The following is a 57,671-nucleotide window of genomic DNA, read 5'->3' as shown; positions in this document are numbered from 1 at the left end:
CGACGCCTAATATTCCCATTTGTTGGAATCGTTGTCGTAATGCTGTGTCTGCCTGATAAAACAGATCAGCGGAAAAAACATTGCCGACGCGCACCTCAACCGAAGTACTCTCTGCGTGATTGACAACTCGGCGCAATAATTCGAAGTCTGCAATGGCGGCAAAATCAAAGTTATTGAAGCGTTGCCGGTTAACACCAGAATCAGTGCAAGCACCTTGCGCCACGATAATGTCATGCAACTGAATCTCTGGCATGATCGCGCCGCAACTACCAACGCGAACTAGCTTTGACACGCCATAATGGCGAATTAACTCAGTGGTATAAATTGAGCAAGATGGAATACCCATGCCGGTACCCATAACGGATACAGGTTGGCCTTTGTAGGTACCAGTAAAGCCCAGCATGTTGCGAACATCAGTGACACACCGCGCGTTTTCGAGAAACTGTTCAGCTATGAATTTGGCTCGTAGCGGATCTCCAGGTAATAAACACAATTCGGCAAAGGCACCTTCCGACGCATTAATATGAGGTGTTGTCATAGTTTTAGCTACTTCGTTATGAATGATTGACCATAATTCATTGATGGTAACCCTAACCACGTCGCAATCGATTGACCAATATCAGCAAAGCTTTCTCGAAGCCCCATTGAACCAGGTTCGATAGCGTTACCAAAGGCAAGAACTGGCACATATTCGCGAGTATGATCGGTTCCTGGCCAAGTTGGGTCACAGCCATGATCGGCAGTTAAAATTAATATGTCTTCCGGTTGTAACGATGACATCAATGCCGGTAAAAGCTGATCAAACTCTTCGAGCGCTGCCGCATAACCACTAACATCGCGTCGATGCCCATAATCGCTATCAAAATCGACTAAATTCGTGAAGATAATCGAATCTGCCGGTGCGAATTGAATTTGCTCAATTGTCGCATCTACTAAAGCTGGAATACCTGTCGCTTTGTATTTTTGGGTTATGCCTTGGTGCGCAAAGATATCGGCTATTTTCCCAATGCTAATAACCTCTCCGCCGGCGTCAGCCAGCCGGTCAAGAACCGTTGGCTCAGGTGGTGGTACCGCGTAATCTCGGCGATTTCCAGTGCGTTTAAAGTTGGCGCTATTCTCACCAACAAACGGGCGCGCAATAACTCGGCCAACATTGTATGGCTCTAGCAATTGGCGTACACACTCACAGAGTTGATATAGCTTCTCTAATCCAAAACTTTCTTCATGGCAGGCTATTTGGAATACTGAGTCTGCCGAAGTATAGAAAATCGGTTTACCAGTACGCATATGTTCTTCGCCAAGCTCCGCAATAATTGTCGTTCCTGAAGCATGACAGTTACCTAAATATCCCGGCAAATTGGCTTTTTCGACAATTTTGTCGAGCAAATCTTGTGGAAACGAATTCTTGGGTTCTAAAAAATATCCCCAGTCGAATAAAACAGGTACACCTGCCATTTCCCAATGCCCCGACGGCGTATCTTTACCCGAAGATAATTCCTGCGCCCAGCCAAAACGTCCGACAATTTCATCCGCTGGCTCAATACCAGCCGGCTGCTCGCCAGTTGCACCGTAATACGCCTCGGCTAAACCTAACTTGACTAGGTTTGGTATTTTCAGTGCGCCGGAGCGGCCATTATCAGCTCGCCCCGCTGCCGCTTCCGCTGCAATATGTCCGAATGTGTCCGCACCTTCATCACCAAACTTATCTGCATCGGCGGCAGCACCAATACCAAATGAATCAAGTACTACAATGATGGCACGGGACATATGATTAACCTCTTATGACGAATTTACTGCTTGCGAATCGACTAATTGCGAATGTACTGATGAATCACAACATTGTGACTGTTTGCTTCATTAGCGACAGTAAAAGCGCGACGTAAACGTTCAGCGGCACTGTCCCATGATGCATCATCTCGTGCGTACAACATGGCGACTGGTTTTTGCTGATCAACATAGTCACCAAGCCCAACAATGTTATCCAAGCCAACACCAAAATCGAGTACATCAGAACTACGTTGTCTACCTCCACCTAAGGCAACCACTGCCATGCCAACTGCACGGGTATCGATGTGTTCAACATATCCTGATTCAGTCAAAAATACCGGTTTGACAATCGGTGCAAGTGGCAAGTGATTTGAGTAATTGGTCAACAAATCCGATGGACCACCGAGTTCTTTTACCATTTTAGCGAATCTTTCAGCTGCCGCACCGCTATTAAGGGCATTGAGTACCTTTTTACGAGCTTGCTCTTCGGTATCGGCAAGACCACCGAGCACCAGCATTTCAACGCAAAGGGCCACTGTTACTTCATGCAAGCGCGGCGCTTGATAATCACCGGTGAGATATCGTATGGCCTCACGCACCTCAATCGCATTGCCGGCTGATTTAGCTAGGACCTCATTCATATCAGTCAAAATTGCTGATGTCGGCAAACCCGCACCATTAGCCACAGTTACAAGACTATTTGCTAATTCCGTTGCTTGCTCAATATCCTGCATCACGGCGCCGTTACCAACTTTTACGTCGAGTACCAAACCTTCCAAGCCTGCGGCTAATTTCTTTGATAAAATCGAAGCTGTGATAAGTGGAACAGATTCAACCGTCGCTGTAATATCGCGCGTTGCGTAAAAACGTTTGTCCGCCGGAGCCAAGTCACCCGTTTGTCCGATAATTGCGACACCTGTACTTTTAACCACGCGACGAAATTCATCCAGCGTCGGTATCGTTTGATAGCCTGGTATCGAGTCCATTTTATCTAGTGTACCGCCAGTATGACCGAGGCCACGACCGGAGATCATTGGCACATAACCACCGCAGGCAGCTACAATTGGGCCAAGCATTAAGCTCACCACGTCGCCAACCCCACCCGTTGAGTGCTTATCTAACACTGGCCCATCAAGTGCCATCGACTGCCAATCAAGAACAGTACCAGAGTCGCGCATTGCCAGCGTTAAGGCGACGCGCTCATCTGCGGTCATTCCCTGAAAATATATAGCCATTGCCAGCGCTGATATTTGACTCTCTGAAATAGCGCCGGTTGTAAGCCCATTGACGAAAAACCGAATTTGTTCATCGCATAACACACCACCATCGCGTTTAATGCGAATAATTTCTTGCGGTAAATACATTAGTAGCCGTCCTTTTCCACTGCCTCGGCATTATTTAAAGTACTGAGCAAATTGCCAAGTAAACTACTCGCACCGAAGCGGAAGTTATCTGCACTAATCCAGTCTATTCCCATAATCGAGGCCGCAAGCTCTAAATACTGCGCTGCATCGTCTGCGGTGCGAACGCCACCGGCAGCCTTAAAACCACACTTTGCGCCACTCGCTTGAATTGCCTTGAGCATAATTTCGGTTGCTTCTAGCGTTGCGTTAACTGGTACTTTTCCAGTCGACGTTTTAATAAAGTCTGCTCCAGCAGAAATAGCTATTTCACTTGCTTGGCGAATCAACGCAGCGGTCTTCAGTTCGCCACTCTCTATAATCACCTTTAATTTAGCTTTATCCGCGCACGCCTCTTTACAAGCCTTGACCAATTCAAAGCCAACTTGCGCATTACCGGCAATAAGTGCTTTATATGGAAATACCACATCCACTTCATCGGCGCCGGCAGCAACAGCTCGCTCGGTTTCGGCTTGAGCTCTATCGACATTCTCAGAGCCTTTTGGAAAGTTGGTTACCGTAGCAACTTTAACCGAGTGCAGACCGAGCCGAGCAAGCTCTAGCTTGCTCCATACAATCATCTCTGGATAAACGCAAATGGCGGCTGGCGAGCCAAAATCAGTTTTTGCCGCCGCACATAGGTTCGAAATGACTTCTACTGAATCGTTATTATTCAACGATGTTAAATCCATCAATTGAATTGCACGCTGGGCAGCTTCTTTAATTGTCATCATTAGCTATTTCTGTATTCGTTGATATCAAAATGAAAGGCTTGCGGTAGCAAACTTGCGACCGTCCACTGTTCAAAGTCATTGTCGCAAGTTGAGATAACCGGTGTTTCGGGATTCAAAAACTCGGCTAAAACTTGGCGGCATGCACCACACGGTGAATATACTTTTTCACTCGGCGTATAGATAACCACTTGCTTAATTGACTTAGGGTTGAGGCCTTGCGCAATGGCGGCGAATATAGCCGTGCGTTCAGCACAGTTGGATAGCCCGTAAGAAACGTTCTCGACATTACAGCCACCAATTACTTCGCCAGTGTCAGTGACTAGAACGGCGCCAACTTTAAATTGGCTATACGGAGCATAAGCATGCTCGGCTGCAGCTTTTGCTAATGTCTTAATAGGACTAATTTTATCTTGTTCAATGGTCATAAGACGTTACATTAATGTATGGCAGTAAAGCTTACCCCGATATTCGCGCGAATCCAAGTACACCAAAAGGGGGAGGTTAATTAAGGAGTTACTAAATTAATGACTCTGATCACTTCCCGAATGGAAAAATTAGAGCTATATTAATTTAGTAGTTTCTAAATTAAGGAGATTCTCATGAGTGTTGAAAAAGCTTTAACTGCCTTTGCCGGCTTTATGGTGTTATTATCTGTCGCCTTGACTGTTTGGGTCCATCCAAATTGGGTATGGTTAACTGTGTTTGTTGGTGCTAATTTATTCCAGCAATCATTCACTGGCTTTTGTCCCGCCAGTATCTTTTTAAAGAAAGTATTTAAATTAAAAACCGAGCGCGAGTTAGCGCTACAGAAATAATAGAGAGAAACGCTATGAGCATGCTGATGGATGCTGAAATGCAAACAGGTGAAGCACAAAATGCTGCGGCATTTTTGCGATCGATTGCCAATGAACACCGTTTACAAATTTTGTGTCATCTTGCGGGTGGCGAAAAGAGTGTCGGTGAATTGAACAAGCATTTCCCGCTCAGTCCATCAGCATTCTCTCAACATTTAGCTGTATTGCGCGAACAAGGTCTAGTGAAGTTTCGTAAGCAGGCGCAAACAATTTATTATTCAATTAACGATCCGGATACAATGCAATTCATGCAGTTGCTTCGTAGCAAATTCTGCCCGACATTCACTGATTAGATCATCAGTTTTGCATAACGATAGCGTCTTCGCGTTCACCAGATGCGGTTGGATAATATCCCTTACGACGCCCAAGAGTTTTAAAGCCGAGCTTGGTGTATAGGGCGATAGCTGGTTGGTTCGATTCGCGCACTTCAAGAAACACACTGGCATGCTTATTTTGCGCCAACTCGCAAACGTGTCGAACGAGCGCCTCGCCTAATCCCTGCCTTTGAAAAGCTGATGAAACAACAACATTCATAATGGTCCATTCATCTGGCATTGGTTGATGGACGATAATAAATCCCAGCAACTGCTGATCATTATCTCGGTACAATCCAAAATTTTGATAACCATTCGAAAAACACGACTTTAGCGTCTCTACCGGCCATGGAAGCTGGTTTGTTCCGGTTTCAATAGCCGCGACATCGGGAGTCCAGGTTTTTAACTCAACAATAGCTATAGCGCTGTTCATGAGAGTTGATTTTGAATCTGATGCCATATCTTGGCTTTCATCGAAGCTGGAATAGTATCTTGAATACCGACGTTAAAGATTACTATAAACGCGCTATCCCATTGCTCTTTGCTTGCGCTTGGAACTTCAGCGATAGCAGAGGATGAAGCTTGGCCTAACGCTAGTGCAATATCCACGAGCCACTGTGGATGTTTTACCGGAAGGCGTTCAGTAAATAACAATAGCCACGGACCTAAACGATAGCAGTGAGATACGCCTGCTTCGGAATTTTGTGCAACGGGATTTTCTGTAGCTAAGTTCTCTTGAGCTTCAGCCACACTTGCACGCAGCTTCCACAACGGCAAACCAAGTGCAGCAAGCGCTTTTTGTTGAGATTTATTGAAGATATTTTCTGTCATGCGCTTAGCCTAGCCCAAACGCCTTCTTTTAGGAAGATCTTGAAAGGAAATGGCAGGGGTGGAGGGATTCGAACCCCCAACCGTCGGTTTTGGAGACCGCTGTTCTACCAATTGGAACTACACCCCTGCAATCAAGGTCTGAATTATACTGTCCAATCTGGCACTGGCAAGCGATTTATGCGCTCCAAATTGCCAACTGCGGGATTTTTCACCACTTATCGCAAAGTGCGGTGTTATACTAAATTGTATTAGACACTTACTGAAAGGTATTTCTGATTTATGAGTGTGCGTTATGTGCAAGGATTGCTTGCTATCTTCCTCATGCTATTAAGCCTGCCAGCACTCTCGCAGACTTCATGGCAACCACCTAATGCTAAATTGGCAATTGAAATTGATGGCATTGAAGGGGCACTTTTAACAAACGCGCGTATTTTTCTCAGTCTCACCGCCCTCGAAGGTGAGAAAGTACCTTCCATTTTTCGAGTTCGCTATCTGAGTCGAACCGGTGAACAAGAAATCCGTTCCGCACTTGAACCCTTTGGCTTTTATAATGCTAGTGTAACTAGCGAGATTAATGAAGGCGAAGACATTTGGACCGTTCGTTATGTCGTCGATGTTGGCCCCGTTACAACCTACAATAATGTGAATGTTAGGCTGATCGGAAACGCACAAAACGATACTGCTTTTCAAAAACTTATTGAGTCGCAACAGCCATATTCAGGGCAAGTATTTAACCATCAAGCATATGAGCGTTTCAAAGCTAGCTTGAGAAATCTCGCAGCTGAGCGCGGTTATTATGATGCGACCTTCACCGAGCACTCAGTCAAAGTAGAAACGTCGCAACAGCTTGCTGATGTCTCGCTTGTTTTTGATTCTGGTGAGCGTTATTTGTTTGGCGAAACGACCTTTTGCTGCGCCTTCCTTGGTGATTCTTTACTCAATCGATTCATTCAATACGAAACTGGTGAGCCGTTCAACACACGTTCACTCTTGGATTTACAGGTTGATTTAGCCGGTAGCGACTATTTTAACCGTGTGGAAGTATCGCCTCAGTGGCAAAATACGAGTGATCATCATGTTCCAATCGATGTTGCACTAACCCCCAACGAACGCGACCGTTATCAAGTCGGCTTAGGCTATGGAACCGACACTGGCGCACGCATCACGTTAGGTTTTGATAGACGTTGGGTCAATGATCGAGGTCATCGTTTAAGTAGTGTTATACGGTTATCAGAAGTTCAAAACACCGGTTTTGTTAGCTATATCATTCCCGGAAATAATCCAGCACGAGACTCTTATAGCTTTAACGGCGAGATCACTGATCGGTCCTTTGAAGAACAACGCTCGACGTTATATCGCACCTCTTTCAAAGATCTTCGCCATTATGATCGTTGGCACCGTACCTATCAACTCGCCTATCAACGCGAAGACTTTGCCTTTGGTGACGAACCAACTGAATCATCGAATTTCTTAATTCCATCCGTCGAATGGAGCCTAATTGAAAGTTCAAACCTGCCGGCAAATCGTAACATCATTGATGACGGTTATCGGTTATCAATTATGTTGCAGGGTGGCTATGACGGTGCTCTTTCCGATACCACGTTTGCTTCAGTCAAAGTTGGAGCAAAGTGGATTCATCGACTAAACGAAAGCTGGCGTGTTCTGGTTCGTAGCGAAATTGGAGCCTTGCGAGCTGACAACTTTGAAGCGCTTGGTCCTACGCTTCGATTTTTTGCGGGTGGTGATCATAATGTCCGAGGCTATGCCTATCAACAATTGGGGCCCGAGAACGCCGATGGTGTAGTTGTTGGTGGTAAATACATGACCGCGAGTTCAGTAGAAGTTGATTATTCGTTCAAACCAAACTGGCGCGTGGCACTGTTTACCGATATTGGGAATAGTATGATGCAATGGGATGAGGGTCTTAAACAATCGGTCGGATTTGGCTTTCGATGGGTTTCTCCGATTGGTCCAGTCAGACTTGATTTAGCCATGGCATTAGATGAGCCAAGTAAACCGTGGCGTCTTCACTTAACGCTGGGGCCTGATTTATGAAGTTTGTTAAATATCTCGCCTGGACAATTGTTGCGTTATTCGTGCTAATACCGAGTACGTTGGCGGTATTGGTCACGACCTCCACTGGCTCACAGTTTATCATTGAGCGGTCGGCTCAATTAGCGGATATCGATTTAGAGTTTGATTCATTAAGTGGCAATTTAGTCGGCCAATTGACCCTTAAGAACCTCAAAGTGATCAAATCACCATGGCAAGCTAGTGTTGAATCACTAACGCTTGAATGGCAACCATCGCAACTGTTAGATCAGGCGCTCGTTTTTAAAAAAATTGAAACCCGCTCGTTACTGTTTGAAATTGCCACAGCAGATAACAACTCAACTTCATCTGAGGCGATTACCTTACCGCAATTAAAGTTACCTATTACTTTGATGGTTAACGATTTCAGCGCCATTAATAGTAACTTGGTTCTCGATAATAATCGCCATCAACTGCCAGACATTGATGGTCGCTTAGATTGGCGCGGTACGAAACTCAACATGAAACAACTGCACCTCGATTATCAGCAAATTAGCACCTTCATCGCAGGTTCAATAACAACTCGAAATGATTATCCAATTAATCTTGAATTAAGATGGCAACTTAGCGATCCAATCGCCAAATCAGCTATTGAAGGTATCACCGGTAACACCCATGTTCGTGGAAGTATTGCCAACATTGACGCGGTCACGACATTTACAGTACCGCCACAAACTGAGCAACACACCATTCATTTGCAAGTAAAAGATACACTCTCTAATAGCCGCTCGTGGCTTGCTGAGGTAGCAATTAATCAGTTATCTACCTCGCCATTAATACCGATAATATTGGCAAGCGATTCACCATGGTATAGCTGGCTGAATAGCTCATCTCTGACTCTTGATGCAACGATTGATAATCAGCATGTAGCAATAGAAGAGTTCTTACTTTCAAATATTGGCGCCAATAAAGGTTATGTGGCATTCGACGGTGTTCTTAATAACTATTTAGCGTTTAACGAAAGTTTATCTAAGGTCAGTTTAAGAGGAGCGCTGAATAGCTCCAAGTTATCATTGCCCCATGAGGCGATTGGTCTGCAACTTGATATTAATGAGCTTACGGGTAACGTTGAGGGCAGCCTTGAATCTTTTTCACACAATCTAGATATCAACGCAACTTATGATAAAAAATTCCCTGCAGAGGTTAAATTCTCGGGGAATGGGAGTGCGTCACACTTTACAGTTGAACACGCACAAATCAACTCTGATGCAATTACTGCCGATATAACTTCGACTGTTGATTGGTCTTCTGAACTTGCAGTTTCAGCGTCGATACATTCGTTTTCAGCTCAGTTGGAACAGCTAAAAGAATTAGCCGATTACGAACTGCGCGCGCAAGGCAATGTTATCTATAAGGAGCAACGGCTAGCGGCGGAAAACCTGCTAATTCGCTGGGGTGAGAACAGCATTAATTTGAATGGTGCGATGACTGAAAGCTCAGAGTTAAATCTATCCTTAGACGTACCGGATTTATCGACATTATCGAATAACGAATACTTTTCTGGCGATGTTAAAGCTAACTTAGCCATCACTGGAACAATTGATGAACGTATCGATATCCAAGTAAAGGATTTGGTTCTTAATCATCCTGACTTTGGTAATTGGACTAATACCGATCAGGGATTAATTTCGGTTCCGGTCGCAACACCACTTGCAACCTCAGTAGACTCCTTATGCCTAACGGCGAATACCCAACGGGCACCTGCTAATCTTTGCTTTGATACAACGGCAAATAACTCGATACAGACCACGCAAATTACCGGCCAGAATCTACCTTTAGCTTTACTCAACCGATTCCGAGAATCCGACGTCGCTGAACGAATTTGGGGACTTGCAAATTTAAACAGCAGCATTAGCTACGATACCAGTACATGGTCGTTAGTGAAAACTGAGGGTGCACTTCGCAGCGAGCGGACTATATTGTTTGCGCTTGATGAAGAAATATCCACACGCTTTAACTATTGGCAATTAGATTGGCAGGGTAATTTAGACAAACTTGAAACGTCTATTACAGCGGAATTGGAAGACGATAAAGGGTTAGTTATTGGCGATCTGGTCGCCAGTAATATCGCCGATGGCGCTGACCTAAGTGGTGATATTATTATCGAATTGCGTGATCTCACTGTCCTACAGTGGGCGCTACCCGACCTTCGTTACGAGAATGCACATGCACTAGCACAAATAAATATCAGCGGAAGTACCCAGGCTCCTAGCGTTACTGGTTCAATTGAGTTGGCAGCTCAAGAGGTCGGTTTCGCACAAAGTGGTTTGTTGCTTACAAACGTTCGAATTGCAGCATTCGATACCGCCGAAGTCGATAATGGTATTACGCTCGACGGTCAAGCTCAGTCTGGACAAGGTTGGATCAGTATTGCTGGGTTACTCGAACCATTAAAACCGGAGCTGACACTGACTATTCAAGGTGAAGAGTTCCGGGCAATCCAGATACCAACTGCCACAGTTGATATTAGTCCTAATCTCAAAATCACCTTACTTAACGAACGCATCGATGTAACAGGCGAAGTCGACATTCCGTATGTACGTATTGATCAGCCAGAAATCGCTGATATGGGCGTTACAACATCAACCGATGTCGAAGTCTATCAAAACGGCGAGCCGCTTAGAGCTCAGGAAGCTGGCCTCTACCCAATATATGCCGATGTCCGAGTTACACTTGGAGATGATGTAAAAGTTAAAGGCTTTGGCTTTGAAGGCGATTTAGCCGGAAGTTTACGACTTACAGAAACACCAAAACGTGCATTAACTGCTAGCGGTAATATATCCGTTAATAAAGGTTTTTATGAGCTTTATGGCCAACGCTTAGAGATAGAGCGAGGTTCCTTTATTTATAACGGCGGACCAATTGATAACCCCGGGTTAGATCTGCGTGTAGAACGCTCATCAGAGAACATGTTGGCAACTGAAGATGTCCGCGTCGGCGCCCAGGTCAGTGGTACTTTGCAAGAGCCAGACTTTCGTTTGTACTCAACGCCAGCAATGCCTGACAGTGAAGTATTATCTTATTTAATTCTTGGCCGCGGCTCTGGAACCGCTACAGCCGGTAATGAGAACCTCCAGCTCCAAGCGCTTATTTTACTTGGCTCTAAAGGCACTGATTTTATCGGCGAATCATTGCAAGATACCTTCGGATTTGATGAGTTTGGAATTGACTCAACAATGAATCCCAACGATACCTCCTTTTATATTGGTAAGTACCTTTCACCTAAACTTTATGTGAAGTATGGCGTCGGGTTATTTGAAGATACCAATACCTTTTTAGTGCGTTATTTGTTATCTGAGAAACTCATTATAGAGACGACAGCAAGTAGTGAAGCGCAAGGTGGTGACATCTTCTACACAATCGAGAAGTAGAGCGAAGGCGATATTAGCTGTTGGATATTAGATATTAGAAGAGCGAAGGGCGTTATTCGTTATTCGTTATTCGTTATTCGTTATTCGTTATTCGTTATTCGTTGTTCGTGCGTTCACTTCGTTCACTGTTCGTCCGTGCTGTGCACTGTTCGTTATCGAACAGAGAGGCGAAGCCGAACGCACGAACAGCGTAGCGCACGAACCACGAGTCACGCTTTTGGCTTTCCCAAACGAAAAAACCCCGAGCGTTAGCTCGGGGTCTCGTCGTATTTGAAGCCTGGCGGTGTCCTACTCTCACATGGGGAAGCCCCACACTACCATCGGCGCTGAAGCGTTTCACTACTGAGTTCGGAATGGATCAGGTGGTTCCACTTCGCTATGGCCGCCAGGCAAAAACTGTTAAACAATATAAACGCGCTGATTGTTCGTATGAATGCGCACCCTACAGGAACGTATTTTAATAGAAGCTCGAACTTGCGTCCCCGGCGTCAAACGCCGGGCTACATTAGCCCTAAACACCTTCGGTGTTGTATGGTTAAGCCTCACGGGCAATTAGTACGGGTTAGCTCAACGCATTACTACGCTTCCACACCCCGCCTATCAACGTTGTAGTCTCCAACAACCCTTCAGGACAATTACATGTCAGTGAGAGCTTATCTTGAGGCTCGCTTCCCGCTTAGATGCTTTCAGCGGTTATCGATTCCGAACATAGCTACCGGGCAGTGCCACTGGCGTGACAACCCGAACACCAGAGGTTCGTTCACTCCGGTCCTCTCGTACTAGGAGCAACCCCTCTCAACTCTCAAACGCCCACGGCAGATAGGGACCGAACTGTCTCACGACGTTCTAAACCCAGCTCGCGTACCACTTTAAATGGCGAACAGCCATACCCTTGGGACCGACTACAGCCCCAGGATGTGATGAGCCGACATCGAGGTGCCAAACACCGCCGTCGATATGAACTCTTGGGCGGTATCAGCCTGTTATCCCCGGAGTACCTTTTATCCGTTGAGCGATGGCCCTTCCATTCAGAACCACCGGATCACTATGACCTGCTTTCGCACCTGCTCGACGTGTCTGTCTCGCAGTTAAGCTGGCTTGTGCCATTACACTAACCGTACGATGTCCGACCGTACTTAGCCAACCTTCGTGCTCCTCCGTTACTCTTTGGGAGGAGACCGCCCCAGTCAAACTACCCACCAGGCACTGTCCTCGATCCCGATAAGGGACCTAAGTTAGAACATCAAACATACAAGGGTGGTATTTCAAGGATGGCTCCACGTCAACTAGCGCCAACGCTTCATAGCCTCCCACCTATCCTACACATGGAGGTTCAATGTTCAGTGCCAAGCTATAGTAAAGGTTCACGGGGTCTTTCCGTCTAGCCGCGGGTACACCGCATCTTCACGGCGATTTCAATTTCACTGAGTCTCGGGTGGAGACAGCGTGGCCATGGTTACACCATTCGTGCAGGTCGGAACTTACCCGACAAGGAATTTCGCTACCTTAGGACCGTTATAGTTACGGCCGCCGTTTACCGGGGCTTCGATCAAGAGCTTCGCTTACGCTAACCCCATCAATTAACCTTCCGGCACCGGGCAGGTGTCACACCCTATACGTCATCTTTCGATTTTGCAGAGTGCTGTGTTTTTAATAAACAGTCCCAGCCACCTGGTCACTGCGGCCAGCTCCAGCTCCCCCCGCAAGGGGTTCACTAGCTCTGGCGTACCTTCTCCCGAAGTTACGGTACTATTTTGCCTAGTTCCTTCACCCGAGTTCTCTCAAGCGCCTTAGTATTCTCTACCTGACCACCTGTGTCGGTTTCGGGTACGGTCAACATGTACCTGAAGCTTAGAGGCTTTTCCTGGAAGCAGGGCATCAACAACTTCGCATCCGTGGATGCTCGTCTCGTATCTCAGTCTTAGTCGCCCGGATTTTCCTAAGCAACCAACCTACATACTTTCACCGGGATAACCAACACCCGGCTTGCCTAGCCTTCTCCGTCCCCCCATCGCAGTACATGTCGGTTCAGGAATATTAACCTGATTCCCATCGACTACGCCTCTCGGCCTCGCCTTAGGGGCCGACTTACCCTACCCTGATTAGCATGGGATAGGAAACCTTGGTCTTCCGGCGTGCGGGTTTTTCACCCGCATTATCGTTACTCATGTCAGCATTCGCACTTCTGATACCTCCAGCATGCTTCTCAACACACCTTCAACGGCTTACAGAACGCTCCCCTACCCAGCACACAAGTGTGCTGCCGCAGCTTCGGTGCATGGCTTAGCCCCGTTACATCTTCCGCGCAGGCCGACTCGACTAGTGAGCTATTACGCTTTCTTTAAAGGATGGCTGCTTCTAAGCCAACCTCCTAGCTGTCTGAGCCTTCCCACATCGTTTCCCACTTAGCCATGACTTCGGGACCTTAGCTGGCGGTCTGGGTTGTTTCCCTCTTCACGACGGACGTTAGCACCCGCCGTGTGTCTCCCGGATAGTACTCACTGGTATTCGGAGTTTGCATGGGGTTGGTAAGTCGGGATGACCCCCTAGCCCAAACAGTGCTCTACCCCCAGTGGTATTCGTCCGAGGCTCTACCTAAATAGATTTCGGGGAGAACCAGCTATCTCCGGGCTTGATTAGCCTTTCACTCCGATCCACAAGTCATCCCCATCTTTTTCAACAGATGTGGGTTCGGTCCTCCAATTGATGTTACTCAATCTTCAACCTGCTCATGGATAGATCGCCCGGTTTCGGGTCTATACCTTGCAACTAAAACGCCCAGTTAAGACTCGGTTTCCCTACGGCTCCCCTATACGGTTAACCTTGCTACAAAATATAAGTCGCTGACCCATTATACAAAAGGTACGCAGTCACCCCGAAGGGCTCCTACTGCTTGTACGTAGACGGTTTCAGGTTCTATTTCACTCCCCTCGCCGGGGTTCTTTTCGCCTTTCCCTCACGGTACTGGTTCACTATCGGTCAGTTGGGAGTATTTAGCCTTGGAGGATGGTCCCCCCATATTCAGTCAAGATAACACGTGTCCCGACCTACTCGTTTTCACAATCATTGCCTCGTCGTGTACGGGACTATCACCCTGTATCGTCAAGCTTTCCAGCTTGTTCCACTAAAACTATGATTGCTTAAGGGCTACTTCCCGTTCGCTCGCCGCTACTAGGGAAATCTCGGTTGATTTCTTTTCCTCCGGGTACTTAGATGTTTCAGTTCTCCGGGTTCGCTTCCTTAGGCTATGTATTCACCTAAGGATACTGAGCAAGCTCAGTGGGTTTCCCCATTCGGAAATCCATGACTATAACGGCTCTTACTGCCTCATCATGGCTTATCGCAAGTTAGTACGTCCTTCATCGCCTCCAACTGCCTAGGCATCCACCGTCTACGCTTAGTCACTTAACCATACAACCCGAAAATGTTTATTCGAATCGCATGGGCTGTTCTCTATGCTGTACACAAGTTCGATACGCCTCTACCAAAATGGTGTTTCAAGTAGAGTGGCATTTCATTACTTTATTACAATCAGCTTGTTCATATTGTTAAAGAGCGTCGTAACATCAGGTTACTGATAACTATTCTCGTAAGAATGTTTATCGCTAACCTTGGATAAAAACCGTTGTTCGTGATTCGTGCGCTGCGCTGTTCGTACGCTTCGCTGTTCGAAAACCAAGAAGTGGTGGAGCCAAGCGGGATCGAACCGCTGACCTCCTGCGTGCAAGGCAGGCGCTCTCCCAGCTGAGCTATGGCCCCACAGGCCGTAGGCCTGTCGTTGTTCGTTATTGGTTATTCGTTATTCGTGAAAACAACAACCAAACCAAACACAACAAACCGATAAGGGAAATTCGCGTGAGAGCAAGGCGAGAGGATGCGAAGCATACATCAGTATGCGAGTATCCGAACAACGCAGCTATCGCGAGAATTTGGTGGGTCTGAGTAGACTTGAACTACCGACCTCACCCTTATCAGGGGTGCGCTCTAACCAGCTGAGCTACAGACCCAGTATCCGCTAAATCTGCAACTCCGCTTCGGTCGGTACGACCTCACCCGCTTATGCAGGGCAGGTGCACTCTATCGAGCTGAGCTACAGACCCAGTTTCTATCCGTTACATCTACCAAACCAGGCAATCTGTGTGAGCACTTAACTTCTTCAAGGCTTTTTCATAAGGAGGTGATCCAGCCGCAGGTTCCCCTACGGCTACCTTGTTACGACTTCACCCCAGTCATGAACCACACCGTGGTAAACGCCCTCCCGAAGGTTAAGCTATCTACTTCTGGTGCAGCCCACTCCCATGGTGTGACGGGCGGTGTGTACAAGGCCCGGGAACGTATTCACCGTGGCATTCTGATCCACGATTACTAGCGATTCCGACTTCATGGAGTCGAGTTGCAGACTCCAATCCGGACTACGACGCGCTTTTTGAGATCCGCACACTCTCGCGAGTTAGCTTCCCATTGTACGCGCCATTGTAGCACGTGTGTAGCCCATCCCGTAAGGGCCATGATGACTTGACGTCGTCCCCACCTTCCTCCGGTTTATCACCGGCAGTCTCCCCAGAGTTCCCGCCATTACGCGCTGGCAACTAAGGATAAGGGTTGCGCTCGTTGCGGGACTTAACCCAACATCTCACAACACGAGCTGACGACAGCCATGCAGCACCTGTCTCAGTGTTCCCGAAGGCACTCATCTATCTCTAGAAAATTCACTGGATGTCAAGGGATGGTAAGGTTCTTCGCGTTGCATCGAATTAAACCACATGCTCCACCGCTTGTGCGGGCCCCCGTCAATTCATTTGAGTTTTAACCTTGCGGCCGTACTCCCCAGGCGGTCAACTTAGTGCGTTAGCTGCGTTACTCACTTCGTTTATGAAACGAACAACTAGTTGACATCGTTTACGGCGTGGACTACCAGGGTATCTAATCCTGTTTGCTCCCCACGCTTTCGTACCTCAGCGTCAGTTTCTGACCAGGTGGCCGCCTTCGCCACCGGTATTCCTTCCTATATCTACGCATTTCACCGCTACACAGGAAATTCTACCACCCTCTTCAGAACTCGAGCCTGCCAGTTCAAAATGCCATTCCCAGGTTGAGCCCGGGGCTTTCACATCTTGCTTAACAAGCCGCCTACGTACGCTTTACGCCCAGTAATTCCGATTAACGCTTGCACCCTCCGTATTACCGCGGCTGCTGGCACGGAGTTAGCCGGTGCTTCTTCTGTGGCTAACGTCAATATGCAAGAGTATTAATCTTACATCCTTCCTCACCACTGAAAGTGCTTTACAACCCGAAGGCCTTCTTCACACACGCGGCATGGCTGCATCAGGGTTTCCCCCATTGTGCAATATTCCCCACTGCTGCCTCCCGTAGGAGTCTGGGCCGTGTCTCAGTCCCAGTGTGGCTGATCATCCTCTCAGAACAGCTAGAGATCGTCGCCTTGGTGGGCCTTTACCCCACCAACTAGCTAATCTCACTTGGGCCTATCTCTAGGTGCAAGGTCCGAAGATCCCCTGCTTTGGTCCGTAGACATTATGCGGTATTAGCCACAGTTTCCCGTGGTTATCCCCCTCCTAAAGGCAAGTTCCCAAGCATTACTCACCCGTCCGCCGCTCGCCGGCAGAGTAGCAAGCTACTCCCCGCTGCCGCTCGACTTGCATGTGTTAGGCCTGCCGCCAGCGTTCAATCTGAGCCATGATCAAACTCTTCAGTTTAAAGTGTTTAATCGACCCATTGAATCAATGACTTAATAAATCTAATTTGTTAAGCACTTTTCCAATCAGTCAGGTGGTCTATTTAAAGACCTTTTGTGCATCCGAAGATGCTTTCTCTGCCTGAATCCGGTAAGTGCCCACACAGTTTGCTTGGCTTGGTATATTGTTAAAGAACGTTCGCTTCTTCGTGAAGCGGGATGCGTATTTTACGCCATCCTTGGTTCAGGTCAAGATCCTTTTGGATCTTTTTTTGTGACCTGCGTCACTTTCTGAACCCGCGTCATCACTCGGTGACAACGGCGGCGAATTATAAGGATCGCCGCCTACGGTGCAAGATCTTTTTTGCCAATTTTGAACTGACTGATGAGTTTTTAATCGGTTGTATTTTTTGCGCTCGATTTCGACTCATTTTCTGAGCTGTTTTGTTGGTTTTTAGTTGCTTCTTCCGTTTCTTCGCAATCTGAATCACCGACCACATGTTCCAACTTTATTTTCTTCACCGTTCTAAACGTCGTAATCGGACCTGAGATTGCGTAAAGAAGAAAAATTGAGAATAAGACCAGCGACGGTTCAGTTGCTACCACCACAAATGCCAACACAATAAGAAGAATAGCAATGAATGGCACACGGTCGCGCCAGTCGACATCTTTGAATGAGTGATAGCGGAAATTACTGACCATTAGCAAACCAGCAGCAATAGTTAAAACGGCTGCGATGTAACTAACGTTTGATGGGTCGATCTCGTATTTGCTACCAACCCAAACAAAACCAGAGACAATGGCTGCTGCACTAGGAATTGCTAAACCTTGGAAATAACGTTTGTCAGAAGTTCCAAGATTGGTATTGAATCGTGCTAAACGCAACGCACCGCCAGCGACAAAGATAAATGCAGCTAACCAACCTAGTTTACCTAAATCAGAAAGCCCCCAGTTATACATGACGAGTGCAGGCGCCATACCAAATGAAACAATATCGGCCATGCTGTCATATTCAGCCCCAAATGCGCTCTCGGTATTTGTCATTCGTGCGACACGTCCATCTAAGCCGTCGAAGACCATCGCGATAAAAATTGCGACTGCGGCTGATTCAAATAATCCGTTCATTGACGCGACAATTGCAAAAAAGCCCGAAAACAGTCCCGCTGTTGTCAACAAGTTAGGCAACAGGAATATTCCGCGGTTCTTTGCGGTGGCTACTGACTGTTCTGTTTTATTCGGCATAATTTGATTCCCTAATCATAGTGGCCGCACAGCATAACATAGCTTATTCATAGCAATAAATAGCCGAGCTTTCCCTTAGCTCGGCTATTACACTTCGCGATTACTGCGAAATAATCAGTTGCTCGTCGCGGTAATCAACACGAATGACTCGCTTCGGAACCAATTTACCGGCCAGCATTTGCTGCGCGAGCGGGTTCTCGAGTTCCTGTTGAATAGCCCGTTTCAATGGGCGTGCACCAAACACCGGATCGAAACCAGCGGCAGCCAAATGCTCCAACGCTGCGTCAGATAATTCCATCGAGTAATCGCGTTCAGCTAAACGCTGATATAAACGCTGTAACTGAATCTGGGCGATGTTCTTAATATGATCCTTCGCGAGCGGATGGAACACGACCGTTTCGTCTACTCGGTTTAAGAATTCCGGACGGAAGTAATGAGAAAGTATTCCCATCACCTCGGTTTTCATTTCGTCATAGGTTTGCTGATGCGCTTTCTCTTGAATCACATCGGAACCTAAATTTGACGTCATGATGATCACGGTATTCCTAAAATCAACCGTACGCCCTTGACCATCGGTTAAACGTCCATCATCCAATACTTGTAGTAAAATGTTGAAAACATCTGGGTGCGCTTTCTCTACTTCATCTAAAAGAATGACAGAGTATGGACGACGACGAACTGCTTCGGTTAAGTACCCACCTTCTTCATAACCCACATAACCTGGAGGCGCACCAACAAGTCGAGCAACTGAATGTTTCTCCATAAACTCTGACATGTCGATACGAACCATCGCTTCGTCGGTATCAAACATAAAGTGTGCTAACGCTTTGCACAATTCTGTTTTACCAACACCGGTTGGGCCGAGGAACAAAAACGAACCGATTGGTCGTTGCGGATCCGATAACCCAGCACGCGAACGACGAATTGCATTCGCAACAGACGTAACCGCTTCGTCTTGGCCAACGACGCGACTATGCAGTTGCTCTTCCATCTTCAATAACTTGTCACGCTCACCTTCAAGCATTTTGCTTACCGGAATTCCGGTCCATCGCGACAGCACATCGGCAATTTGCTCTTCAGTCACTTTATTTTTAAGTAACGACATGCCTTGTTCGTCAGCCTCGGTTGCAGCTTTTAATTGACGCTCTAACTCCGGAATTTTGCCGTACTGAAGCTCTGACATACGATTTAAATCGCCTGCGCGACGCGCAATCTCCAAATCAGTTTTAGCTTGTTCCAGTTGCGCTTTGATATTCTGCTCACCCTGAACAACAGCTTTTTCCGACAACCAAACTTCTTCAAGCTCAGCGTATTTGCGCTGCTGATCTTGCAATTCTTCTTCCAAGAGCTCTAAACGTTTCTTACTCGCTTCGTCCTTTTCTTTCTGCAACGCTTTTTGCTCAAGCTGTAGCTGAATGATTCGGCGCTCTAAGCGATCCAAGTCTTCTGGCTTAGAATCAATTTGCATGCGAATACTTGATGCCGCTTCATCGATCAGGTCAATTGCTTTGTCGGGCAACTGTCGATCACTGATATAACGATGCGACAAAGACGCCGCCGCAACAATAGCGGGGTCGGTAATTTGCACCGAGTGATGCACTTCATAACGTTCTTTTAGGCCACGCAAGATGGCAATGGTATCTTCCACCGAAGGTTCGTCCACCAGAACTTTCTGGAAACGGCGTTCAAGTGCAGCATCTTTTTCAATATATTGGCGATACTCGTCGAGTGTGGTTGCACCAACGCAGTGCAATTCACCGCGAGCAAGTGCTGGCTTAAGCATATTACCGGCATCCATCGCGCCATCGGCTTTACCGGCACCAACCATGGTGTGCAACTCATCAATAAATAGAATGATGCGGCCTTCTTCTTTACCCAGTTCGTTCAACACCGCTTTCAGTCGTTCTTCGAACTCGCCACGATATTTCGCGCCAGCTAGAAGCGCGCCTAAATCTAACGAGAGCACGCGCTTGTGCTTCAAGCCTTCTGGCACTTCACCGTTTACTATACGCTGGGCAAGTCCTTCAACAATCGCTGTTTTACCAACGCCCGGCTCACCAATTAACACTGGGTTATTTTTGGTGCGGCGTTGCAATACTTGAATAGTGCGACGAATTTCGTCATCACGACCAATCACTGGGTCAAGCTTACCGAGCTCTGCTCGTTCAGTTAGATCAATTGTGTATTTCGACAAAGCTTCGCGTTTATCTTCGGCATTTTGGTCGTTCACGGCTTCACCACCTCGCACCTTCTCAATTGCTCGTTCGACTTTTTCTCGAGTCACACCTAATTTCTTCAAGATTTCGCCAAGAGCGCCTTTATCTTCTGTTGCCGCCAATACGAAAAGCTCTGATGAAATAAACTGATCATTACGTTTCTGTGCGAACTTGTCGCACAGGTTGAGTAACGTTCCAGTTGCCGCAGAAACTTGAACATCACCGCCGGTACCTTCCACTTTTGGTAATTTATCCAACGCAGCTGATAGCTGTGTTTTTAATGTATTTGAATCGACCTGGAGTAAGGTCAAGAGAGGACGAATTGAGCCGCCATCTTGTGTCATCAAAGCGTGCATCACGTGCACTGGCTCAATAAATTGATGGTCGCGACCCAACGCCAATGACTGTGCGTCAGCAATCGCCATTTGGAACTTGTTGGTTAATTTATCAAATCGCATGATTACCCCTTAAAAAATCCGTTATATCCTGATTCTTTATGTGGGTATTACTGAGCGAATTTCAAGCGCCAGCGGATTATTTTTTCCAAATCAATGACGCAATGCGACCACAATTTGAATCACGACGATAGGAATACCAACGCGAATCAGTGTAGGTGCAGTGACCACTTTGTTTAACGGCTTGGCAGCCGTGTTGTTCAAGTATTCTTTGCGCTAACAAAGGCAGATTCGCGTGCCATTTACCAGCAATATGGGAGCGGAATGTTTCGGAATCAACTGCACCTGTAGATAAAAATGCAGCACGCACCTCGTCACCAACTTCAAATACAGGCATTGAAATCGCTGGTCCGATATAAGCTGACAACTGATGCGCAGGACAATCAAATCGCATCAACGCGTTATCGATAATGCCGCCCGCTAACCCTCGCCAGCCAGCATGCACAGCAGCGATCTCGCTACCATCATCGCTGCATAATAGAATAGGTAAACAGTCTGCGGTTAATACAGCGCAAACTGTTTGTGATTGATTGGCATAAATTGCGTCAGCTTCGGCGGTCGGGTACGCATCGTCGAAATCAACCACACGCGTGCTATGAACTTGCCGAAGCCAACGTGGTGAAACAGGTAAGTCGAATTGATTCTGCAACTGACGACGGTTGCGAATGACCGCGGCGGGATCATCACCAACATGAACCGCTAAATTGCCAGGTTGACTTACTGTTGTCACGGCGGCAAATACGCCTTCTGGTAAATTCCAATCCAGCAGTTCCATTCAAAACACCTATGTTAGTCGATTGGATGCTCTTTTCTGTCGGCGCGCAATGCTTCAATGAGCGCTACCATGTCATCAGGCGTTGGCGCATCCCAACTCATCCATTCACCGGTAATTGGGTGGTGCAAAGATAAACGCGCCGCATGCAAAGCCTGACGGCGGAAATTGCGTAACGTTTCGAGTAACTCTGGGCTGGCTTTCTGTGGTGGTCGCGGGCGACCGCCATAGGTAAAATCACCGACCAGCGGATGACGTAAATGAGCCATGTGCACACGAATTTGGTGCGTACGACCGGTTTCAAGACGCAGACGCAAATGCGTATGGGCACGGAAGCGTTCAACCACTCGGTAGTGCGTAATGGCCGGCTTTCCTAAAGCAACAACAGCCATATGTGTACGCTTGGTTGGATGGCGCGCTATTGGTTCATCAATCATGCCGCCAGCAGTCATTGGCCCATTACATACGGCTTCATATTCTCGCGTAATTTCACGTTCTTGCATGGCCGCAACTAAGTGAGTTTGTGCGGGGACGGTTTTGGCAACGACCATCAAGCCCGTGGTATCTTTATCTAACCGATGAATAATTCCGGCACGCGGCACTTGGTCGATTGCTGGAAAGTGATGCAACAGGGCATTCAGCAATGTGCCATCTGGGGTGCCGGCACCTGGATGGACAACCAAACCAGCTGGCTTATTAATTACTAAAATATCGTCATCTTCGTAGACGATATTTAGTTCAATCGGTTGCGCTTCGAAGCGTTGCTCTTCCACAAGTTCGGCCGCCACCTCAATCGCCATACCGGCTAAAACTTTCTCGCGAGGCTTATCAACCACCTGCCCCTCTACCTTCACCTGTCCCTCGGTAATCCAGCTTTTTAACCGAGAACGTGAATAATCTGGGAACATCTCAGCGAGAGTTTGGTCCAATCGCTTGCCGTTCGCCGAAGGGGGGACATTTCCTGTTAGTGAAATCTGTTCGCTCATAAATTCGTATTCGGACCTGTGAAAGCAGCCAGTGCTGCGCTAGAATGCGTGAATATGTATAGTGTACCCGTTTGGGACGCTGCACCAAAGTTAAATCAACAGAGATAAAAAAAACACATTATGAAATTTCGTCTAATTGTAGCCTGTGTAACCCTCATGACCTTGAGCGCATGCTCAAGTTCGCCTGATGAATTTGAAAATACTCGAATGACTGATATCGAAGTTGGGTATGAACGGGCGCAACAAGCCATTCAAGCTGGAAACTTCAGTAGCGCTCTGCAAACTTTGGAAGCATTAAATACGCGCTTCCCATTTGGTCCACTGACACATCAAATTCAGCTCGACTTAATTTATGTTTACTACAAAACGGGCGATATTGATAAGTCACTCGCTGCCATTGATCGCTTCACACGCTTAAACCCAAATCACCAATCGGTTGATTATGCCTTATACATGCGAGGCTTAACCAACGAACGCGCCGCTGAAAATCTATTCCAAGATTTAGTCGGCATTGACCGCTCTGATCGTGACCCGACAAAAGCTCGTGAGGCATTTGATGATTATGCAGAACTGGTTCGCCGCTTTCCGGATAGCAAGTACTCGGCGGATGCACGTCAGCGAATGATTGGTATTAAGAGTCGTTTAGCGCGTCATGAGTTGGCGGTTGCTCAATACTATATGAAGCGTGAGGCATTCTTGGCCGCTGCAAATCGCGGTAAGTACGTACTGGAAAACTTTAGTGATACGCCTGAAGCTGAACACGCTCTAGCCGTTATGGCTGAAGCTTATCGCAGCCTTGAGCTAACTGAATTGTATGCTGATGCGGTAGCTACGCTGAAACATAACTTCCCTCGCAGCGACTACCTATCAAAGCTCGATTAATGACTACCGACGCGGTGCCTTACACCGCGTCTTCATTTTCCTCGCTAGTACGAATTCGAATCACTCTTTCAACATTCGTCACAAAGATTTTTCCATCACCGATTTTACCTGTTTGCGCCGTTTCTAAAATGGTATCAATGCAGCGTTCAACCTGATCATCAGCAACAACAATTTCAAGTTTCACTTTCGGCAGAAAATCAACCATGTACTCTGCACCACGATATAATTCAGTATGCCCTTTTTGACGACCGAAGCCTTTGACTTCAGCCACCGTCATACCTGCAATACCGATTTCTGATAACGCTTCACGTACATCATCCAGTTTAAATGGCTTAATGATGGCTTCAATTTTTTTCATGAGAGCTCCGAGCTTGCACTTGTCGTTCTAATTCATAACGAAAGTGATTGGTAATTGGATAACGACGATCTTTGCCGAAGTTACGCGCTGTTATTTTCGGGCCAACGGCACCTTGTCGACGTTTGTACTCATTAATATCAACCAAGCGCACAACACGCAATACATCTGCCTCATCGAATCCACAATCGATAATGGCATTAGGTGACCAATCTTGCTCCACATAGAGTGTCAAAATTCGGTCTAACACGTCATACGGCGGCAAACTGTCTTGATCTTTCTGATCCGGCGCTAGCTCAGCAGATGGTGGACGCGTAATAACACGCTCAGGAATAACTGCTTGCTCTAAATTGCGAAAGCGCGCCAATTCGAACACCAATGTTTTTGGTACGTCTTTAATTGGAGCGAAACCACCGTTCATATCGCCATATAACGTACAGTAACCAACCGCCAACTCACTTTTGTTACCGGTGGTTAACACCAACGAACGCGTTTTATTTGATACCGCCATCAGCAAGGTGCCACGTGCACGCGCTTGAAGATTCTCTTCGGTGGTGTCTTTTTCGGTACCTGAAAACAGCGGTTCAAGCTGTTGCATGAATGCATCGTACATCGGTTCAATTGCCACAACATCGTACTTAACACCCATTCGCCGAGCCTGCTCTGCCGCATCATCTTGGCTCATTTGTGAGGTATAGCGAAATGGCATCATGATGGCGTGAACTTTGTCCGCCCCTAATGCATCAACAGCAATCGCCATGGTTACCGCTGAATCAATGCCCCCCGATAACCCCAACGTGACCCCCCGAAAACCGTTCTTAGTAACGTAATCGCGCACTGATAAAACTAGCGCTTGATAAATTTCGGTCAATAACGATTGTTCGCGTGGTTTAAATTGAGTATCGAGTAGTTGTAGCCCGCTGTTGTCAGAGCGAATGCTAGCACACGCTGTTTGACAGTGCGGCAGCTCAGCAACGAGATCACCGTTGGCATCCATAACCAACGAATGACCATCGAAAACTAATTCATCCTGCCCGCCACAATTATTGACGTAAACAATAGGAATGCGCGTTTCGCTGACGCGTTGCTGCAAAACATGTAAGCGTTGCTGATGCTTCTCAACTTCGTACGGCGATGCATTTAGAGAAATCACCAAGTCGATGTTCTCAGCTGCAAGACTCGCCAGCGGCGCCGCATGCCAAAGATCTTCGCAAATCAGCAAGCCAATACGGTGTCCTTGCCAGGTGAAAATGCCATTGTCGTGACCAGGAATGAAATAACGCTGTTCGTCGAACACGCCATATTGCGGCAGGCGCTGCTTATGGTAGCGCGCAAGGCATTTACCTTTATGTAGCACCGAGACACTATTATAAAGCTCGTCACCAACACGTTGAGGGTGACCAACAATAGCAAGATTCGTGTCAGCCGCTGCCGCAATTTTGTCTAGCGCTTGGTAAACCAACTTTTCAAAGTCATCTCGAAACAGAAGATCTTCTGGCGGATATCCAGTAATCGCGAGCTCGGGAAATATGACTAAGTCACTATCAGCGTATTGCTGCAACGTTGCGATAATCGACTCGGTATTGCGAGTGATAGCACCCACCGTAAAATCAAGTTGGGCAAGCGTTATCGTTATAGGCTTCATGAACGGTATCTCAAGCTCGGCTACAAATAGGATGCGTATGATAGAGCAGCGTTATGTTTCGCGCAAATTCAGCACATCATTATTGGTTTAAATAGAAACGTGAACCGGCACTCTCTATCGTGTAAATATCGCGCCCATGATGTTGCTGTACTTGGGCTATTTCCGCCCATTGATAAACCACGTTGCGATGAACTTTCGCCCAGAGGTCTCTGCCGCAATCAACATACAGTTGCTCGTTGCGCACAATAAGGGGATGCTGCTCTGAAAGAGCAAATTGTTGATCGATATTGGTTGTTACCTGAATCACGGTTGGCGAAACATCATTAACTTTCGTCCAAGTAACAACAATAAAAGGAACGTCAGCGACACTAATTTTGACTTTCTCGGCAGGGGTTACCAAGAAATAATCCCCCTGCTCATGCACCAACACACTTGCGAACAGTTTTACCAACCTATCGCGTTGAATTGGCGACCCTTGATAATGCCACTGACCATTTTCATCAATGTGAATTGGAATTTCACCACAATATGGTGGGTTCCAACGTTCAGTTGGAGCATGTTTCCCTTGCTCTAACGAGCTAAGTATTTGCTCCAAACTCATTTAGCCCACCAAACGTTTCTGGCGCAACAGATACCAAAGAGTTGCTTCAGTTCGATTCGATACCTTAATGGCCTTAAAGATAGCCGAAAGGTGCACCCGAATTGTCCCCTCGGTAATACCAAGTATGGTTGCGATTTCTTTGTTCGATAAACCTTGTGCCAACAACTGCATAATTTCCAACTGACGCGGCGACAAAAAGTGCTCAGCACTCCCTTGTCGATTGATGTTGTCGTTTAGTCGCGACTCTTCTGGTAAATAACGGTCGTTTTGCAACAAAATACGTATTGCTTGTTTTGCTTCTTCGGCACTTGCATCTTTTGGCAGGTAGCTACGTACCCCGTTACTTAGGGCTTGGCGTACTTCAGACAACGGACGTGGCCAGCTAAACAAGACAATATGCGAACTTGGCGCCATTTTTTTCAGCGTCTGCAAGGTCGGACGGATTTCCGCATCAGGGATATCCATGTCGAGGAAAATTAGGTTATAGTCGTTTTGGTGGCGCAAGTATTCTTGCGCAATATCAAAGCTCGGGGCTTCGTAAATAGCGAGCTGGTCAGAGAAACTGGTTAGTACTTGGATGAGTCCAGCACGTACAAAGAATTGCGAATCTATTATTAATATTTTCATTTAAAACCACGCGCTTTAATTGGTCACTAACATTTAGCGTATTGTACACGCTTTAACGAATGTTTGAAGTTGTTGTGTTACTAAATTGTAAATTAATGTAAAAAATCAAGAATTGCAGTATCAGCTATAAACAATCGAAAACAGTCTGAGTGTGCTATAGCGCATAAAATTCAATGAAAAAGAGAAATTTATGAGAATTTTACGTTTAATTGGGTTTGTTTTATTAATGTTACATTCTGGATCGGTGTTTGCCCAGTCTGTTTTGTTTCATAATTTTAACGGTTACACATTAACCGGAAATCCTGGTCACGAGGCCGTATTGGTCAAGTTTGACGCCATGTTGATTCATGATGGTAAGGTGGCAGCCATTGGTACGCTTGCTGAGCTCGAAGGCGTGTATGGTTCACTTACCAAGCAAAAACGCGTGAACTTAAATGGCAAATTTGTGTTGCCTGGCCTCATCGATGCACACGGACACGTACTAGGCCTCGGTCAGAACTTAATGTTAGCTGATTTGCGTGATGCTAAATCAGAAAGCGATGCGGCAGCTATCGTTGCCAACTTCGCACAAACCACGCCCTCGGCAGAATGGATTTTAGGTCGCGGCTGGAACCAAGAAAACTGGACAGTTAAAGCGTTTCCAAACGCTGAATCGCTGGACGAAGTTTCATCTGATAAACCAATTTACCTAACCCGCGTTGATGGACACGCAGCATGGGCTAACAGTAAAGCGCTCGAAATTGCAGGAATCACAGCAGACACCGTAAGCCCAGATGGCGGTGAGATTATTCGCGATTCGCAAGGTAACCCAACTGGGGTTCTTATTGATAACGCCATGAATTTGGTGGAGCAAAAAATTCCAGCCGCGTCAGCGCAGCAACAAGAAGAGGCTTTAAAGTTAGCTTTTAATCACCTTCTAGAGCGCGGCATCACAGGCGTTCATGACGCAGGTGTCGACGCGACGACCCTTCAAGTATATAAAGAGCTCGCAGACAAGCAGGCAATGCCACTGCGTATTTACGCGATGTTATCAGCAACAGAACCAAAGCTACCTGAGCTTCTCGCGGCTGGGCATTACGTGACCGCAGATGACAAACTCACCGTTCGTAGCGTAAAAATCTATGGTGATGGTGCCCTCGGTAGTCGTGGCGCCGCACTGTTAGCGCCATATCATGATGCGCCAGATCAACATGGCTTAATGGTTACCTCACAAGAGCGCATTCGTGAGTTATACGAACTCATCATTCCACATGGTTTCCAAATCAACACACACGCCATTGGCGACCGTGCCAACCGAATTGTACTGGATGAGTATGAACATGCCTTTGACACCATTGGCGGGCGTAACTTGCGTCACCGCATTGAACATTCGCAAATTGTCCACCCAGAAGATATTCCACGCTTCAAAGAGCTGAACATTATTGCATCCATGCAGCCAACGCACGCCACCAGCGACAAAAACATGGCTGAAGATCGATTAGGCAAAGCGCGCATGAAAGGTGCTTACGCCTGGCAGACGTTTGCCGAGCAAGGCACCATTATCGCTGCCGGTTCTGATTTTCCAGTCGAACTCGCTGATCCGTTCTTTGGCTTACATGCTGCGGTAACGCGTCAAGATCGTGACAATCAACCCGAAGGTGGTTGGTATGCGCATGAAAAGCTTACTTTAGAGCAAGCATTACGCGCATTTACTTTGGACGCAGCTTACGCTGCTGGCCAAGAGCAAGAGCTCGGCACATTGGAACCTGGAAAGTGGGCTGATTTCATTGTGTTAGATCATGATCCGTTTGCCCGTGACGCCGCTATACTATGGCAGAATAAAGTGCATGCAACCTACGTTGCCGGCAAAGCTGAGTACCTATCTAAATAGGAAAGCGAAATAAAAACTAAGGAAACAACGCAGTATGGATTTAAAAAATGTTCGTCGTGATTATGAGCAAGGTAAATTGTGCCGCGAGTCTCTGCTTGACGATCCAATGCAACAATTTGCGCATTGGTTCGCTGCTGCGAAAGATCACCCGTCGCAAACCGATCCAACTGCGTTCACCCTCGCTACCGTTGGTGCGGATAACCAACCGCACCAGCGCATCGTGTTATTGAAAGAAGTGCGTGACAATGGCTTCGTGTTTTATACCAATTACGATAGCCAGAAAGGTCATGACATCAGTACGAATAGCCGTGTGGCAATGCTCTTTTCGTGGCTAGCTATTGAGCAGCAAGTTCGTATTGAAGGCTTCGCGCGCAAAATTTCACGAGAAGATAGCGAAGCGTATTTCTATAGCCGCCCAAGGGAGAGTCAACTTGGCGCGCTAGCATCTGCGCAAAGCCATCCCATTGCAAGTCGCAGCGAATTAGAAGCGCGTTATCATGAGCTCACTGAGAAATATAAAGATCAACAAGTGCCAATGCCGCAACACTGGGGTGGTTATGTTGTGGTACCGGAGCGCTTTGAGTTCTGGCAAGGCGGTCGCTATCGACTGCATGACCGCTTCACCTTTACTAAAGCCAATGGCGCCTGGACTATTGAGCGCCTTCAACCTTAATTAATCTGCTCTAGGTAGTTAATTCTGGCAATGGTTGCTGCATCATGTCGGCAACCTTCGCCAACTGCCGCCACAACTCAGGACTATATTCTACCCCGCTCTGAAGCTGACGAGTTCGGGTTGCCATAGCGCCCTCTCCCGGAATTCGAACCGGATAATTTTTGTCAATTGGCGTCGCTGCTTTCATTCCGTCAACTAATGCTTGAGCCTGCGCTTTGAATTCGTTCACATCGCCAAACGCACTCGGATCAATGGCTTGAATCCATACGGTATTCGCATCCAAGCCTGGCTGTTCTTGATGACGCCCTAATTGACTCAGCGCCAGCGTCCACAACTCGCTAAACAAACACAAACCGGAACCTTTATAGCCTAATTCTTGGCCACCTAGCGGCGCCAACACACTCGCGGGATCATGCAAAAACGTGGTTGCATCGGTGGTGTAATCTCCCGTTGCGGTAATTAGTGCTGGGTAAGGCAACGGCTGCTGTTCCGCAATGGACTTACGGACCTTGCCAGCCGCCGTCATCGAAAAACTAATATCGAACAGTATTGGTTGCGATTGGGTGGGTGCGCCAATCGCAAATGGATTTGGTGAAAACCATGCTGATTTCGCACCATGTGGCGCCACAACCTGCTGCCCTGGCGTTGCGCACATCAATTGAATGAGCATACCTTCATTTACGGCTCGCTCAAGATAAACCGCAAGTGCGGCGACATGCTGAGCGCGTTTCACAATAACCGTTCCGGTACCGCACTCGCGTGCCATCGCAATTGCCGTATCAACCGCTTGCGGCACCACGTAAAGACCTGACAGCAAATCAGCATCCCACAGCTGCACCGCTGCGCGTTTACTGATAACGCTGTAATCACCGCTTGGGCGAGAGCTACCATCACGCAGACAGTTAATGTTGTAACGTAAACGCATTAAACCATGAGTACGAAACCCCATTAAGTCGGCGGCTACCAAATTCTCCGCCATCGCTGCGGCAACAACTTCCTCTGCACCCGCCTGCTGCAGGCAATTTTGTGCCCACTGACAAATCGAATCTGCTGAAATATGAATATTTTTTTGCTCTGACATGTGCGCTTCATTGTAAATTGAGTTAACTTCGATAAGCTTATCAGACAATAGGAAAGAGGAGTATAGAGGTGTCTGAAACATCGACAAAGCAACGGATTGGTGTGCTAACCAGTGGTGGCGACGCCCCTGGCATGAATGCAGCGTTACGCGCAGTGGTATTGGCTGCCGAGCACTATGGCATGGAAGTGATGGCGTTTCGTCATGGTTACGAAGGCCTGTTGAATAACGAACATGTGCCACTGAAATCTGCGGATGTCCTGCACGTTCTACAATATTCAGGAACAATCATTAAAAGCGCTCGGTGCCCGCGCTTTAAAGAAGTTGAGAGTGCCAAACTCGCTGCAAACAATCTCGATTCGCTCGGGATCAGCGCACTCGTCGTCATTGGCGGCGATGGCTCGTTCCGTGGCGCGCATCATTTAAGCCAATACTGGAAGGGCCAAATCATTGGCGTGCCTGGCACTATCGATAACGATTTATATGGCACCGACGCCACCATCGGTTATTCGACCGCTGTCGCGATAGCAATGGACGCTTTGGATAAAATTCGCGACACCGCCGATGCGATGGATCGCGTGTTTATCGTGGAAGTCATGGGCCGTCATGCAGGTTTTATTGGCCTCAAAAGCGCCATGGCAGCAGGCGCCGAACGGATGATTTTGCCAGAGTTGCAAAAAGATAAACCATTAACGATTGCGGCATTGGTCAAACACATTAAACGTGTTGAAGAAGTTCGCGGTGCCGGCAGTTACGTTATGGTGTTGAGCGAGCATCAATGGCCAGGCGGTGCAGTTGCACTGTCTGAACAACTTGAAGCTGAATATAATATGCCTTGTCGCCCGTGCTTGCTTGGCCATATTCAACGTGGTGGACCACCGACGCCATCCGACCGAGTACTCGCATCAGAGCTGGGGGTGCATGCGGTAGAGCTTATTCTGCAGGGTAAAACTGAGGTTATGGCTGGCATTAAAGCCGGTGAAATGGTCGAAGTGCCATTGGTTGATACATGGACCAAAAAGAACCCACTCGATGCGAATCTTTTACGTATTCAACATGAGATTTTTAATCCAGTAAAAAAGTCGACACGTAGTTAATCAGATAGTGGCAATTTGGGGCAATTATACGGATAATATGCCCCTTTTTAATTTGCCAAAATCAACCCTGTTGAACGAACGGAGGTGAATCACCTTGAGTCAACAAAACCCAAATCAAATGACCGCTCAGACCAAAGTTGCTGAAGCTGTAAAAACTGACGCGCCAGTGCGCGAGTTTTTTGGCGCAACCACCGATAATGCCGTGTACACCAACGGTACGCATATTATTGGTTTCGGTTTTGATGGTACAGCATGTTTTCGTAAAGGAACACGTAACGGTCCTGATGGCCTACGCGCGGTGTCGGAAGATATCGAAAGCTATTCGCCATACCTTGATGCCGATCTCTTTGATCACCCGTTTTACGATTTGGGCAATTTATCGCTTGGCTCAAGTGATGATGTGGAAGCGCAGTGGCAACACGCTAGCGACCAATTTGATGAGATTTTCCAACCGCTCGACCTGCAAGCGAACAATGTTCGCGTGTTAACGCTTGGCGGCGAACACTCTATTTCGTATGCGCCAATTCGCAAATACTTACAACAGTACCCTGATTTAGTGCTCCTGCACCTTGATGCACACGCTGATTTGCGTGATGGCTTCTTGGGTTACCATTACTCACACGCCTCTATTATTCGTCGCTCGCTTGACCATTTTGGTCCGGGCCACGAACTCATTCAGTATGGTATTCGCTCAGGCACGCGCGAAGAATACCAATACATGAACGAGCACGGCACGGTGCGCAAATCACGCAAAGATTTCTTAGACAGCGTGGCAGCTATCGCTGACGACCGTCCAATCTATCTCACGTTGGATTTAGACTACTTCGATCCAGCATTTTTACCAGGCACCGGCACACCGGAGCCAGGCGGGGAAGATTTTCATTCGTACGTAAGCTTAATGAAGTTACTGCGCGGCAAAAACCTAGTCGGTGCCGATGTTGTTGAGCTATCGCCAGAGATCGATCCAACTGGTAACTCTGATGTGTTTGCGGCAAAAATTGTACGCGAACTGTTAATCATTCTGAACGAAAAAGGGGCTCGCTGATGGCTCAGAACTGGACAATCGACGATGCCGAAGAACTCTACGGGGTAAACCGCTGGGGTGCGGGATACTTCTCGATTGGTGCAAATGGCAATATCCAAATCGCACCGAATCACCGTTTGCCTGATGTCACCATCGATATGCAGGAAGTGGTGGATGAAATCTTAGCTGAAGGCATTCAGTTGCCAGCGGTCATTCGTTTTCACGATATTCTGCGCTCACAAGTTGAAATTCTGAACGAAACTTTCGCTAAAACCATCGCTGATGCTGGCTACAATGCGCGCTACGTTGGTGTGTTCCCAATTAAAGTGAACCAAATGCGAGAGGTGGTTGAAGAAATCATCGATGCGGGCGAACCCTACGATTACGGCCTTGAGGCTGGTTCAAAGCCTGAGTTGATGGCAGTACTTGCCTACAACGAAAACCCAAATGCTTTGACCGTTCTCAATGGTTACAAAGACGAAGATTACTTGACCCTCGCCCTACTTGGCCGTCAGCTGCGCCGTAAAATGATCATTGTCATTGAAAAGTTCAGTGAACTTGAAATGTTGATTCCACTGGCGAAAAAACTCGGCGTCGAGCCGATGATTGGTTTGCGTAGCAAAATGATGGTACGTAGTGCTGGTAAATGGGCAGGCTCAAGTGGCGACCGTGCAAAATTTGGTTTAAGCATCACTGAAATCTTAAACATTGTTGAGCTTCTGAAAAAAGAAGACATGTTGCACTGTGCGAAGTTATTACACTTCCACATCGGCAGCCAAATGTCGGATATTCGCAAAGTGAAAGAAGCGGTTTCTGAGGGCGCTCGTTTGTATGCCAAACTCATTCAAATTGGCGTGCCCCTTGAGTATCTAGACATCGGTGGTGGCCTTGGTATCGATTACGATGGTACCAGCTCAACCACCGACTCGTCGCGCAACTACTCAACCGAGGAATACGTTGCTGACGTGGTTTATGGCGTGAAGCAGATCTGTGATTTGGAAGAAGTGCCGCACCCGAACCTCGTGAGCGAAAGTGGCCGCGCCATTACCGCTCACCACAGCTGCGTGGTAACCAATATTGTCGGTGAAATCAAAAACACTGGCGCGCAATTTGATATCAGCGCCAGCGCAGACGAACACATTCTTGTGAGCAACATGCGCGAGCTGGTTAACTCGGCAGACATGCACCCGCAGGAACGTTACAACGACGCAGCATCGTTCAAACAGAGTGCTTACGAAGCATTCAAACTTGGTATTTTGTCGTTAGAAGAAATGGCGAAGCTCGATACCATGTACTGGCGCATTTTGAGCGAGATTCACCAATCGCTTGATCGCGAAAGCTTCGTGTTCCAAGAACTGGAAGAACTCGAAGATATGTTGGCGAGCCAGTACTTGTGTAACTTCTCAATTTTCCAATCGGCGGCCGATACTTGGGCCATTGGCCAGGTACTGCCAATTGTGCCAATTAGCCGCTTAAACGAGAAGCCAGAAGTACGCTGCTCTATTGTCGACATTACCTGTGATAGTGACGGTAAGCTCAGCAAATACATCGAAGGCACCGAAATCAGCGATAATATTCCAATGCATGCGTTGCGCAAAGGCGATAACTATTACGTTGGTATGTTCCTAACCGGCGCCTATCAAGACGTGATGGGCGATATGCACAACTTATTCGGTCGTTTAACCGAAGTGCATATTTACTGCCACGATGACGAACCAGGCGACTTTTACATTGAAGAGGTGGTTCCGGGTACCTCGGCTGAGAAAGTGCTTGAAACGATGCAATACAACACTGATTTCATGGCAAAAACCGTGAAGAAGTCGATTGATCGTGAAGTTCGGAAAGGCCACATCGCACCGCGTGAAGGCGTGAAGTGGACTGACTATTACGAGAAGTGTTTGGCCGGTAGCACCTACTTAAAGGTGTAAAACCAATCAAATTGCGTATTTACTGAGCAAACGGTCTGAATTCGCCGATTTTCCTTAAAAAAGCGGTTGACTCAGACCCGAAAAACTCGTTTAATACGCCCCGACGCCCAGATAGCTCAGTCGGTAGAGCAGGGGATTGAAAATCCCCGTGTCGGTGGTTCGATTCCGCCTCTGGGCACCATTATTCGAAAAGCCTCGCTAGCAATAGCGAGGCTTTTTTCGTTCTGGCACTTTGTCAGAAAAAAACAAAAAAAGGGCGCATCCTGCGCCCTCTCCTTTCGTCATTCAGTGCTGCGAATTAGAACTCGTAGCTGTAGCTTAAGCTGAACACTTGCCCTACTTCGCGGGTTTGTACTATGACGTCAGACTGCGTGACTTCTTGATCTTCGCCAAGCAAGTTTTGCACTTTGAAACTAATTTTCGAGTTAAAGTCTGGGTAATAGTTGTAAACCAAATCAAGTGAGTGGAACGGTTGTTCGTAAGCATCACCACGGCCACCGATACCAGCCGCCAAAATACGCTCACCAAACACGTTGTACACTAACGAGCTTGAGTGATTGCCGTTCACTGAGTCGTACCCTAACTGGAAGTTAGCAACGTACTTTGAATGGCCTGTCATGCGCTTGGTTGGGTTAGTTAAGTTACCCGCTAGCGCTGGGTCAATCACTGCTTCTGAGTCACTTAAGGTAAGGTTACCAGCGGTGAAGAAGCCGTCAGCCAGATAAGCAAGGTCATGTAACCACTCGAATTCAACGCCGTATACCTCAGCTGAAATACCGTTCACGTAATTCAACGTGTACTCTTCGTCACCCACGCTGAGTACTGACTCAATTGGCTTTTCAATATCCTTGTAGAAAGCCGAGATTGTGTAGTTATCACCGTTGTCAGCAAAGTACTCGAAACGCGCGTCTAAGTTCGTCATTGGGCTGCTTTCAAGGCCCGCACGACCGATGGTACGAATATCGGTAATTGGGTCGTAGTAAGCAACTGGCACAGTTTCACGAATATCAGAGCGCACAACCGTTTCAGAGAAACCGAAACGTAACTGGTAGTTGTCGTCGCTGATATAGGTTAACGATAATGCTGGATAGAAATCATCTTCCACGGTGGTGCCGTTTAAAATACGATTAACCGAGTAGAAGGTTTCCAGATCTTCACGAGTGAAAATCAAGCTTGAAGTTGCCAATGACACTTGTTTGAACTCTTCCCAACGCACACCACCAGCTAAACGCCAGTTGTTAGTCAGGAACGCATCAAACGAGCCGTAAAACGCATCGATTTTCTGCACAGCCATGTAATCGTCGGCGTCTGGCGAAGTTGGCTCACGATAAGACAACAAGAAGTTGTTTTCAGCAATGCGCTCGTCGGTCAGATAATCCGTTACACCCAACACATCGTTCGCGTCTTCGTTAACAGTTACACGCAAGCCTGATCCGTTATCCATAGCGAAGCGGTCAGTCGTGTAGTAACGCGCCTTGTCAGTAAAGTCGTAGCCCGCTTTCAACTCAACATCCATGCCGGCAAAGTTGGTCGGTAAGCTGAAGTTACCGCTGTACGATTTCACGTTGTCTTGCATATCTACGTACTGATACACCGCGCGGTTATCATCACCGGTGACAACAGTCGCTAAGTACTCACCCTGGCTGCCGTATAAATCATCGAAACGATACGAAATATCCGTTGGGATATCTGTTTGCGCTTCAGATTCAGTGTATTGCCAGTCAAAGCCAATACCCCAGTAGTCCAAGAAAGTATGCTGACCACGAATTTGGTCGATATCGAGCGTACGCTCTTCATATTTGAATTCGTGTTCACGATTAGCGATACCAGAACCAAAGATAGTTTTTAGGTTACTACCATTTGGACTTTGCATAATACCGAACTCAGACTCATCTTCAGAGTCGGTCAAATACAACTTGGTGTAGCTCACACTGTGCGTATCAAGCTCATAGCCAACACTAAATACACCGTTCAAACGTTCTGTTTCGGTGGTCAGTGTGGTTTCACTTAAGGTGTTGTAGCACGAGTTTGAAACTTCTTCGGCACTGTTCAGTGTGGTCGCACAGCCATCAGTCGCATTCTCACTCAGTACCGCATTGGTGCGTTCAGACACATCCCATTTGGTGTCGTAGGCACCCGCCAATAAGAAACCAATGCTACCGCCGAAATACTCCTCGTCGAAGCTGTTACCAATACTGGCTTTAATGCTGTAGTTCGGATCTAACGAATCGTCTTGTAGCGCGATGTCACGCGGTAAAGATTCTGCTAATCCGGCGTTAATGGCACGCGCTTGGTCACTTGCACTGCCGGTTTCATTGCTAACCAGACCGTCACGGCTCACGATATTACGCAAACTGAAATCACCACGATACTTCACAATCGCTTCGCGAATGTTTTGCGGTACGCCTGCTTCGTTACGGTTATACGTGTAGCCATCCGATGCATTGGTGTTGTGACCAATGCCAACCTCAAGGTTTACTTGAAAGTCAGACGGGAGTGATTTGGTACGAATATCGATATTACCGCCACCAAAAGCTGCTGGCATGGTCGGCGAGAATACTTTCTGTACCGCTAAGCTCTCGATAATGGTTGATGGAATAATATCGAGCGGAATAACGTTACGAGTTAAATCAGGGCTAGGAATGCTCGCGCCGTTCAAGCGTGCACTTGAGTAGCGCTCACCTAAACCACGAACATAAACATATTTACCGTCAACAAGGGTCAAACCTGTGACACGACGTAATGCCGAAGCTGCATCGCTATCGCCGGTTCTTGATAACTGTTCAGCACCAAGAATATCTGCCACGAAGGCTTGGTTCTTACGCTCGTCAACAACAGCTGCAGCGCTGCCTTGTAAACGGGTACCTGTGGTTACAACTTCTTCAATCGCAGTATCCGCTGCGGTTTCGGTTGTTGCTTGCTCGGATTCTTGCTGCTGCGCGTACGCCTGACCACTCGCAAGAAGGGCAATACTGACCGCTAGGGCTAGCGGCTTGAGTTTATAATTGGTGCTCATCGTCAACTCCTGCGTTATCGGTAATAGCAGGCGTGCCATAAGCACGCCTGCCATAGATTGCTATGCAACAAGTTCGTATTAATCTTGTTCTGCAGCAGTTAACGCAGTTTCAACCCACTGATACCATTCAGAAGAAGTGTCTGTGCTTGAAACCGCACCAACATAATCAACCGCTTCAAAGAAGCTGTTACCTAACCCGCTTAGGTCGTTGGCAGTCACAGTGATATCAGCTGATGACATGTCAGTTGCGAAACCATCTGAGCCGAATACTGTTGCGTTGCCACCGATGCGCTCGTTCAAGCCACCGTTGTCGAACCAGTCTTGACGGCTCGTGCCATCAGCAAACAGGTCAGCCGATGTAAATTCGTTTTCAGCAACACAAGCCATCGCTGAGTTGAAGAAGTTCAAATCACCAGCGGTTACACCTAACTCACCATCACCAGTAAACAGGATGCAGCGGGTATCGTTGGTTGCAACGTCAGTTTTAACCAGTAAGAAGTTATAAAGCTGACCTTGGAAGTTATCGTCGAACTTCATCGCTGTTGATGGATCGTTGTCACGCGTTGATAAACCGTCAGTGGTTACAACAGTGACGTTAGCAATGTTTGGACGTGAGGTTGGTGCTTGTGAGTATTCAGCGCCTGAGTTTTTCTCACCGTCAGCTTCGAAGCCGCCGTTACCCATGAATACGTCAGTTCCGTCAACGTTTACCGTACCGTGTTTGATGTACAAGAACTGCGCGTTACCCTGCCAGCCTGCATCGATATCGATTGAATCATCTTGGGTATCTGTAACAACAATACGTTTGATATCAGCTGCACCACCGAAGAATTCGATACCGTCATCGTAACCTTGGTGAATGTGGATGTACTCGTAAGATGACCCTGAACCGACGGCGTTCAATGTTAATGAGTTCAAGTCATCGCCGTCACCGCCAGCACGTGGGCCTGAACCAGCGTACCAGATTTTTGCATATTTCATTGAACCGCTATCATCAGCGTTATCATTACCGCCGTAGTAGCTTACGATACCTTCAGAAGCAACGTTACAGGTTCCTGCGTCACGCTGTGCATCAGTACACTGGTTGGTGATACCTTCGCCGTTTACGATAATGCCACCCCAGTCAGCGAAACGTGGGCCGTTACCAACGACGTCAAAGCGGGTGAAAGCATTCGCAGAAGTGAAAGTGATTGGCTTATCAAAAGTACCGATTGCATTTAATTTTGCACCACGAGCAACACGAATGATTGCTTCACCGCTGGTGAAGGCTAACGTCGCACCTGGCTCAACAGTCATCACTGGGCCGTCTTGGTTAATCGTACATGACGTGGTGGTATCACAATCTTCACCAATCAATAATGCGCCATCAAATACGTGCACACCGCCGTCTGGTAATTCTGCGAAAGTAATGTCTTCGGTAATTTCGACGTTACGGCTCGCAAACTCAAGGTTGTATTCACAATCGCGGCCATCAAATGCGCCCTGTACACCATTGTTGGTTGCACACAGGTTATCGTTAGTTGTGTCACCGCCTGAATCGCCACCTGAGCCATTATTTACAACGCTGTTGTCATTCACTGTCGGGGTAATTTCGATATCGCCACCACAACCGGCTAATGCCAATGCTGAAGCAACCGCGGTAACTTGGAAAAGAGTTTGCAATTTCATTGTGTTCTCCTGGAAGGAACGAGTGTAAGTAATTAAACGACGCAGGCAGATTAGTGAGGAGGCATGACAAATTTGTGACAAATTCGTTTTGTCATGAAAGATTCATTGAACCGAAACAGAACTGTCACGGTAAAAATAAAGAAAGAAACACGAAGTTTCGATGAACAATGTGGAGCAGTAGCAGCGCGAGTGCTACATTGATAATCAGCAGTAAGTAAAATGAGGTTTATATAACGTGCGCTATTTCATTGTTATTGCGGTTGCAGTGCTGGGCCTATTGTTATGGTTCGCACCAGCCGATTCTCAAATACGCCTCATTACCTTGAGTAAATCAGAGATTGGTTGGACGGTAACCTACCAGTTGAATGAACCAGTATCGCAATTAGAGTTCGTGCGCTCGCCTAACAATTCTCGAGCGACTCGTTGGCAGCCATTAACTGATAATATTGAGATTGCTTGGCAAAACGGTTCGGAAGTAATTCGTAGCCAAAACGGCGAGCCGTTTACTGAAGCCGCTTTTACCCTTGATGCGAGTTATACCACCCTCCCGAAAGACTACGCACCGTTTTCTCCGTTTAGTGACGGCGGCATGCTCGTTCATACGGCGCGCTTTTTTGCCTGTGCAGAAAGCTGTGGCGCCGCACACCATGAATGGCCAATGGCCGTCAATTTAACCACTAATGACTATATGCTGGTGGATGGTCAATTACGACTTGGCTTCCACGAATGGCTCGATAGAGACAGTGGACGCGCCATCTATATTGGCTCGCAACCGCCGGAAACATTCTCAGCTCTGGTCGCTATCATTGACCCTGCCCTGCCTTCGTCATTACGCCAAAACATGATTACGGAGCTACCGATGATCATGAGTTACTATACCAAGGAACTGGGCGCACTCTCACAAACGCCGACATTATTCGCCTCTTACAGTGACTTTGACGGCGGTTATTACGGGCATCAAGGCGGTGTTCTGCCGAATCAAGTGTTTATGCATTGGTATGGCGAGCAGGCACTGGATAACGTCGATGAGCAAAATACCTTATGGTTCTTCGCGCACGAAATAGCGCATTTGTTTCAGGGCGCTGGGTTAAAATATTCGAGCTCAGATGAAGCTTGGATTCATGAAGGCGCCGCCGAATTGATGTCGTACCTTTATACGGATGCGAAGTTAGCGAAGAGCAATCAGTTAGTACAAGATGCCGTGCGTAAGGCGCAAACAGAATGCGTCGCATCGTGGCCGGCAAGCGAACCGTTTGTGATTGTTGGCCGAATTAACTTTAAAGCGCATTACAGCTGTGGCCTAGTTGCCAATGCTGAGCTTCATGCGCAACTGCAAGCCAATGGCATACGGTCAGGTATCTTTGCGCTATGGGAAACCTATTCAGAATTAGTCGCTGATGGCGCGGCGGCCGATTCCGAAACCTATTTTGCCGCCTTTGAACAGTTAACCGGTTACGCCTCAATGTCGCTTCGGCAATTGATTGATCGACCAGTATCTGCTTCTATAGCTCCCTAAAGTAAAATTATTCAGGAATTTCACATGAAACCGCAGCGAATATTTATCACTGGCGGCGCCAGCGGCCTTGGTTTTGCTCTTGCTCAAATTTGTGCCAAAGGTGGTTGGCGTGTTTGTATTGGTGATCGAGATATTGAACGTGGTGAAGCAGTCATAGGTAGCCTACAAAAGCTACAACGCCAAGCCATGTTCATGCCCTGCGATGTCACTCGTGTCAGCGATCTCGAGCAAGTCGCAAAGAAGCTCGAAGAAGAATGGGGTGGTGTTGATGTGGTGGTGAACAATGCGGGGGTCGCTCAAGTCGGTCAACTCGCTCAAACCACGTTGAATGATTGGCAATGGATCATCGATATCAACTTATTAGGCGTTGTGCGCGGTTGTAAGGTATTTACCCCGATGTTCAAACGCCAAGGTCATGGTCATTTTGTCAACGTAGCATCAATGGCTGGACTACTTGATGTACCCAACATGAGTGCTTATAACGCCACCAAGGCAGCTGTTGTGAGCCTATCGGAGACCCTGCAAAACGAGCTTAAAAAAGACAATATTCACGTTACAGTGGTGTGTCCAAGTTTCTTCAAAACAAATTTGGGGCACGGCATGCGAACCTCTATTGATGGCATGGAGCAGAAGCTCGATAAGCTCATGCGTTCAAGCAAATTGAATGCGGTTGATATCGCACGCCTAATTATGAAGGCGGTCGACAAGAAGAAAACCCACGTGCTTCCGCACCGCCAAGGGCGAATGGCTTGGTACATGAAACGGTTTTTGCCGCGTAGCTGGTACCAGAAATTACTCTATTCACGAATAAAATAATCAGCACATCCGTTTTTATATAACGCCCTCTGCTTGAGGGCGTTGTTGTTTAAATTTCAGACAGCACACCTTTATTTACGCGTTCTTGTGTTGAACGCATCCGTTTAACTTCATTTATCATTCACCCCGTGAATGCCTGTAATGCACTTCATTCATTTGTTGTATTAGTCGAATTCAGTCTAGCCTAGAGTTCGTTAACACACGAACAACAACTGGATGAATTATGAACGGACTAAAACTCCCAAAACTTGAGCAACCCGCAGCCGGTTTGATTAATCAAAACTGCCAACAATTTTTGGTCGACTTGGTACGAAATTTTCGCCCGAAACTCGAACAGCTACTAGTAAATCGCCAGCAACGGCAGCAGCAAATTGATCATGGTGCCCTTCCTGACTTTGCGCCAGAAACACAAGCCATTCGTGACAGCGACTGGCAAGTGGCGACGCTGCCGAAAGATCTCACGAAGCGACGTTTAGAAATCACTGGCCCTGTCGATCGCAAAATGGTGATCAATGCGCTCAATGCCAATGTTGATTGTTACATGGCTGACTTCGAGGATTCGCAATCGCCAACTTGGGAAGGTGTGATTCAAGGACAAATCAATCTATTCGACGCGAATACGGGTCACATGACTTATACCGATCCGACCTCGAACAAACGCTACCAGCTTAATGAAAATCCAGCACTGTTGATTGCCCGCGTTCGCGGTCTGCACCTACCAGAAAAACACGTTCTGGTTGATGGCACGGTGATTCCCGGCTGCCTGTTTGATTTTGCGGTTTATTTCTATCTCAACTATCAACAACGTGTTGCAAACGGCACTGGTGTTTACTACTACCTGCCAAAACTTGAGCACAGCAGCGAAGCGCAATGGTGGGCGGATGTATTTACCTTTACCGAGAACTATTTTCAGCAGCCACGCGGCACCATTCGCGCCACGGTGTTAATTGAAACCTTACCCGCCGTATTCCAAATGGACGAGATTTTATACGCCATGCGTGATCACATTGTGGCGCTGAACTGCGGTCGTTGGGATTATATTTTTAGCTACATCAAGACACTGAAAAACCACGCTGACAGAGTACTCCCAGACCGTCAGGTCGTGACCATGAGCCAACCTTTCTTAAATGCGTATTCGCGGTTACTAGTGAAAACTTGCCACAAGCGCGGCGCACTTGCGATGGGCGGCATGGCGGCGTTTATCCCGAGCAAAGACCCAGCTGAAAACGCCACCATACTCGCGAAGGTGAAAGCGGACAAAGAACTTGAGCGGAACAATGGCCACGATGGCACTTGGATTGCGCATCCGGGGCTTGCCGATACCGTACGCGAGGTGTTTGTTGATGGGCTTGATGGCGACAATCAATTACATGTATTGCGTGAAAACGATGCGCCGATAACCGCTGCCGATCTGCTCGAACCGAGCTCTGGTGAGCGCACCGAAGCCGGTATGCGAACCAATATTCGCGTCGCATTGCAGTACATTGCCGCATGGATATCCGGCAAAGGCTGTGTGCCAATTTACGGCCTCATGGAAGATGCAGCTACCGCCGAAATTTCACGTACGTCGATTTGGCAATGGATTAAGCACGGTAAAACCCTTGATAACGGCGAGGTCGTGACCAAAGACCTATTCCGCACCTACCTGCAACAAGAAGCCAGAGTTGTTCGCAACGAAGTGGGCGAGCAACGCTGGGAAAACGAGAACTTTGCAACAGCCAAGCAATTGTTAGAAGACATCACCACCGCTGATGACTTGGTGGAGTTTCTTACTCTGCCCGGCTACGAACTCATTCAATAATAATTCCATTACTTAACAGGACAACAACCATGACAACCATTCCATTACACCAAGCAGAAGCTGCCAAACAGCTGGAACAAGACTGGCAACAAAACCCACGCTGGACTGGCGTTGAACGCACTTATTCCGCACTCGATGTAGTGCGTCTGCGCGGCAGTGTTCAGCCCGAGTGTACCTATGCCCAAAACGGTGCAGCAAAACTGTGGCGTTTAGTGAACGGCGCTGCCCAAGAGAAGTTCGGCAAAGACTATGTGAATGCGCTCGGTGCGCTCACTGGCGGCCAAGCGGTACAGCAGGTTAAGGCCGGCTTACAAGCCATTTACCTGTCGGGCTGGCAAGTTGCTGCCGACAATAACACCTCGTTGAGCATGTATCCGGATCAATCGCTGTACCCAGTGGATTCAGTACCCACGGTGGTTGAGCGCATCAATAACAGCTTTGCGCGCGCAGACCAAATTCAATGGTCAAAGGGTATCGGCCCTGAGCAAGAGGGCTATGTCGATTACTTCGCACCAATTGTTGCCGATGCAGAGGCTGGATTCGGCGGCGTGCTGAACGCTTACGAGCTGATGCAGGCGATGATTCGTGCTGGTGCAGCTGGTGTGCATTTTGAAGATCAATTGGCATCGGTGAAAAAATGCGGTCATATGGGCGGCAAGGTCTTGGTACCAACCCAAGAAGCGGTGCAGAAATTGATTGCCGCGCGCCTTGCTGCTGATGTGGCCGGCGTACCGACGCTGATTCTCGCCCGCACCGATGCCAATGCCGCCGATTTGCTCACATCCGATGTCGATCCGAATGACCAACCGTTCTGCACGGGTGAGCGCACCGCCGAAGGTTTCTACAGAGTGAACGCCGGCATTGATCAGGCTATTTCACGTGGCTTGGCCTATGCGCCTTATGCTGATTTATTATGGTGTGAAACGGCTAAACCTGATTTAGATGAAGCGCGCAAGTTTGCCGAAGCCATTCACGCACAGTATCCAGGTAAGTTGCTTGCCTATAACTGCTCACCAAGCTTTAACTGGAAGCGCAATCTTGATGATGCCACCATCGCTAAGTTCCAGCGGGAACTCGCAGCCATGGGTTATAAGTTCCAGTTCATCACGTTGGCTGGCGTGCACAACATGTGGTACCACATGTTTGAATTGGCGCATGACTACGCACGTAACGATATGTCCGCATATGTGAAGCTGCAGCAGCAAGAATTTGCGGCAGCTGAGAAAGGCTACACCTTTGTGGCTCACCAACAAGAGGTTGGTACGGGCTACTTCGATGAAGTCACCAATGTGATTCAAGGTGGGAAGTCTTCAGTAACCGCCCTAACCGGCTCAACTGAAGAAGAACAGTTCAAAAAACCGGCGTAAGCGCAGGTTTACGAATACCCACTTAGAATTACCTCGGAAAATACTGAGTATAAGCCGCCAAGCACAGGTGTTTGGCGGCTTTTTTGTGGTAGTATGCGCGCGCCTGAACAGACAACTCATCTCATAAATTGTGCTGTTCACCCCTGAAGCCTCACATGTTGAAGGAATAACACTCATGTGGAAACTACTGCTGTTATTGTTAGGCGCTAGCCTGTTCTCACCTGCCGCATTGGCGGCCGCTGGTCAACTTGATCTCACCACCGCCAACGTTGGTATTGCTGCCATCGTTATCTTTACCGTTGCCTATATTCTGGTGATGGGCGAAGAGCGATTACACATGCGCAAATCGAAGCCGGTATTGGTCGCCGCTGGCTTAATCTGGATCATGATCGGTTTTGTCTATATGCAAAACGACTTGCCAGGTGTCGCCGAAGACGCATTTCGTCATAACTTACTTGAATTTGCCGAACTGATGCTGTTCTTGTTGGTGGCGATGACCTACATCAACGCCATGGAAGAGCGTCGTTTATTTGATGGCTTGCGCGCGTGGATGATTAAGAAAGGCTTCACCTACAAACAGTTATTTTGGCTATCAGGGTTTCTCGCATTCTTTATCTCTCCCGTTGCGGACAACCTAACAACTGCCCTACTGATGTGCGCCGTAGTGATGAAAGTTGCCGATGGCGATAAGAAGTTCATCAGTATCTCGTGTGTCAGCATTGTGATTGCCGCGAACGCGGGCGGCGCCTTTAGCCCATTTGGCGACATTACCACGCTGATGGTTTGGCAAGCGGGTATGGTTGAATTCCAAGAGTTCTTTGTCTTGTTCATCCCATCGTTGCTGAACTACTTAGTACCAGCGGTGATCATGAGCTTCTTTATAGAAGATCGTAAGCCATCAGCAATCTACGAAGAAGTTGAACTGAAGCGCGGTGCTTTGCGAATTACTACCCTCTTCTTGCTCACTATCGCAACGGCGGTTGCTTGTCACATGTGGCTGCACTTACCGCCAGTACTTGGCATGATGATGGGTCTCGGTTATCTACAATTCTTCGGTTATTTCTTGCGGATGACATTACCAGGCTCACTGGCGCGCAAACGCGCAATGGCGGAACGCGCTGGCGATATGGCGCGGCTTGAACGCCTTGGTAGTGTGGTGCCATTCGACGTATTTAGCCGTGTACAACGTGCCGAGTGGGACACCTTGTTATTCTTCTACGGCATCGTGATCTGCGTTGGCGGCCTTGGCTTTATGGGCTACTTATCACTGCTTTCCAATACCTTGTATTTAGACATGAGCCCAACCTTTGCCAACGTCGCATTAGGGGTCATGTCAGCAATTATCGATAACATTCCGGTAATGTTTGCGGTACTTTCGATGCAACCAGAAATGTCGCACGGTCAGTGGTTATTGATTACCTTAACGGCCGGTACGGGCGGTAGTTTGTTATCGATTGGTTCAGCGGCAGGTGTCGCACTGATGGGGCAAGCGCGTGGCTATTACACCTTCGCCAGCCACTTAAAATGGACGCCGGTGATTGCGCTCGGTTACATCGTCAGCATCCTAGCCCACATGTGGCTGAATGAGCAGTTGTTTACCGTCTTCAACCACTAACGAATAACGAATAACCAATAACGATTAACGAATAACGTTAGTCGCCCTACCCCGAAGTCGTGCGCACACACCGCATAAAGCGCACGGCATCAGGGTACGGAAACACATCCGTAATCACGCCACGCGCAAGATTATCTTGTTGCTGCCGCCAAAACTCAGCATCAATCAGCTCCGGATGATATTTCAGTAAGATATCTCGTAACTTCGGTTGCGGAACTGCGTAGGTCGCGAGTTGCTCCGGAAATACGTCATTCGGCGCCACCGTATACCAAGGTTCTGGCGCAATCATTTGCTCGTAGGTTTCTGGCTTCGGTAATTTGCGGAAATTCATTTCGGTGAGGTACTGAACTTCGTCATAATCGTAAAACACCACCCGTTTATGGCGCGTTAAGCCAAAGTTTTTCAGCAGCATGTCACCTGGGAAAATATTCGCGGCCATCATGTCTTTAATGGCTTGTCCGTAGTCCTTCATCACCAATTCTATTTCAGCGTCAGTGCCATACTCCAAAAAGATATTCAGTGGCATCATGCGGCGCTCAACAAATAGCTGACTAATCACCAGTTGACCGTCTTCAATAGTTAAACTACCCGCCACGGTACTAGTGAGTTCGTCGAGTAAATCTGGTGAGATACGCTCAAGCGGAATCGCAACGTTGGCAAATTCATAAGTATCCGCCATACGCCCTGCACGATCATGGCGTTTAACCATGCGATAGCGATCAATAACCGTTTGCCGACTCATCTGCTTGCCGCCACCAAACTGGTCTTTAATTACTTTGAATACATACGGGTACGACGGTAACGTAAATACCGTCATCACCATGCCTTTAATACCTGCCGCGGCGACCAATTGATCATCACTGGCGGCCAAGTGATGCAGAAAATCACGATAGAATTCAGTTTTACTTTGCTTATGTAGACCAATGGCCGAGTACAGTTCCGCAATTGTTTTCTTTGGCATTAGCCCTTTTAAGAAGCGTACTAACGCCGAAGGTGCTCGGGTATGCACCATAAAATACGAACGCGCGAAAGCAAAAATGATCGCCATGTGGTCGGTATCGGTGATTAATGCATCCAAATAAAGCCGCCCAGCACTATTTCTTAGCACCGGAACAATAAACGGGAAAATACGGTTCGCGCTAACAATACGGCCGACGACATACGCGGCCTTGTTACGGAAGAAGGGTTCTTTCAGCACATCAATGCGTAGCTGATAGGCAGAAAGCTCGCCGGCGGCGGTTTGTTCGCGAAATGCCTTGCGCAATAAGCGAATATCTTCCGATAAATCATCATATTCGGCGCCAAAATCAATATCGCCCATGATGCGCGCAAGTGTGCGGCGCATGCCCTGTACGACGGGGAAATATGAGCGGAATTCAGTTTCAAGCGCCAGCGGTATACTGTCGCTTAGCGTCGTTTCGACAAAAATGTAGGCGTTATTAAAGTAGCGGCGATGAAAAAGATTACAAAATACCGAGTTATAAAAGGTTTCGGCCAATTCGGCCTGCGGGTGAAACTGCAGAAACTGCTGGTAGATTTTGCGTGTTTCTAACCAAAGCTCTTCATTAAGTTTGCCGCCAGTCAGTTGACTAAGAATCGCGGTGGTTTCACGTACCCGCTGATCATAGAAGCTAATGCGCACGGTTGCTGCGTACTGGCCGGCGTGCCAATCGCCCTCGCCGAACCGTTCTTTGGCTCGACGAGTTACTTCTTGAAACAAGGCATAGTGCTTATGAAAGCCCTGCAATATCTTTCGGGCAAACATGCCCGCGCGCTTTGCATCGCCCATGATTAATGGTGTGCTGCGGTATCGGTAATCAATTGACGAAACCAACGATGACCAGCGTCATGTTGCAATAACGGGCTCCAAATCATGGTGAGCTCAAGTGCTGGAATTGCAAACGGTGGCTCTAACATGACCAACTCGTCATCGTCTTTGTATAACGCAGCAGCCTGACTTGGCAAAGTCGCGATAAGCCCTTGGCGCGCTAAATGCATAGCCACATGGTAGTTTCGCGTAAAGATGCGGATTTCTCGCTTATGCCCCAGCGAACCTAAAGCTTCATCAACCCACCCGAGCTTTTGCACGTCATGCGGATCCATACCAACACCAACACCGAAGCCAGTTTTACTTACCCAAACGTGCTCGCCCTTGAGGTAATTCTCAAGTGTGTAGTCTTGTACCAATGGGTGGTCTTTGCGCACTAAGCAACTAAAGTCGTCTTCCCATAAGTTTTTCTGATGAAACGACTGCGGTAATTTCTCAAAGCGGTTAATCGCCAGATCGACCTTGCCGTTTTCAACATCGTGAAAGCTGATATCACTGGGTGTCATGATATCGAGTGCCACATGCGGTGCTTGTTGTTTCAGCTTTTCAAGTAACCGCGGCATCAACGTCGATGCAGCATAATCTGACGCCATAATTCGAAAAACACGGTCGCTGGTCGCCGCATCAAACTCACGCGCCGGTTGCACCATTTCTTCTACGGAATAGAGTATTTGGCGTACCGGTTCTTGCATGCGCAAGGCGGTTTCAGTGGGGAGCATACCTTCACTAGTACGCACTAATATTGGATCGTTCAGAAGTGTGCGTAATCGCTTCAAGCCGTTACTCATTGCGGGCTGGGTAATATTCAGTTGCGCCGCCGCTTTGGTCACATTGCGCTCGCGCAATAACACGTCGAGGTAGACCAATAAGTTGAGGTCGATATCTTTAATGTTATTCATAAAAAAAATAAATCCCGCTATAAGAATATAGCGGGATTATAGACATAATTTTTCTGAGATACATCACTTGTGTGATGCGACTATGGTCTATTCCCAGAAAAATGGCTTACGTGGCTCAGCTTTTGGCACCAACTGATTCATGGTTTCCGCATCAAACAAGCGGCCATTGACCATGGTGTGCGTGACACGATCAGTGACAAAAATATCCGCTAACGGATTACCATCAATCACGATAATGTCAGCCAGTTTGCCCTCTTTCAACGAGCCGATATATTTATCCATACCGAACTCTTTCGCTGGGTTAATCGTCGATGTCGCTAATGCTTCCAGCGGTGTCATACCACCTTGCGCCATCATCCAAATTTCCCAGTGTTGAGCTAAACCTTCACGCTGACCATGCGCACCAGCCACCACATCAACGCCAAGATCTTGCAGCTGTTTTGCTACATCGGCATTGTTGAAATGGTTGTAGTGGTTATGCGGTGCTTTCTCACGGCGCACAGAGCCCACCAATGCATCTTCTGGTACAAACTTCGATAGCTTCGGATGTTTCCACACGTCCGTTTCAGCGTACCAATAGTTCTCACCCCAAATACCGCCGTATGCAACACCCAACGTCGGGGTATAGTTCACGTCGGTTTGGCTCCAGAATTGCTCAATATCATCGTAGATTTTGGCAACTGGAATTGAGTGTTCGACTGTGGTGTGACCATCAGCAATCATCGTCAAGTTATGTTGCAGCAATGAGCCACCTTCTGGTACCACCATCATGCCTAACTCGCGACCAGCTTGAATAACTTGCTGACGCTGATTACGACGCGGCTGGTTATAGCTCTTCACCGAAAATGCACCAACTTTCTGCAGACGCTCAAGATGGAACTTCGCATCTTCAAGACTATCAACATGCGCGGTATAACCCGGACCGTTCGCACCATATAAAATAGTACCGGTTGAGAATGTGCGTGGCGCAGCAATGAAGCCTGCTTTTTGCAATTCACTCGCAGCAAAGATTTCAGTGGTGTCATTGGATGGATCGTGAATTGAGGTTACACCAAACGCCAACGTGGCATAGGTTTTCCAGTTTTGCTCTGGAATAATCTCGTTGTCACCTTGCGGGCCGTGTGCGTGACCATCGAACAAGCCAGGCATGACCGTCTTGCCAGTGGTATCAATCACGGTTGCACCGCTTGGCACAGTCACATCATCGACGCGACCAACCGCAACGATTTTGTTGCCTTTCACGACAACAGCACCGCGCTCAATCACTTGATCGCCTTCCATGGTGATAACCTGACCGCCTACAAACGCAACGGTTTCATCATGAATACCGGCATCCGCATCAAAGCTGATATCCAAGCCATTCGCTACTTTCTCGAACTCAGATTCGCCATCAATGCCGAACAAGCCGTTTACTGACGCATGGTAAAGCTCAGGGCCCAGAGACCAATACAACGCTTGGCCGTCGCCGCTCCACGAAATATTTTCGCCAGCACGAACCGACAATTGCTCAACTGGGAACTGTTTGTCCGTTGGGCTGATTTTAATTGGCGCACCACGTTCAACAAATGGCGTCACGAATACTTTGAAGCGCTCAGCAAAAGCCAAGTTCTTACCATCAGGTGATACACGAAATTCAGTTGCATGCTCCGCGGTATAGAGCGTGCGCGATTCTTTCGTAGTTAAATCCACGCTCATCAATGACGGCGAGCCATTGAATGCCATCAGGTAAACCCGATCGCTACGCGCACCAAACTGTGGCGAGCTGCCGCTTTCACTAATCAGACGTGGCTTCGCGTTTTTGCTCAGCGACAAGTGATAAACACCAGGGTTCAAGCCGTAAGTATCAGAAGTGATATAACCACCACGGATTTTACGATAAACCACGGCGTTGCCATCTGGGCTAAACACCGGCTCAACGAATTTACCTTCGCCGGTTGCCAATACTGTTTCTTTGCCCGATTTCACGTCACGAACAATAAGTTGGCCAAGTTTTTGGTCATCCCACGTTGCATAAACAAGCTTGCTACCATCGCGTGAATAGCTTGGGTAAAGCTCCCAAGCGCCTTCACGATTGGTTAATCGCTTCGGCTCACCGTTCGGTAAACTACGCACGTATAATTTGCCGAGCGCCTCGAACACCACTTGCTTCGCATTTGGCGCTACTTGCACCATACGCAGCATTTTCACCTTGAACTTGTCTTCATCTAGGTTGGTTTCGAAGTGCAAGGCATGCTGAACTTTCTTCGTGGTTTCAACGCTAAATGGAATCACGCGGGTACTGCGGCTAGCAACATCAAGTTGCATGATTTTGCCGTCAGCCCAAAACACCATTTTCTTGCTATCAGGGCTCCAATCCATAGTCGGATACACGCCATGAATTGCCCATGTTTCCTGCATGTCGCGATCAAGCTGGCTGTATAACCGCTTTTTCTCGCCTGACTCGAGGTCATATAAATACAGTACGCTGTTGAAATCTTCGCGCTTAATATAGGCAAGATACTTACCATCCGGCGAAGGTGTCGGGCGAATTGCGCCGCCTGCACCACTTAAAATCACATCAATGTCGCCGGTTTCGCGATCATAACGTTTGATTTTATAAATGCCTTCCAGCGAGTCTTTGCTGTAATGGAAGGTTTTACCTGGGGTATCGTCTTGCGAGAAATAGATATAACGGCCATCTGGTGAAAACGCCGGCTCGCCTAAGTCTTTTTGATCATTCGGACGCTCAGTCAACATCACACCTGAGCCACCCGAGCGGTGATACATCCACACTTCACCAGCACCGAGTGAACGGCTAGCAGTAAAATGCTTACGCGCAACGATAAATTCGCTGTCTGGGCTCCATGCTGGGCTGTTCAACAAACGGAAAGTTTCGTCTGTGACTTGGCGCGGATTGCTACCATCCGCATCCATGATCCAAATATTGTCGCCACCGTCGGCATCCGAGGTAAAGGCAATGTATTTGCCATCCGGTGAGTAAACCGGCTGCATATGCCATGCAATACCACCTATCAATAATTCAGCATCGCCGCCGCTGGCAGGAATACGATAAATATCGCCGAGCATATCGAAGACAATGAATTTGCCATCGGGGCTCATATCCACGTTCATCCAAGTACCTTCAGAGGTTTTGATCTGAATGTCTTTGAATTCACCTTGAGGATTATTTACGTCCCAACCGTTTTCCGTTTGGGCAAGCGTAGGCGCAGAAAAAGATAAAGCTACGCTGACCCCAAGGGCCAGCGTTGATAATTTCTTCATGGGTAAACCTTATAGTTATTTTTTGGCGATAACCCAAACCGCGTGAACGATACCTGGTATGTAACCAAGCAACGTCAAAATAATATTAATCCAAAAGTGCTTACCAATACCGACCTGTAAAAATACACCCAGTGGCGGTAACAAAATTGCGATTAAAATGCGGATTAAATCCATGAGTTATCTCCTTAATTATTAATATTTCGCTGCTTCATCCTTAGCAGGAATAGTCGCTTTTATGAATTCGCGCAAGTCGTTGTTCGATAATTTCAAATCTTCAGCGCGCAAATACATCATGTGACCACTACGATAACCTTTGAATCCAATACGGTCTGCCATGCGGCCGCTCGGGTCGATGTGCCACATATTGTATTTCGCATCGAAATAGTTGGTCGCACCGTCGTAGTAACCCGACTGAATCAAGACATTCAAGTATGGGTTTTGTGCCATCGCTTGACGCAGGTTTTCACCGGTATTGTCGTTGCTGCGATCCCACGGATGCACTGGGCCAAACATGTTGTATTTCACATCAGTTTTGTAGCCAAGTTCTTCGCGCAAGTAGTAGTTAATTGCCGGAGTAAACGAGTGCAACCAAGAAGTCAGTTCTGAGTTGTAATCTGGGCGAGACCCCACGTCATCACGGTCAATACCGAGATAGCGCGAATCGAGACGACCAATCGTCTGGCCACGATCACGCAGTAATTCTTTCCAGAAAAACGAGGTGCTGATGTCCAGGTTAGAACGCATAACCGTTTGCTTATCTAAACCTGAATACTTCGCCACTTGCTCAGCAATTTGCTCTTTTTCAGCAGCAGGCAACATGGCGCCTTTAGCTAACGCTGGCAAGTAAACATCAAGCGTATATTTCTCAACTTCTGGCAGCAATTCGAGTAAGTCTTTGCTTTGCAGATCGGAGCCTAGGGCATTGTGATACCACGCCGCTGCAGCAAAGTACGGTAAGCGGTTAGCTGCTTTCACAGGGCCGTTACGCTCAATACCGATATCGGTTGGCGATACTAAAATAACGCCATTTAGATACATCCACTGACGGTTTTGTAGCTCAAGCGCTAAGCCAGATACACGGGTGGTACCGTAGCTTTCACCAATCAGGTACTTCGGCGAGCGCCAGCGTTCATGACGCGTCACAAAAGTGTTGATCCAATCAGCTAAATACTTCACATCGGCGTTTACACCGAAGAACATTTTTTGCAGTTCATCACGCGAATATTGCGAGCCATCTTTCTTAGGTAGAGGACGTGAATAACCAGTATTTACTGGGTTCACAAACACAATATCAGCCACATCTAATACCGAATGCGGGTTCTCTTTAACGCCGTATGGCATAAGTGGGAAGCCTTCGTCATCAACGCGAAGCGATTTTGGGCCGGTGTAAGCCACGTGCATCCACACGGATGCTGAACCTGGGCCGCCATTAAATGAAATCAATAATGGACGTTCTTCGCGATTTTTAACGCCTTGGCGCTCATAGTAGGTGAAATGGAGTGCAGCCGTGGCTTCGCCGTCTTCGTTGAAAACTGGCTGCGTGCCGGTGGTTGCTTTGTATTTAAAACGCTGACCATTAATGGTCGTGCTGTGCTCAGTCACAACCGTTTCGTCAGCTGCAATTTTGGCTTCTGGGAGTTCTGTTGCAGTTGCCGTAACAACCAAGCTTGACCCCATCATCACCGCTAAAATGAGATGTTTCATGCCCTTCATGATTACTTCCTCTGGTTTTATTGTTGTTCCATTTAATGCAATCACTCACCAAAGCTCAAGGCGAGTGAGCTAAACGCACTTATTTTCAAGATAGTCATGAGCCCATGAAGATTAAAAAGTACAAATACCCCATGGCAAACACAATTAAGTAGGTTAAACCTAACCAGCCGTACAGCCGCATCAGCGTCGACATCTTATTTTTACGTGCGAGTTTAAAGTTGAGCCACGCGAAAAATGGCGTGGTTAAAAAGGCGAGCGTCATGGCGAAGGTTAACATCGGCCCTAACGCACTTTGAAAGTAAATAATCACTAACATGCCAGCGAACGATTGGCCGATAACCCACCAAGTAAGACGCTCTGTTGTCGCCTGTGGTTTATTATCTTGCGCACGCGGCGCTAGTAGCGAACGACATTCTTTGAGTGTTCGTGCGTAGCCATCGAGCACCGCAAGCGTGGTTCCGAACATACATAAAAATGCGATACCGCCAACCAAATACTCCGACCACGCCCCAATGGTATTGCCGTACATACTGACAAACTGCTGCGCAAATTGCGTACCCGCTAGTGCAATGGGTTGGTCACTGCCAAACTGAACTAGCGCGCCAAGGGCAAGGAACACCACCGCCAAAGCAGCCGTCACCCAGTAACCTAAATTAAAATCGAACAAGCCATGTTTCAGACTAATGCGCGTGAGCTTTTGCTTGCTTTGAAGCCACAAGGAATTGATTGCCGAAAGCTCGATGGGAACTGGCATCCAGCCCATCATCGCCACCAAGAACGCTAATGCAGAAAGCTGCCACGGTGACGGTGCCACAAAATCGTCAGGCAGCGGCTGCGCGTTACCCCACGCCATAATCACGGCGACAACAGTTGCCAGACTCAAACTCGCCATAATCCATTTCGAGAGATTATCGAGCATGCGGTACTGGCCACCGAGAATAACTAACAGGCATCCGAGCAAAATCAGCCAGCAAAGTGCTATCAGCGGTAGCTCAGGAATAAATAACTTTAATAGGCTGGCGGTCAACAGTAATACACCGGCGGTATTGACCACTGCAGCGATGGCGTTCAACACGGTGAAAAGCCACAGATAAAGCTTGCCCTCGCCGTAATAGCCGGCAATTAAATTCTGCTTACTTTCGAGTGTGTAGGTAACGGCGAAGCGGAAAAACGGGTACTTCAACACGTTAACTAGCACGATCACCCACCACAACTGCCAGCCGAACAAAGCTCCGGCTTGGGTTGATGCGACAAGATGTGACGCACCCACCGCCGCTGCAGCTAAAATGATTCCAGGCCCCAGCGCGTGGCGTCGTGATGATTCTGTGCGTTGTGTCATAGGTTTATTCTTATTGTTTGAAAAATGACGCCCCACAGCATAGCGCCAATTTCGCCCAAGCCAAAATTATGTTTATACTGCTGATGTAAGTCATTGCGACATCAGTGCGGCATAAGGAAAGAGAACATGAGTAGCAATGAACGGCAGTTGATGGTTGATGGTCACCCCGCTAAATGGGAGCAGCTACTAAAGTCTGGCGACCGCATATTCATAGGAACCCATGCGGGCGTTCCACATGCGCTGATGCATGACCTTGCTGACCACAGCAAACACTTCCATGACATTGAAATTGTGCAGATTTATGCGCTTGGCGATAACCACTGGGTAAACCCAGAATACAACCAAACCTTCAAGGTCAACTCATTGTTTATTGGCGGCGAAAAAGTTCGGCAAGCCGTTGCCGAAGGCCGCGCCGATTACACCCCTGCCTTCATGTCGGATATTCCGTCGCTATTTAGCGAAGACATTTTACCTTTAGATGCCGCGTTAATTATGGTCAGCCCGCCCGACCAATATGGTTATCATTCACTCGGTGTGTCGGTCGATATTGTGTCGTCAGCACTACGCTCCGCCAAGAAAGTGATTGCGCAAGTAAACCCGAAAATGCCGGTAACATTCGGCCAAGCTTTTATTCATAAAGGCCAAATTGATGCATTTTTTGAAGCCGAGCAAGATTTACCCGAAATCACCGCGCCAGAACTTGATGCGGTCACCGAACGGATAGGCCAGTATGTGTCGTTGTTAGTGGAAGACGGCGCCACCATTCAAATTGGCTTTGGCAAAATTTGCGACGCCGTGTTGCGCTACCTCAGCAATCACAAAGACCTTGGCGTGCACAGTGAACTGATCACCGATGGTATTATGGAGCTGATGCTCAGCGGCGTGATTAATAATCGAAAGAAAACCTATCATCAGCACAAAGCCGTGACTAGCTTCTGCATTGGCAGCAAGAAACTGTACGATTTTGTGAATAACAACCCACACATTGGCTTTTACCCGTCAGAGTATGTGAACTCGCCCGCTAACATTGCGCGCAACGAAAAAATGGTGTCGATTAACAGTGCCATTGAAGTGGATTTGACCGGCCAAGTGGTATCAGATTCCATCGGCCATCACTTTTACAGCGGTATCGGCGGTCATGTGGATTTTAGTCGTGGCGCCAGTATGAGTCCCGGCGGTAAACCGGTGATTGCCCTGCCCTCAACCGCGAAAAACGGTACTGTGTCACGGATTGTGCCGTTTATCAGTGAAGGCAGCGGCGTGGCGACCTCGCGAGCGCATGTGTATTACGTGGTCACCGAATTCGGCGTAGCGTCGTTACGGGGTAAAAGCATTCGCGAACGCGCGCTTGAGTTAATTCGTGTGGCGCACCCGAAATTCCGCCAACAATTATTAGAAGAAGTTCGTAAACATTACTACGTGCCGCACTATCAAATTCTGCATTCGGTAGAAGTGCCGGAACTTGGCCCCGTTGGCTTCAAAGAAATTGTGATTAACGGTGAGTTTTTCGATTTGCGCCCGCTGAACCCCAGTGACGAGCGACGTTTGCAAGAATTCTTTTACTCGCACACCAAAGAAACCCTGCAGATGCGCTACAACACCGTGCCAACCAGCATGAGCCGGGAGAAATCCTGTACGCTGGTGAGTGTGGATCAATCGCGTGACTTAGCGTTGTGCATTGTGCGACAGAAAGGCTCGATGGCACAGATTCAAGCCGTTGGTCGCTATTATCTGCTACACGACGAAAAAAGCTGTGAAGTTGCCTTCGTTACGCGAGAAACTCAGCACGGTAAGGGCATGGCAACCCGCCTGCTGGATGAAATGAAACGCATTGCCCGTGAACGTGGTCTTGAGCGCATGCTGGCTTATGTGCGCGCTGAGAATGGTAAAATGCTGGCGGTGTTTGAACGCGCTGGTTTTGTGCGCAAGCCTTCGGAAGAGCCGGGCGAGGTTTACTTGCAGCTTGATTTGCACGAGCCCGCCGTGGTTGAACAACCTAAAGACAGTGAGTGATGTATGTCGATAACCGTGTTTAGTCATCCGTATTGCAGTTTGCACCGCGTGTCAGAGGTTCACCCTGAAGAGCCGGCGCGCATTGCCGCCATTAACGATCAGATTATTCGCTCGGGCATGGAGTTTGCGCTGACTCAGAAAGACGCCAAGCCGGCCACACGTGAAGACTTACTTCGCGTGCACGCTGCGAACTACATTGATGATGTGTTTGAGCGCGCACCAACTGAACCCGACCAACACATCTGGCTTGACCCCGACACCATGATGACCGCAGGCACGCTGCGCGCAGCCTTGTATGCCGCCGGTAGCGGTAT

General features: G+C 47.8%; 41 protein-coding genes, 4 tRNA genes and 3 rRNA genes (2 of these 48 running past the window's edge). 18 read left to right on the top strand and 30 right to left on the bottom strand.

Translation table 11 applies throughout. The features are described 5' to 3' along the window. The 5 genes in view from deoD to LG272_RS05110 are tightly spaced (at most 41 nt apart) and all read right to left on the bottom strand, a layout consistent with a single transcriptional unit that may run on beyond the window. Positions 1-538, bottom strand: the 5' portion of a protein-coding gene (deoD, locus tag LG272_RS05130; RefSeq protein ID WP_404409897.1) for a purine-nucleoside phosphorylase. The gene continues 167 nt to the left of window position 1, outside the view; 538 of the gene's 705 nt are visible here — the first part of the coding sequence; it begins with the start codon at positions 536-538; the stop codon falls past the left edge of the window. An 8-nt stretch (positions 539-546) separates the two neighbouring features. Further along, positions 547-1,767 carry a phosphopentomutase gene (locus LG272_RS05125; RefSeq protein ID WP_404409896.1) on the bottom strand — a complete coding sequence of 407 codons (1,221 nt, stop codon included), beginning with the start codon at positions 1,765-1,767 and terminating at the stop codon, positions 547-549. A 41-nt stretch (positions 1,768-1,808) separates the two neighbouring features. Beyond that, complete coding sequence (gene deoA / locus LG272_RS05120; protein ID WP_404409894.1) at positions 1,809-3,131, bottom strand: thymidine phosphorylase; 1,323 nt, start codon at positions 3,129-3,131, stop codon at positions 1,809-1,811. Next, the gene (gene deoC / locus LG272_RS05115; RefSeq protein WP_404409893.1) at positions 3,131-3,901 is read right to left on the bottom strand and encodes a deoxyribose-phosphate aldolase; all 771 of its coding nucleotides are present in this window, start codon (positions 3,899-3,901) and stop codon (positions 3,131-3,133) included. The genes deoA and deoC overlap by 1 nt, the downstream gene beginning before the upstream one ends. Then, on the bottom strand, positions 3,901-4,326 hold the full coding sequence (locus LG272_RS05110; RefSeq protein ID WP_404409892.1) for a cytidine deaminase: 426 nt from the start codon (positions 4,324-4,326) through the stop codon (positions 3,901-3,903). Before LG272_RS05110 ends, deoC begins: the two co-directional genes overlap by 1 nt. 174 nt (positions 4,327-4,500) lie before the next feature. On the opposite strand from LG272_RS05110, the gene LG272_RS05105 reads away from it, so the two are divergent. Beyond that, positions 4,501-4,716 (top strand): DUF2892 domain-containing protein, encoded by a 216-nt coding sequence (locus LG272_RS05105; RefSeq protein ID WP_126760492.1) that lies wholly within the window; start codon positions 4,501-4,503, stop codon positions 4,714-4,716. A 14-nt stretch (positions 4,717-4,730) separates the two neighbouring features. Then, a complete protein-coding gene (locus tag LG272_RS05100) occupies positions 4,731-5,048 on the top strand; it encodes a metalloregulator ArsR/SmtB family transcription factor (protein ID WP_338068865.1) in 318 nt (105 codons plus the stop codon). A gap of 4 nt (positions 5,049-5,052) precedes the next feature. Here the strand turns inward: LG272_RS05100 and rimI are convergent, their stop codons facing one another. From rimI to LG272_RS05085, 3 genes are all read right to left on the bottom strand, one after another. Further along, positions 5,053-5,529 (bottom strand): ribosomal protein S18-alanine N-acetyltransferase, encoded by a 477-nt coding sequence (gene rimI / locus LG272_RS05095; protein WP_404409891.1) that lies wholly within the window; start codon positions 5,527-5,529, stop codon positions 5,053-5,055. Beyond that, positions 5,499-5,900 (bottom strand): hypothetical protein, encoded by a 402-nt coding sequence (locus LG272_RS05090; RefSeq protein WP_404409890.1) that lies wholly within the window; start codon positions 5,898-5,900, stop codon positions 5,499-5,501. Before LG272_RS05090 ends, rimI begins: the two co-directional genes overlap by 31 nt. Positions 5,901-5,950: 50 nt before the next feature. Then, positions 5,951-6,027 (bottom strand) — tRNA-Trp (locus tag LG272_RS05085). A gap of 152 nt (positions 6,028-6,179) precedes the next feature. Between LG272_RS05085 and LG272_RS05080 the strand changes: the two genes are divergently transcribed. After that, positions 6,180-7,955 (top strand): autotransporter assembly complex family protein, encoded by a 1,776-nt coding sequence (locus LG272_RS05080; protein WP_404409889.1) that lies wholly within the window; start codon positions 6,180-6,182, stop codon positions 7,953-7,955. After that, on the top strand, positions 7,952-11,362 hold the full coding sequence (locus LG272_RS05075) for a translocation/assembly module TamB domain-containing protein (RefSeq protein ID WP_404409888.1): 3,411 nt from the start codon (positions 7,952-7,954) through the stop codon (positions 11,360-11,362). Before LG272_RS05080 ends, LG272_RS05075 begins: the two co-directional genes overlap by 4 nt. 275 nt (positions 11,363-11,637) lie before the next feature. Here the strand turns inward: LG272_RS05075 and rrf are convergent. From rrf to rluD, 9 genes are all read right to left on the bottom strand, one after another. Continuing rightward, positions 11,638-11,752 (bottom strand): 5S ribosomal RNA (gene rrf / locus LG272_RS05070). Between the two features lie 141 nt (positions 11,753-11,893). After that, positions 11,894-14,773, bottom strand: a 23S ribosomal RNA gene (locus tag LG272_RS05065). Positions 14,774-15,045: 272 nt separating this feature from the next. Continuing rightward, a tRNA-Ala gene (locus tag LG272_RS05060) sits at positions 15,046-15,121 on the bottom strand. Between the two features lie 171 nt (positions 15,122-15,292). Further along, a tRNA-Ile gene (locus LG272_RS05055) sits at positions 15,293-15,369 on the bottom strand. Between the two features lie 163 nt (positions 15,370-15,532). Then, a 16S ribosomal RNA gene (locus tag LG272_RS05050) occupies positions 15,533-17,076 on the bottom strand. Together the 16S, 23S and 5S rRNA genes with 2 tRNA genes alongside form the textbook arrangement of a ribosomal RNA operon. A 371-nt stretch (positions 17,077-17,447) precedes the next feature. Further along, positions 17,448-18,296: a CDP-diacylglycerol--serine O-phosphatidyltransferase gene (gene pssA / locus LG272_RS05045; RefSeq protein WP_126760444.1), complete on the bottom strand. Its 849-nt coding sequence runs from the start codon at positions 18,294-18,296 to the stop codon at positions 17,448-17,450. Between the two features lie 100 nt (positions 18,297-18,396). Further along, positions 18,397-20,970, bottom strand: coding sequence for an ATP-dependent chaperone ClpB (clpB, locus tag LG272_RS05040; protein WP_126760443.1), 2,574 nt, complete (start codon positions 20,968-20,970; stop codon positions 18,397-18,399). A 76-nt stretch (positions 20,971-21,046) separates the two neighbouring features. Next, a complete protein-coding gene (gene pgeF, locus LG272_RS05035; protein ID WP_404409887.1) occupies positions 21,047-21,742 on the bottom strand; it encodes a peptidoglycan editing factor PgeF in 696 nt (231 codons plus the stop codon). Positions 21,743-21,756: 14 nt separating this feature from the next. After that, positions 21,757-22,725: a 23S rRNA pseudouridine(1911/1915/1917) synthase RluD gene (gene rluD, locus LG272_RS05030; RefSeq protein ID WP_126760441.1), complete on the bottom strand. Its 969-nt coding sequence runs from the start codon at positions 22,723-22,725 to the stop codon at positions 21,757-21,759. Between the two features lie 120 nt (positions 22,726-22,845). On the opposite strand from rluD, the gene LG272_RS05025 reads away from it, so the two are divergent. Further along, complete coding sequence (locus tag LG272_RS05025; protein ID WP_126760440.1) at positions 22,846-23,607, top strand: outer membrane protein assembly factor BamD; 762 nt, start codon at positions 22,846-22,848, stop codon at positions 23,605-23,607. Positions 23,608-23,626: 19 nt separating this feature from the next. On the opposite strand, the gene glnB is transcribed toward LG272_RS05025, so the two are convergent. From glnB to LG272_RS05005, 4 genes are all read right to left on the bottom strand, one after another. Next, entirely contained in the window at positions 23,627-23,965 is a 339-nt protein-coding gene (glnB, locus tag LG272_RS05020; protein ID WP_404409886.1) for a nitrogen regulatory protein P-II, read from the bottom strand. Next, positions 23,952-25,607: an NAD+ synthase gene (locus LG272_RS05015; protein ID WP_404409885.1), complete on the bottom strand. Its 1,656-nt coding sequence runs from the start codon at positions 25,605-25,607 to the stop codon at positions 23,952-23,954. Before LG272_RS05015 ends, glnB begins: the two co-directional genes overlap by 14 nt. Positions 25,608-25,686: 79 nt before the next feature. Continuing rightward, entirely contained in the window at positions 25,687-26,208 is a 522-nt protein-coding gene (locus LG272_RS05010) for a DUF1285 domain-containing protein (RefSeq protein ID WP_404409884.1), read from the bottom strand. Continuing rightward, positions 26,209-26,835 (bottom strand): response regulator transcription factor, encoded by a 627-nt coding sequence (locus LG272_RS05005; RefSeq protein ID WP_126760437.1) that lies wholly within the window; start codon positions 26,833-26,835, stop codon positions 26,209-26,211. A gap of 190 nt (positions 26,836-27,025) precedes the next feature. Between LG272_RS05005 and LG272_RS05000 the strand changes: the two genes are divergently transcribed. Beyond that, the gene (locus tag LG272_RS05000; RefSeq protein ID WP_404409883.1) at positions 27,026-28,705 is read left to right on the top strand and encodes an amidohydrolase; all 1,680 of its coding nucleotides are present in this window, start codon (positions 27,026-27,028) and stop codon (positions 28,703-28,705) included. Between the two features lie 34 nt (positions 28,706-28,739). Continuing rightward, positions 28,740-29,378, top strand: a complete 639-nt coding sequence (gene pdxH / locus LG272_RS04995) for a pyridoxamine 5'-phosphate oxidase (protein ID WP_126760436.1) — start codon at positions 28,740-28,742, stop codon at positions 29,376-29,378. Positions 29,379-29,388: 10 nt separating this feature from the next. Here pdxH and LG272_RS04990 read toward each other — a convergent pair whose 3' ends face one another. Next, positions 29,389-30,459, bottom strand: a complete 1,071-nt coding sequence (locus tag LG272_RS04990) for an Ldh family oxidoreductase (protein ID WP_404409882.1) — start codon at positions 30,457-30,459, stop codon at positions 29,389-29,391. 68 nt (positions 30,460-30,527) lie between these two features. On the opposite strand from LG272_RS04990, the gene LG272_RS04985 reads away from it, so the two are divergent. From LG272_RS04985 to LG272_RS04970, 4 genes are all read left to right on the top strand, one after another. After that, a complete protein-coding gene (locus LG272_RS04985; RefSeq protein ID WP_404409881.1) occupies positions 30,528-31,553 on the top strand; it encodes an ATP-dependent 6-phosphofructokinase in 1,026 nt (341 codons plus the stop codon). 94 nt (positions 31,554-31,647) lie between these two features. Further along, the gene (gene speB, locus LG272_RS04980; protein WP_404409880.1) at positions 31,648-32,598 is read left to right on the top strand and encodes an agmatinase; all 951 of its coding nucleotides are present in this window, start codon (positions 31,648-31,650) and stop codon (positions 32,596-32,598) included. Then, entirely contained in the window at positions 32,598-34,505 is a 1,908-nt protein-coding gene (gene speA, locus LG272_RS04975; protein WP_404409879.1) for a biosynthetic arginine decarboxylase, read from the top strand. Before speB ends, speA begins: the two co-directional genes overlap by 1 nt. 105 nt (positions 34,506-34,610) lie before the next feature. Continuing rightward, positions 34,611-34,686, top strand: a tRNA-Phe gene (locus tag LG272_RS04970). Positions 34,687-34,803: 117 nt separating this feature from the next. Here the strand turns inward: LG272_RS04970 and LG272_RS04965 are convergent. Next, positions 34,804-37,521: a TonB-dependent receptor plug domain-containing protein gene (locus tag LG272_RS04965; RefSeq protein WP_404409878.1), complete on the bottom strand. Its 2,718-nt coding sequence runs from the start codon at positions 37,519-37,521 to the stop codon at positions 34,804-34,806. Between the two features lie 78 nt (positions 37,522-37,599). Next, entirely contained in the window at positions 37,600-39,189 is a 1,590-nt protein-coding gene (locus LG272_RS04960; RefSeq protein WP_126760415.1) for a hypothetical protein, read from the bottom strand. Positions 39,190-39,424: 235 nt separating this feature from the next. On the opposite strand from LG272_RS04960, the gene LG272_RS04955 reads away from it, so the two are divergent. From LG272_RS04955 to nhaD, 5 genes are all read left to right on the top strand, one after another. Then, entirely contained in the window at positions 39,425-40,705 is a 1,281-nt protein-coding gene (locus LG272_RS04955; RefSeq protein WP_404409877.1) for a hypothetical protein, read from the top strand. A gap of 24 nt (positions 40,706-40,729) precedes the next feature. After that, complete coding sequence (locus LG272_RS04950; protein WP_404409876.1) at positions 40,730-41,521, top strand: SDR family oxidoreductase; 792 nt, start codon at positions 40,730-40,732, stop codon at positions 41,519-41,521. Positions 41,522-41,744: 223 nt separating this feature from the next. Then, the gene (gene aceB / locus LG272_RS04945) at positions 41,745-43,322 is read left to right on the top strand and encodes a malate synthase A (RefSeq protein WP_404409875.1); all 1,578 of its coding nucleotides are present in this window, start codon (positions 41,745-41,747) and stop codon (positions 43,320-43,322) included. Positions 43,323-43,351: 29 nt separating this feature from the next. Then, complete coding sequence (gene aceA / locus LG272_RS04940) at positions 43,352-44,689, top strand: isocitrate lyase (RefSeq protein ID WP_126760411.1); 1,338 nt, start codon at positions 43,352-43,354, stop codon at positions 44,687-44,689. Positions 44,690-44,864: 175 nt separating this feature from the next. Continuing rightward, positions 44,865-46,304: a sodium:proton antiporter NhaD gene (gene nhaD, locus LG272_RS04935; protein WP_404409874.1), complete on the top strand. Its 1,440-nt coding sequence runs from the start codon at positions 44,865-44,867 to the stop codon at positions 46,302-46,304. 46 nt (positions 46,305-46,350) lie between these two features. Here the strand turns inward: nhaD and aceK are convergent, their stop codons facing one another. The 6 genes from aceK to LG272_RS04905 all read right to left on the bottom strand — a co-directional run bounded on the left by aceK (position 46,351) and on the right by LG272_RS04905 (position 55,344). Further along, positions 46,351-48,093, bottom strand: coding sequence for a bifunctional isocitrate dehydrogenase kinase/phosphatase (gene aceK, locus LG272_RS04930; RefSeq protein ID WP_126760446.1), 1,743 nt, complete (start codon positions 48,091-48,093; stop codon positions 46,351-46,353). Positions 48,094-48,095: 2 nt separating this feature from the next. Then, complete coding sequence (locus LG272_RS04925) at positions 48,096-49,031, bottom strand: LysR family transcriptional regulator (protein WP_126760409.1); 936 nt, start codon at positions 49,029-49,031, stop codon at positions 48,096-48,098. A gap of 87 nt (positions 49,032-49,118) precedes the next feature. Then, a complete protein-coding gene (locus LG272_RS04920) occupies positions 49,119-52,292 on the bottom strand; it encodes an amidohydrolase family protein (protein ID WP_404409873.1) in 3,174 nt (1,057 codons plus the stop codon). Between the two features lie 15 nt (positions 52,293-52,307). Next, a complete protein-coding gene (locus tag LG272_RS04915; protein WP_126760407.1) occupies positions 52,308-52,466 on the bottom strand; it encodes a YqaE/Pmp3 family membrane protein in 159 nt (52 codons plus the stop codon). Between the two features lie 18 nt (positions 52,467-52,484). Next, entirely contained in the window at positions 52,485-54,005 is a 1,521-nt protein-coding gene (locus tag LG272_RS04910; protein ID WP_126760406.1) for a S10 family peptidase, read from the bottom strand. Positions 54,006-54,099: 94 nt separating this feature from the next. After that, positions 54,100-55,344, bottom strand: coding sequence for an NRAMP family divalent metal transporter (locus LG272_RS04905; protein ID WP_404409872.1), 1,245 nt, complete (start codon positions 55,342-55,344; stop codon positions 54,100-54,102). Between the two features lie 126 nt (positions 55,345-55,470). Here LG272_RS04905 and LG272_RS04900 point away from each other — a divergent pair, with 126 nt between their 5' ends. Next, positions 55,471-57,357 (top strand): GNAT family N-acetyltransferase, encoded by a 1,887-nt coding sequence (locus tag LG272_RS04900; RefSeq protein ID WP_404409871.1) that lies wholly within the window; start codon positions 55,471-55,473, stop codon positions 57,355-57,357. A gap of 3 nt (positions 57,358-57,360) precedes the next feature. Further along, on the top strand, positions 57,361-57,671 hold the start of the coding sequence (locus LG272_RS04895) for a histone deacetylase family protein (protein ID WP_404409870.1). Its footprint extends 613 nt past the window's final position; the window shows 311 of its 924 coding nt (coding positions 1-311); it begins with the start codon at positions 57,361-57,363; the stop codon falls past the right edge of the window.

This window comes from Pseudidiomarina marina (genome assembly GCF_044807045.1).
Taxonomy (GTDB): Bacteria; Pseudomonadota; Gammaproteobacteria; order Enterobacterales; family Alteromonadaceae; genus Pseudidiomarina; species Pseudidiomarina marina.
Note: the sequence above shows the minus strand (reverse complement) of the source record. Positions and strands in the feature narration are given on the sequence as shown.

Bases quoted from the DNA above. Each gene is read 5' to 3' on its own strand.
- LG272_RS05125 (WP_404409896.1), bottom strand. From the start codon at position 1,767: ATGTCCCGTGCCATCATTGTAGTACTTGATTCATTTGGTATTGGTGCT.
- deoA (WP_404409894.1), bottom strand. From the start codon at position 3,131: ATGTATTTACCGCAAGAAATTATTCGCATTAAACGCGATGGTGGTGTG.
- deoC (WP_404409893.1), bottom strand. From the start codon at position 3,901: ATGATGACAATTAAAGAAGCTGCCCAGCGTGCAATTCAATTGATGGAT.
- LG272_RS05110 (WP_404409892.1), bottom strand. From the start codon at position 4,326: ATGACCATTGAACAAGATAAAATTAGTCCTATTAAGACATTAGCAAAA.
- LG272_RS05105 (WP_126760492.1), top strand. From the start codon at position 4,501: ATGAGTGTTGAAAAAGCTTTAACTGCCTTTGCCGGCTTTATGGTGTTA.
- LG272_RS05100 (WP_338068865.1), top strand. From the start codon at position 4,731: ATGAGCATGCTGATGGATGCTGAAATGCAAACAGGTGAAGCACAAAAT.
- rimI (WP_404409891.1), bottom strand. From the start codon at position 5,529: ATGGCATCAGATTCAAAATCAACTCTCATGAACAGCGCTATAGCTATT.
- LG272_RS05090 (WP_404409890.1), bottom strand. From the start codon at position 5,900: ATGACAGAAAATATCTTCAATAAATCTCAACAAAAAGCGCTTGCTGCA.
- LG272_RS05080 (WP_404409889.1), top strand. From the start codon at position 6,180: ATGAGTGTGCGTTATGTGCAAGGATTGCTTGCTATCTTCCTCATGCTA.
- LG272_RS05075 (WP_404409888.1), top strand. From the start codon at position 7,952: ATGAAGTTTGTTAAATATCTCGCCTGGACAATTGTTGCGTTATTCGTG.
- pssA (WP_126760444.1), bottom strand. From the start codon at position 18,296: ATGCCGAATAAAACAGAACAGTCAGTAGCCACCGCAAAGAACCGCGGA.
- clpB (WP_126760443.1), bottom strand. From the start codon at position 20,970: ATGCGATTTGATAAATTAACCAACAAGTTCCAAATGGCGATTGCTGAC.
- pgeF (WP_404409887.1), bottom strand. From the start codon at position 21,742: ATGGAACTGCTGGATTGGAATTTACCAGAAGGCGTATTTGCCGCCGTG.
- rluD (WP_126760441.1), bottom strand. From the start codon at position 22,725: ATGAGCGAACAGATTTCACTAACAGGAAATGTCCCCCCTTCGGCGAAC.
- LG272_RS05025 (WP_126760440.1), top strand. From the start codon at position 22,846: ATGAAATTTCGTCTAATTGTAGCCTGTGTAACCCTCATGACCTTGAGC.
- glnB (WP_404409886.1), bottom strand. From the start codon at position 23,965: ATGAAAAAAATTGAAGCCATCATTAAGCCATTTAAACTGGATGATGTA.
- LG272_RS05015 (WP_404409885.1), bottom strand. From the start codon at position 25,607: ATGAAGCCTATAACGATAACGCTTGCCCAACTTGATTTTACGGTGGGT.
- LG272_RS05010 (WP_404409884.1), bottom strand. From the start codon at position 26,208: ATGAGTTTGGAGCAAATACTTAGCTCGTTAGAGCAAGGGAAACATGCT.
- LG272_RS05005 (WP_126760437.1), bottom strand. From the start codon at position 26,835: ATGAAAATATTAATAATAGATTCGCAATTCTTTGTACGTGCTGGACTC.
- LG272_RS05000 (WP_404409883.1), top strand. From the start codon at position 27,026: ATGAGAATTTTACGTTTAATTGGGTTTGTTTTATTAATGTTACATTCT.
- pdxH (WP_126760436.1), top strand. From the start codon at position 28,740: ATGGATTTAAAAAATGTTCGTCGTGATTATGAGCAAGGTAAATTGTGC.
- LG272_RS04990 (WP_404409882.1), bottom strand. From the start codon at position 30,459: ATGTCAGAGCAAAAAAATATTCATATTTCAGCAGATTCGATTTGTCAG.
- speA (WP_404409879.1), top strand. From the start codon at position 32,598: ATGGCTCAGAACTGGACAATCGACGATGCCGAAGAACTCTACGGGGTA.
- LG272_RS04965 (WP_404409878.1), bottom strand. From the start codon at position 37,521: ATGAGCACCAATTATAAACTCAAGCCGCTAGCCCTAGCGGTCAGTATT.
- LG272_RS04960 (WP_126760415.1), bottom strand. From the start codon at position 39,189: ATGAAATTGCAAACTCTTTTCCAAGTTACCGCGGTTGCTTCAGCATTG.
- LG272_RS04950 (WP_404409876.1), top strand. From the start codon at position 40,730: ATGAAACCGCAGCGAATATTTATCACTGGCGGCGCCAGCGGCCTTGGT.
- aceB (WP_404409875.1), top strand. From the start codon at position 41,745: ATGAACGGACTAAAACTCCCAAAACTTGAGCAACCCGCAGCCGGTTTG.
- aceA (WP_126760411.1), top strand. From the start codon at position 43,352: ATGACAACCATTCCATTACACCAAGCAGAAGCTGCCAAACAGCTGGAA.
- nhaD (WP_404409874.1), top strand. From the start codon at position 44,865: ATGTGGAAACTACTGCTGTTATTGTTAGGCGCTAGCCTGTTCTCACCT.
- aceK (WP_126760446.1), bottom strand. From the start codon at position 48,093: ATGGGCGATGCAAAGCGCGCGGGCATGTTTGCCCGAAAGATATTGCAG.
- LG272_RS04925 (WP_126760409.1), bottom strand. From the start codon at position 49,031: ATGAATAACATTAAAGATATCGACCTCAACTTATTGGTCTACCTCGAC.
- LG272_RS04920 (WP_404409873.1), bottom strand. From the start codon at position 52,292: ATGAAGAAATTATCAACGCTGGCCCTTGGGGTCAGCGTAGCTTTATCT.
- LG272_RS04915 (WP_126760407.1), bottom strand. From the start codon at position 52,466: ATGGATTTAATCCGCATTTTAATCGCAATTTTGTTACCGCCACTGGGT.
- LG272_RS04910 (WP_126760406.1), bottom strand. From the start codon at position 54,005: ATGAAGGGCATGAAACATCTCATTTTAGCGGTGATGATGGGGTCAAGC.
- LG272_RS04905 (WP_404409872.1), bottom strand. From the start codon at position 55,344: ATGACACAACGCACAGAATCATCACGACGCCACGCGCTGGGGCCTGGA.
- LG272_RS04900 (WP_404409871.1), top strand. From the start codon at position 55,471: ATGAGTAGCAATGAACGGCAGTTGATGGTTGATGGTCACCCCGCTAAA.